The organism is Nitrospirota bacterium (assembly GCA_035873375.1).
Classification (GTDB): Bacteria; Nitrospirota; Thermodesulfovibrionia; order Thermodesulfovibrionales; family JdFR-85; genus BMS3Bbin07.
The window spans coordinates 1-57,671 of record JAYWMQ010000052.1; the positions used below are offsets into that span (position 1 = coordinate 1).

General features: G+C 46.2%; 51 protein-coding genes (1 of these 51 running past the window's edge). 19 read left to right on the forward strand and 32 right to left on the reverse strand.

Annotation, left to right across the window (positions count from 1 at the left end):
• The 12 genes from VST71_10795 to VST71_10850 all read left to right on the forward strand — a co-directional run.
• On the forward strand, nt 1–481 hold a 481-nt coding region (locus VST71_10795), incomplete at its 5' end, for an integrase core domain-containing protein (GenBank protein ID MEC4686205.1).
• A 332-nt stretch (nt 482–813) separates the two neighbouring features.
• On the forward strand, nt 814–1,494 hold the full coding sequence (locus tag VST71_10800) for a hypothetical protein (protein MEC4686206.1): 681 nt from the start codon (nt 814–816) through the stop codon (nt 1,492–1,494).
• Nucleotides 1,495–2,094: 600 nt separating this feature from the next.
• Nucleotides 2,095–2,217 (forward strand): hypothetical protein, encoded by a 123-nt coding sequence (locus VST71_10805; protein MEC4686207.1) that lies wholly within the window; start codon nt 2,095–2,097, stop codon nt 2,215–2,217.
• A gap of 2 nt (nt 2,218–2,219) precedes the next feature.
• Nucleotides 2,220–2,600 (forward strand): adenosine deaminase, encoded by a 381-nt coding sequence (locus VST71_10810; GenBank protein ID MEC4686208.1) that lies wholly within the window; start codon nt 2,220–2,222, stop codon nt 2,598–2,600.
• On the forward strand, nt 2,552–4,489 hold the full coding sequence (locus VST71_10815; protein ID MEC4686209.1) for a DUF4105 domain-containing protein: 1,938 nt from the start codon (nt 2,552–2,554) through the stop codon (nt 4,487–4,489). The genes VST71_10810 and VST71_10815 overlap by 49 nt, the downstream gene beginning before the upstream one ends.
• A 392-nt stretch (nt 4,490–4,881) precedes the next feature.
• Entirely contained in the window at nt 4,882–5,322 is a 441-nt protein-coding gene (cynS, locus tag VST71_10820) for a cyanase (GenBank protein ID MEC4686210.1), read from the forward strand.
• A gap of 434 nt (nt 5,323–5,756) precedes the next feature.
• A complete protein-coding gene (locus VST71_10825; protein ID MEC4686211.1) occupies nt 5,757–6,605 on the forward strand; it encodes a DUF6345 domain-containing protein in 849 nt (282 codons plus the stop codon).
• Nucleotides 6,606–6,622: 17 nt separating this feature from the next.
• Nucleotides 6,623–7,498, forward strand: coding sequence for a hypothetical protein (locus tag VST71_10830; protein ID MEC4686212.1), 876 nt, complete (start codon nt 6,623–6,625; stop codon nt 7,496–7,498).
• A gap of 133 nt (nt 7,499–7,631) precedes the next feature.
• A complete protein-coding gene (locus tag VST71_10835; GenBank protein MEC4686213.1) occupies nt 7,632–8,618 on the forward strand; it encodes a hypothetical protein in 987 nt (328 codons plus the stop codon).
• A 475-nt stretch (nt 8,619–9,093) separates the two neighbouring features.
• Entirely contained in the window at nt 9,094–9,966 is an 873-nt protein-coding gene (locus tag VST71_10840) for a helix-hairpin-helix domain-containing protein (protein MEC4686214.1), read from the forward strand.
• 69 nt (nt 9,967–10,035) lie between these two features.
• Nucleotides 10,036–10,827: a complement resistance protein TraT gene (locus tag VST71_10845; GenBank protein MEC4686215.1), complete on the forward strand. Its 792-nt coding sequence runs from the start codon at nt 10,036–10,038 to the stop codon at nt 10,825–10,827.
• A gap of 62 nt (nt 10,828–10,889) precedes the next feature.
• On the forward strand, nt 10,890–12,059 hold the full coding sequence (locus VST71_10850) for an anhydro-N-acetylmuramic acid kinase (protein ID MEC4686216.1): 1,170 nt from the start codon (nt 10,890–10,892) through the stop codon (nt 12,057–12,059).
• A gap of 21 nt (nt 12,060–12,080) precedes the next feature.
• On the opposite strand, the gene VST71_10855 is transcribed toward VST71_10850, so the two are convergent.
• From VST71_10855 to VST71_10865, 3 genes are read right to left on the reverse strand one after another with little or no spacing between them, the layout of a single operon-like run.
• Nucleotides 12,081–12,935, reverse strand: a complete 855-nt coding sequence (locus VST71_10855) for a hypothetical protein (GenBank protein ID MEC4686217.1) — start codon at nt 12,933–12,935, stop codon at nt 12,081–12,083.
• Nucleotides 12,936–12,943: 8 nt separating this feature from the next.
• A complete protein-coding gene (locus tag VST71_10860; protein ID MEC4686218.1) occupies nt 12,944–14,674 on the reverse strand; it encodes a sodium:solute symporter family protein in 1,731 nt (576 codons plus the stop codon).
• On the reverse strand, nt 14,671–16,173 hold the full coding sequence (locus VST71_10865) for a glycoside hydrolase family 3 N-terminal domain-containing protein (GenBank protein MEC4686219.1): 1,503 nt from the start codon (nt 16,171–16,173) through the stop codon (nt 14,671–14,673). The genes VST71_10860 and VST71_10865 overlap by 4 nt, the downstream gene beginning before the upstream one ends.
• A 253-nt stretch (nt 16,174–16,426) precedes the next feature.
• Here VST71_10865 and VST71_10870 point away from each other — a divergent pair, with 253 nt between their 5' ends.
• The gene (locus VST71_10870; GenBank protein MEC4686220.1) at nt 16,427–16,648 is read left to right on the forward strand and encodes a hypothetical protein; all 222 of its coding nucleotides are present in this window, start codon (nt 16,427–16,429) and stop codon (nt 16,646–16,648) included.
• A gap of 41 nt (nt 16,649–16,689) precedes the next feature.
• Here VST71_10870 and VST71_10875 read toward each other — a convergent pair whose 3' ends face one another.
• From VST71_10875 to VST71_10930, 12 genes are all read right to left on the reverse strand, one after another.
• Entirely contained in the window at nt 16,690–17,067 is a 378-nt protein-coding gene (locus VST71_10875) for a hypothetical protein (protein ID MEC4686221.1), read from the reverse strand.
• Nucleotides 17,048–17,422 carry a HEPN domain-containing protein gene (locus VST71_10880; protein MEC4686222.1) on the reverse strand — a complete coding sequence of 125 codons (375 nt, stop codon included), beginning with the start codon at nt 17,420–17,422 and terminating at the stop codon, nt 17,048–17,050. Before VST71_10880 ends, VST71_10875 begins: the two co-directional genes overlap by 20 nt.
• A 63-nt stretch (nt 17,423–17,485) precedes the next feature.
• Nucleotides 17,486–18,055, reverse strand: a complete 570-nt coding sequence (locus VST71_10885) for a pyruvate kinase alpha/beta domain-containing protein (protein ID MEC4686223.1) — start codon at nt 18,053–18,055, stop codon at nt 17,486–17,488.
• A gap of 67 nt (nt 18,056–18,122) precedes the next feature.
• Entirely contained in the window at nt 18,123–19,043 is a 921-nt protein-coding gene (locus VST71_10890) for a histone deacetylase (GenBank protein ID MEC4686224.1), read from the reverse strand.
• An 11-nt stretch (nt 19,044–19,054) separates the two neighbouring features.
• Nucleotides 19,055–19,459 carry a M67 family metallopeptidase gene (locus VST71_10895; protein MEC4686225.1) on the reverse strand — a complete coding sequence of 135 codons (405 nt, stop codon included), beginning with the start codon at nt 19,457–19,459 and terminating at the stop codon, nt 19,055–19,057.
• A 39-nt stretch (nt 19,460–19,498) separates the two neighbouring features.
• Nucleotides 19,499–19,852, reverse strand: coding sequence for a hypothetical protein (locus tag VST71_10900; protein ID MEC4686226.1), 354 nt, complete (start codon nt 19,850–19,852; stop codon nt 19,499–19,501).
• 113 nt (nt 19,853–19,965) lie between these two features.
• Nucleotides 19,966–20,616, reverse strand: coding sequence for a metal-dependent transcriptional regulator (locus tag VST71_10905; GenBank protein ID MEC4686227.1), 651 nt, complete (start codon nt 20,614–20,616; stop codon nt 19,966–19,968).
• Nucleotides 20,617–20,784: 168 nt separating this feature from the next.
• Entirely contained in the window at nt 20,785–22,785 is a 2,001-nt protein-coding gene (gene feoB / locus VST71_10910) for a ferrous iron transport protein B (protein MEC4686228.1), read from the reverse strand.
• 147 nt (nt 22,786–22,932) lie between these two features.
• Nucleotides 22,933–23,295: a metalloregulator ArsR/SmtB family transcription factor gene (locus VST71_10915; GenBank protein ID MEC4686229.1), complete on the reverse strand. Its 363-nt coding sequence runs from the start codon at nt 23,293–23,295 to the stop codon at nt 22,933–22,935.
• Nucleotides 23,296–23,385: 90 nt separating this feature from the next.
• Nucleotides 23,386–23,772, reverse strand: coding sequence for a DUF302 domain-containing protein (locus VST71_10920; GenBank protein MEC4686230.1), 387 nt, complete (start codon nt 23,770–23,772; stop codon nt 23,386–23,388).
• Nucleotides 23,773–24,025: 253 nt separating this feature from the next.
• The gene (locus tag VST71_10925; protein ID MEC4686231.1) at nt 24,026–25,141 is read right to left on the reverse strand and encodes a site-2 protease family protein; all 1,116 of its coding nucleotides are present in this window, start codon (nt 25,139–25,141) and stop codon (nt 24,026–24,028) included.
• Nucleotides 25,142–25,267: 126 nt separating this feature from the next.
• A complete protein-coding gene (locus VST71_10930) occupies nt 25,268–26,380 on the reverse strand; it encodes an SAM-dependent methyltransferase (GenBank protein MEC4686232.1) in 1,113 nt (370 codons plus the stop codon).
• A 78-nt stretch (nt 26,381–26,458) separates the two neighbouring features.
• On the opposite strand from VST71_10930, the gene VST71_10935 reads away from it, so the two are divergent.
• The gene (locus VST71_10935; GenBank protein ID MEC4686233.1) at nt 26,459–27,118 is read left to right on the forward strand and encodes an HAD-IA family hydrolase; all 660 of its coding nucleotides are present in this window, start codon (nt 26,459–26,461) and stop codon (nt 27,116–27,118) included.
• 63 nt (nt 27,119–27,181) lie between these two features.
• Here VST71_10935 and VST71_10940 read toward each other — a convergent pair whose 3' ends face one another.
• On the reverse strand, nt 27,182–27,769 hold the full coding sequence (locus VST71_10940) for a rhodanese-like domain-containing protein (protein MEC4686234.1): 588 nt from the start codon (nt 27,767–27,769) through the stop codon (nt 27,182–27,184).
• A gap of 347 nt (nt 27,770–28,116) precedes the next feature.
• Between VST71_10940 and VST71_10945 the strand changes: the two genes are divergently transcribed.
• Both VST71_10945 and VST71_10950 read left to right on the forward strand, forming a co-directional pair.
• Nucleotides 28,117–29,139 carry a glycosyltransferase family 2 protein gene (locus tag VST71_10945; protein MEC4686235.1) on the forward strand — a complete coding sequence of 341 codons (1,023 nt, stop codon included), beginning with the start codon at nt 28,117–28,119 and terminating at the stop codon, nt 29,137–29,139.
• A gap of 2 nt (nt 29,140–29,141) precedes the next feature.
• On the forward strand, nt 29,142–30,230 hold the full coding sequence (locus VST71_10950; GenBank protein ID MEC4686236.1) for a radical SAM protein: 1,089 nt from the start codon (nt 29,142–29,144) through the stop codon (nt 30,228–30,230).
• A 6-nt stretch (nt 30,231–30,236) separates the two neighbouring features.
• Here VST71_10950 and VST71_10955 read toward each other — a convergent pair whose 3' ends face one another.
• Entirely contained in the window at nt 30,237–31,949 is a 1,713-nt protein-coding gene (locus tag VST71_10955) for a glycosyltransferase family 39 protein (GenBank protein MEC4686237.1), read from the reverse strand.
• 106 nt (nt 31,950–32,055) lie between these two features.
• Complete coding sequence (locus tag VST71_10960) at nt 32,056–32,553, reverse strand: rhodanese-like domain-containing protein (GenBank protein MEC4686238.1); 498 nt, start codon at nt 32,551–32,553, stop codon at nt 32,056–32,058.
• 328 nt (nt 32,554–32,881) lie between these two features.
• Here VST71_10960 and VST71_10965 point away from each other — a divergent pair, with 328 nt between their 5' ends.
• Nucleotides 32,882–34,324: a menaquinone biosynthesis decarboxylase gene (locus tag VST71_10965; protein MEC4686239.1), complete on the forward strand. Its 1,443-nt coding sequence runs from the start codon at nt 32,882–32,884 to the stop codon at nt 34,322–34,324.
• A gap of 265 nt (nt 34,325–34,589) precedes the next feature.
• Here VST71_10965 and VST71_10970 read toward each other — a convergent pair whose 3' ends face one another.
• The 7 genes from VST71_10970 to galT form a co-directional block, all read right to left on the reverse strand.
• The gene (locus VST71_10970) at nt 34,590–35,204 is read right to left on the reverse strand and encodes a flavin prenyltransferase UbiX (protein ID MEC4686240.1); all 615 of its coding nucleotides are present in this window, start codon (nt 35,202–35,204) and stop codon (nt 34,590–34,592) included.
• A gap of 74 nt (nt 35,205–35,278) precedes the next feature.
• Entirely contained in the window at nt 35,279–35,770 is a 492-nt protein-coding gene (locus VST71_10975) for a hypothetical protein (GenBank protein MEC4686241.1), read from the reverse strand.
• An 88-nt stretch (nt 35,771–35,858) separates the two neighbouring features.
• Nucleotides 35,859–37,061, reverse strand: a complete 1,203-nt coding sequence (locus tag VST71_10980; GenBank protein MEC4686242.1) for a class I SAM-dependent RNA methyltransferase — start codon at nt 37,059–37,061, stop codon at nt 35,859–35,861.
• Nucleotide 37,062: 1 nt separating this feature from the next.
• On the reverse strand, nt 37,063–37,410 hold the full coding sequence (locus VST71_10985; GenBank protein ID MEC4686243.1) for a response regulator: 348 nt from the start codon (nt 37,408–37,410) through the stop codon (nt 37,063–37,065).
• A gap of 16 nt (nt 37,411–37,426) precedes the next feature.
• A complete protein-coding gene (locus VST71_10990) occupies nt 37,427–41,605 on the reverse strand; it encodes a PAS domain S-box protein (protein MEC4686244.1) in 4,179 nt (1,392 codons plus the stop codon).
• Nucleotides 41,602–43,041, reverse strand: coding sequence for a glycogen synthase GlgA (gene glgA / locus VST71_10995; protein ID MEC4686245.1), 1,440 nt, complete (start codon nt 43,039–43,041; stop codon nt 41,602–41,604). The genes VST71_10990 and glgA overlap by 4 nt, the downstream gene beginning before the upstream one ends.
• Nucleotides 43,038–44,039, reverse strand: a complete 1,002-nt coding sequence (gene galT / locus VST71_11000; protein MEC4686246.1) for a galactose-1-phosphate uridylyltransferase — start codon at nt 44,037–44,039, stop codon at nt 43,038–43,040. Before galT ends, glgA begins: the two co-directional genes overlap by 4 nt.
• Nucleotides 44,040–44,263: 224 nt before the next feature.
• Between galT and VST71_11005 the strand changes: the two genes are divergently transcribed.
• Together VST71_11005 and glp are read left to right on the forward strand one after the other, a co-directional pair.
• Entirely contained in the window at nt 44,264–45,064 is an 801-nt protein-coding gene (locus VST71_11005; GenBank protein MEC4686247.1) for a zinc dependent phospholipase C family protein, read from the forward strand.
• Between the two features lie 9 nt (nt 45,065–45,073).
• Nucleotides 45,074–46,342, forward strand: coding sequence for a gephyrin-like molybdotransferase Glp (gene glp / locus VST71_11010; GenBank protein ID MEC4686248.1), 1,269 nt, complete (start codon nt 45,074–45,076; stop codon nt 46,340–46,342).
• Here glp and VST71_11015 read toward each other — a convergent pair.
• The 7 genes from VST71_11015 to acsB all read right to left on the reverse strand — a co-directional run.
• Nucleotides 46,323–48,227 carry a hypothetical protein gene (locus VST71_11015; GenBank protein MEC4686249.1) on the reverse strand — a complete coding sequence of 635 codons (1,905 nt, stop codon included), beginning with the start codon at nt 48,225–48,227 and terminating at the stop codon, nt 46,323–46,325. The genes glp and VST71_11015 overlap by 20 nt on opposite strands.
• 119 nt (nt 48,228–48,346) lie before the next feature.
• Nucleotides 48,347–50,356: a molybdopterin-dependent oxidoreductase gene (locus VST71_11020; protein ID MEC4686250.1), complete on the reverse strand. Its 2,010-nt coding sequence runs from the start codon at nt 50,354–50,356 to the stop codon at nt 48,347–48,349.
• Nucleotides 50,357–50,442: 86 nt separating this feature from the next.
• The gene (locus VST71_11025; GenBank protein ID MEC4686251.1) at nt 50,443–51,036 is read right to left on the reverse strand and encodes an NADH-ubiquinone oxidoreductase-F iron-sulfur binding region domain-containing protein; all 594 of its coding nucleotides are present in this window, start codon (nt 51,034–51,036) and stop codon (nt 50,443–50,445) included.
• A gap of 139 nt (nt 51,037–51,175) precedes the next feature.
• A complete protein-coding gene (locus tag VST71_11030) occupies nt 51,176–53,056 on the reverse strand; it encodes an NADH-ubiquinone oxidoreductase-F iron-sulfur binding region domain-containing protein (protein MEC4686252.1) in 1,881 nt (626 codons plus the stop codon).
• A gap of 65 nt (nt 53,057–53,121) precedes the next feature.
• The gene (locus VST71_11035; protein MEC4686253.1) at nt 53,122–53,607 is read right to left on the reverse strand and encodes an NAD(P)H-dependent oxidoreductase subunit E; all 486 of its coding nucleotides are present in this window, start codon (nt 53,605–53,607) and stop codon (nt 53,122–53,124) included.
• 50 nt (nt 53,608–53,657) lie between these two features.
• Entirely contained in the window at nt 53,658–55,646 is a 1,989-nt protein-coding gene (gene cooS, locus VST71_11040; protein ID MEC4686254.1) for an anaerobic carbon-monoxide dehydrogenase catalytic subunit, read from the reverse strand.
• Nucleotides 55,647–55,741: 95 nt separating this feature from the next.
• Nucleotides 55,742–57,671 carry the 3' portion of an acetyl-CoA decarbonylase/synthase complex subunit alpha/beta gene (gene acsB, locus VST71_11045; GenBank protein ID MEC4686255.1) on the reverse strand. 269 nt of this gene lie beyond the right edge of the window, so the window shows 1,930 of its 2,199 coding nt (coding positions 270–2,199); the start codon falls outside the window, past its right edge; its stop codon occupies nt 55,742–55,744.

Here is a 57,671-nt window from a genome sequence, read left to right on the forward strand (position 1 = left end):
CGGCAGCCCCACCCATCCGCGGGGTATGGGACCGCTTATCCGTCTGTGTCTCTACTATGGAATAGAGCTCTGGTTCATCCCGCAATCAGAACCATGGCGTAATGGTGTGGTCGAGCAGTTCAACAACCACTACCAACAGAAGTTTCTCAACCGGGTCCCCATGCGAACAGCAGATGAACTGAGAAAAGGCGCTTTGGCCTTTGAGCACAAACATAACAGCCGCTATCGATACAGCAAGCTCAATGGTAAAACACCTCTGGAAGCTCTGGCTCAGTCAGGAAAGAGACCAGGGTCAGGGTGTTATCACCTGATCCGCCTTATTCGGAGTGACTGCAAACTCGATATATTTGGTGAGTCTTTCCGGGTTTCACCAGACCTCCAGTATGAGTACGTGGTGGCGACTATCGATGTTAAAAAGCAAAAGCTCAAACTCTTCCATGATCAATTTCAAGTGGATGAATTTGATTATAAATTATCTTGAAAAAAACATATGGAATCAGGATTAACATCCTGATTCCTTTTAAACTGTTAACGATGTCCTGGCACATTTTTGTGTAAACGATGTCCTGGCACTTATCAGGTAGAGGCTCGCCTAATCCAAATTGAAAAGTCGGCCATCCTTTGGAAGGGGGTCTGCAACATCGTCGAAGACTACCCCTCTGAAAGAAGGCTCACACTGGCCAAACTCATGTCAGATGATCTCGCACTCAAAGACAGGATTGCCAAAGCTGCAGAGGAGTGTACAACTGAGTTATTCTTTCAATTTTCGGGAAAAATGAATCCAAACCGTCCTGAGTATGGACGTGTTCTGTCATGGTTAAGATGAAACAACCGCTATTACTACTATCCATAGCCGCAATTACCTTTTTTCTCAACGCTTGTACCGGGCTGGTTCCGATACAATTCAGCACGCCTGTATTCCCAGAGGCGAATATTAGAATGAGTAAAAACGGGGTCATCAGTCTGCCCGGTCTTGACCTTAAGGTTGTGCCCCGCAATGAGGATTATCCTTTTATCCTGATTGGGTTTATAGTTCCGATCATCCCGATACCCTCTTTTCTCTTTTCCCCTGATCGTCCACAGTTTGAAATTCTGCTTGTCCTGGATCCCGAAGGAGAGGATTTCGCCCTCGACCCCGGGAGTATAGTTCTCCAAATCTCGGGAAAACCGGCCATCCCGCCTGTTGGGTTCAAGCGCGGACCCGGTGCTTTTACTTCTGAGAATGGTGGAATTTTATTATCCCTTGGAAAGCCTCCAGGTGTATCTTGCAACGTTGATTCGCACTCGGATACTGTCCCAATCCCCGTATCGCCTATCCCTGTACTTGAACGCACCTGCTTCCTGTTAACATTTAATATTCGCTCCCCCTTGCCAGAGAAGGAGTTTACACTCTTCATCGATGGGGTCACAAAAGCGGGTCAACCATTTCCCATCCCACCGATCCACTTTAAGAAAGGATGGACGCTGGAATTTGATTTTGGTGTTCCTATTTGATTTGTTTGATTCCAGAGAGATGCGTGACAGGCTTACCCCAATATAAAAAAGCTTACTTGCAAGAGAAACGTTGCACAAAAACATAGGGGTTTCAAGTCTTTCCTCAAGTATTTCTTTCACAAAATCCCCTCTGCCGGCGTTTTTTGCCCATGACTGTCGAACCCGGGTTATTTGTAAATATTCGATATATGTTATAATTTTACCGGTAACCAGGAACAATATATCAATAGAAGAATAAAATGGCACCACTATCAACAACAAATATGTCTTCAAAAGGACAAACTGTTATACCCGAGGAATCTGAATCTGGGTTCAAATCTTGAATATTAAGTTTAGATATTGTTTTGGGTTTCTTTACAAATAAATACTTAACATTTAAAATGTGACTCTGAACAGAGTTCTCACGATTTTTTGCATTTGCAAAAATCGCGCCCTTTTTGAAAGCCTCTGATGAGGGCGTTGACAGCTCGAAGATATATATGATTAAATCTCAAAGTCTTGAACGAAGTGACACCAGGCAGTTAGTATGGCTTGGCCGATCTGATGTATGCATGGACAGGAGGGCATATAGCCATTCTGATACTGTAAGAACAAGGGGGTATGGCAGAAAAAGACTTAGACGCTGATGATGAAGGAGTAAGCCGTGCGCTATGTGCTTTCTTATGGAGCGTTGAGGCATGCAATTCACCAATGCTTTATGAACAAAAAACAAAAAGGAGGTAAGAATGAAGCAACCCTTAAATCTTATGTTTATCGTAAGTATGGTATGTCTGGTGGGATTTCTCGGTGGATGTGCCACAATACTGAGCGGCAACACACAAAAGGTTAATGTTACGACTGAGACCGGTAAAAAGTATACTGCCATGATCGATGGTCAAAAATTTACAGTGCCATCAATTATTGAACTGACACGAGAAAATAAGAACAAGGTATTGACACTTGAAGAGTGTCCTGATCAGAAAGTTTTACTTCACAAGGAAATTAACCCTGTATTCTTTGTGAATATACTGTCTGGTGGTGTTTTTGGTTCAACCACTGATTATGCTTCAGGTGCTATGTGGAAATACCAGCCAGAGAATGTAACTGTAAAGTGTCCATCGCGGTAAAAAAGAAAACACTATCATTCCTAAGAGGAGGATTAATCCTCCTCTTACTTTTACTCCATTTTGACATCAGCTACAGTGAAGACAATATCGAACTCGTCTCTCCCAATCTCAATGAAGTTACAATGAATCGTATTATAGAAACTGCAATTGAAAAAAATTTATATAATTCTAATATCTGGAAGTCCCTGCTACACGTAACAAATAATAAGATAAACATAGAAGACCCAAACTTTATCCTGAGCGGTGATGATTTTAGTTTGGAGAACGAACTTGTAAAAACAATTCAATCCTTTTTTGATGTGCCCAATGACTCTGTTAAACATCCAATTTGTAGGTTCCCCGCAAGATTTTTCTGGATAAAGTCTGAGCTGGATTTGAATGATAGTATATTTCCTGATGTCCGCTGTCCTGAGTTTGAAGAATACCTGAATCGAGCTCCTGCTCAAAAGATCTCTCTGGTTTTTGTCTCGGAAAATGTTTCACAGCCATCAAGTATGATGGGGCATGTCCTTCTAAAACTATCCGGATATGATTATAACTCAAACTATGTTGAGCATGCAGTTTCATTTTATACTATTATAGATACAATAAACATTCCACTTTTAATTATAAAAAGTACATTAACAGGTATGAATGGATTTTTCTCGTTATTACCCTATGGTGAGCAGGTCAAAAGATATTTAGAAGTGGAAGACAGAAATGTGTGGGAATATGAGTTGGATTTGTCTGAAAAAAGTAAGACACTCATGTATTATCATATCTGGGAACTGAGAGATTTACAAATGAGATACCTTTTTACCGGCTATAATTGTGCAACAGTAATATACAATATTCTGTCTTTGAGCTCAGAGAACTTTTTAAAGAATAACAAACGGTTATGGATAACTCCAAAAGATGTATTAAAAGAAGCATATCAAAACAATTTGATTGTAGGAACAAAGCTTATCCCATCTGATAAATGGTATATCAGAATGCTTTCTGAGGCATTAGATAGCAACAGTATTGATTATATCTATAATCTTTTAAATTTTAAAAAAAACTTCGAACGTGTCGAGCTAAGTGACGACGTCCCTAAGAGACTTTACCAGGCTGAGTTGATAAGAGCCTATGCCGGTTATCTTTACAAGCAGGAAGAGATCGATAAAAAGGAACTAAATATAATCATGAAGGTAACCGAAAAAAAAACACCATTAAACAGCACTTATTATATCGATCTTTCACAATACAAGTCTCCACTCAAAACCTTTGATGATAGTCAACTGGGGCTTGGATATAGAACGGAAAAAAACCGCAATTATATGAAACTTTACTTTTTACCTGCTTCAAATTCACTTTCGGATGATAATAGAGAATACTTTAATGAAAACTCTCTAAAATTAGGTGAACTTAGTTTATTGATATCCAAGAAATCCATTAAATTAGAATCATTTCAACTATACGCTATGAAATCTCTTATTCCTTGGAACAAATTTGTAAAAGGTACGTCTGGTGAATTTAGAATAGGGTTAGAAGAACATTACGATAAAAAATTAGAGAGTACTCTTGCAGTGAACATTTCAGGTGGTATCGGATTAACAAAAAAAATATCTACTGATATCAATACCTATTTATTAATAAATGGAGGGGCAGGCTATGGAAAATCTCGTTTCTATCTATACTTATATCCAGAGGTTGGCGCAACCGTATATGAACTTATGAATATGAAAACAACCCTTTCATACAAATATGTTTATAATCAGCTTGGGTCAAACAATTTTTATCACAACTTTGACATTACGCAATCTTTTTTCTGGCATAGGAAGTTCAAGCTATCTACAACCTTTAAGCGACGTTTTAATGATCGATACTCGAATAATACATGTGAGTTAATGTTTCATGTTTACTTTTAGCGTTGAATGTGTCGGGAAGAAAGGACAGCGTCAGAAATGGCCGGCACCGCCAAGGAATACCACAAGAACTGAGTTAGTGGGAGGACGAAGGGGACATCCTATATACCTTTATCAATACTCCATTTTAGCTGAACAAGCGCATTGCTGTCTTCCATTAGGTTAACCTGTCCCCCTGTCTCTTTGCGTCCTGGTAAAAACACAATCACAAGACAAACACATCACAAGGCTTGTCAAATGCCATTAAATGTGATATATTGACTACAAATGTATCTTTAGTTGTTTGTGCCAGTCAAAAACCTGCTGTAGCTGACAGTGATTTTCAGCAAAGCATGTTCAGGCACTCGTCAGTTACTTTCTTGTTAAATTTTTATCACTATTAATTGGAGGTAACTATGGAGACACATGAAGTTACACAAAGGCTCCTGGAAGCAAAAAAGAGAAAGGAAAAATCTTTTGCTGATTTGGGGAAACTTATCAACAGAGATGAAGTATGGGTAGCATCCCTTTTCTATCGTCAAGCGAGTGCCTCTGCAGAAGAGGCTTCAATATTAGCTTCAGAACTGAAGATAGAAAAAGAGCTCGCTGATAAGTTAACCGAATGTCCTGTCAAAGGACTCGGTCCCGCAGTTCCCACCGACCCTTTAATCTATAGATTCTATGAAATCATGCAAGTCTATGGAATGCCTATGAAGGCCGTAATACACGAAAAATTCGGTGACGGCATTATGAGTGCAATCGACTTCACACTCACAATTGATAAAGAAAATGATCCCAAGGGTGACCGGGTAAAAATCACCATGAACGGGAAATTCCTGCCTTATAAAAAATGGTAGGCTTACTGTCTGCCTATAAAATATTTAAATATAACAATGCAACTGTTCGTTGCATTGTTATATTTAACCCAAGCCAAAAACCCTGCCCTAATTATTACTTCAAGATCAGATGGTAACAACTGATTCCCTTCAATGTGAAAAATACCTTTACTTCCCTTTTCGATAATGCAAAACTACAACTCATCCTGTCCATACAAAAGTTAAGTACAAAAACACGTAATCTTAGAAAAACTCAGTCATGAGAATGTTCGGCCACTTCTGGAGTGATAAGGAGGTGATGACTATAAGATGACTTAGAAACAGGGAAGGTCTTTTACGGGTGGTGGTTGACCTTAAGAAAAGATCACCAGAATCAAGAAAACATAAATGTATAACTCATAAAATAGGGTGGGCCTTCCCCCCCACTCTCAAAAGGAAAAAAGGAGGCAAGAAAAATGTGGAAAAACAAAATATATATCTTCTTATTACTTTTTGCGGCATTTTCTCTTTTATTTATGACAGGATGCGTCAAGAAAGCAAGGCTTTATGGTGTCACCACATGGGATGGAGGATGTCCCGGCAGCGCGAGGCCAGCGTGGGATGACATGGGATTGGCCTGGTATAACGAAGTCACAGACAGTACAGCCCATGGGAAAGATGCTTTCACTAAAGATGGTCAATTCATAAACGGCAATATCGTAGATAGCATGTTTACTGATGTTGCAGTTGTTGCATGGGGAAATGACCATAACAATATCGATAAGGCTGATGCTGCAATGATCTTTATGCACGGAAGTGAAAACAACGACCGGTGGCAGGGAAGTGTCAGGGTGGATGAAGCAGGCTCAGGAAACTGTAGTACCTGGCAGGGTGATATGCGATTTGGCAACACTGATCTCGAATTCCTTCATCTATCTTCATGCAATAGCCTTGACGACAATCAATGGGCTGACAGATGGTGGCAATCCTTCAACGGTCTTCATCAGGTAAATGGTTTTCATGGTTTTATGTGGATAGGCCAGGGTCTTGTAAGCGATTACGAGGACTTTGCAGATGATGCCTTCTCTACAACCATTGTGAATGCATGGCTTGATAATATGTATCATCCGGATATAAGTGGCACAGACGATCAGTGTCCCGTTGCTTACGCAGTAGGTGCTGACAGCAATGACACATGGAACCGAATGGGGACAGAAAGATACAACAACATCCTTGGCGACCCAACAACTGTTGGATACTGGGGAGCTATCTATATTGAGAACTGTGACCCTGCAAATGAGGATGTTATAGGAAATGACATCTAAAATAAAGGAGGAGAAAAATGTTAAAAAATAAAAAGGTTTTCTCAATAATAATTGTTGTGGCTATTTGTATCTTTTCATTACAGCTGGTGGTTGCCTGGGGGCAGGAAGAAAAACGCAAAATGTCTGCGGACTACTACAGTCTTGCGAAAGAAAACCTTCCAGTGTGGGATGAACAAGTTTTGAAAGCACCGGCTACTAAAGTCTGGACTGATAAAACATCCGTAGAGGCAGTGGCCAATGCAGTAAATGATAAAGTTCTTGAAAAAATTGATAAAGAAAAAAAGACTGATACCTATCAGGATAAGGAGAGAAAAGTCAAGATTGACAGATATCGCGGTTATATCCGTTACCTTAATCAAAACAGACAGTTCCGATATGGTACCTCTCCCACAACACCTGTTGATAAGCAAGAAGCTGAAGAGAAAATATTCAAAACAGTGAAAATCATTGGGCTACCTGTTGACGAATTACAGAAAGCAAGAGTCGATACGGTCGTGTCAGAAGGAGGCTCAATAAAGGCTAAAAAGATAGACGGGAAAATATATATGGAAAGGCTTGTAACTATCAAGCGCCGTATAAACAATCTTCCTGTTTACGGGTCTATGTTAAGGGGTTCTATTTCTAACAAAGGCGAAGTGGCCCGGCTTCTTATTAAGTGGCCGGACTTTATCCCTGCCAAGACAAAACGCTTACGTGTTAGAGATTCAGTAATCGAGGAGATAGCAAAACGCATTGATGAACAGGCTAAAGGACAACCTGTTGCTGTCAATATGAAGCTTGGGCATATTCCGTCCCATATCAAAGAGAGAATAGAGTATACACCAGGAATTATTGTCACGGTATTACCATCACAATCAACCGGCTTTATATTCACCGTGCCGATCGTAGAGTAGCAAGGATTAGACTATGATTTTAACCTTAATTATTCTGAGAACTGCAAATCATGTTTTTACCGGTGACCACCCTGCATGTCATGCATGGGTGGTCTTCACGGCAGGCAGTTAGCAGGAAAGGGGGAAGACAGTAATGAAATCCTGGATTATGAGAATATTCGCAATACCTGCAACTGTACTTTTTGTTTATGGATGTGCACAGTCTGTCAAGTTAAGACAACCTGCTGAAAACAGCCAAGGCCAACGAGTCGCTATGCAAAATCAGCAAGGGGAGATCACTTTGGAGGTTGAATTTCATCCCAGAGCCGACCAAAACACTTTTGTTGCAGATTTGGATAATACACCAATTACAAGCGAATTTCCGACTTCCGGTATTCGGCGTACAGCCACAGTAAATGCTTCTCAGGGACCCCATGTTCTTCGCTTGGAAGCAGACATGTCTCCGAGCAGAGCATTTGATAGCTTGGGGCGTAACTATAATTTCACTGTCTGTAAAGCTTCATCGCCTCCGTTCTGCGATCGCTTTGCAAGGAATGGCTATCTTCGCGACAGCTATCGCTGGTTTGATGAAGGCAGTGCTGATACCTATCAGATAAGCGGCGGCCAACTGCAAATTACCGCGGGCATGGGACAGGATTTATGGGGTGGGCTCAAAAGAGGGGCTCCGGTGATGTTACATCCGGCTCCTGAAGGAAACTACGTGGTAGAAAGCCTTGTTGGTTCAGAGTGGTCGCCTGGCTCATATCCAAGAATTAATACACAAGTAGGCTTGTTTGTGTTTGAGGATGTTGAAAATTGGCTGTTCTTCGGTTTCACTTTTCACAGGAGTCAGGGGGGTACACTCCCAGACGGTAACGGGCTGATTATAACCTCGACTATTGGAAACTCATCGAGGGTAGTGTATTATGAAGATTTTGGACCACCACTCATCGGTACACTAAAGATCGAGAAGTCAGGTAATTTGTGGCGATTTTATGTTAAATCAGGTAGTTCCTGGAATCAGGTTGGCCCTCCGGTTCAGGCTTCATTTGGATGTCACGAGGTTGGAATGGGAGTAAAGTCGTTTCAAAGTGGCGGGACCGCAGTACGGGGTCATTTTGACAATTTTTGCATCCGATAGTTAACAACGGTTTGCCCAGTAAAAGAAACCAATTTTTCACAGAGTGATATCCTTAAAACATTACTCAGGGCGTTTTGGAAACACGGCCTATGCTGCCACAAAGCAATGCAACCGAGTTTCCCATGCAGAACGCTGTCCAGTATTAACTGAACCGCCCCGGACAGATCTTCCTGGATAAAAACGTGAACTTTTGCTATGAGTCCCGCCATCGGCGGGACTCATAGATTTGCTTCAGGCTCCCACCATACAAAACCCCACGGTTTTGCCCTTGCCTTTCACCAACCGTTTCCGTTATATTGCATATAATAATGTATAATCTTCCGGCAGGGGACTTCCTGCCTGTGCATTGCACGCAGACGGGTCTCACCATTAGCTCATATCCTTGCCGGGCGCACACAATCCGGGGCAGCCGACAGCGTAAATGCCGCGGCGGAACTCTACGATATACAAATGATTACTTTTATATTGAGATGCTATGAATAGACTGATTAAATTAGTCATCAAATCCCTACTACTTACATCAATATTGATGTTTGCAGGAGTTGCCCTGTCTCAGGCTGCTGAGTTGCAGAAGTTCTCTGACGCAAGATTGATAAATAATCCGGCAAATGATGGAGATAGCTTCCTTGTGAAGGCTGATGGGAAAACCCTCCATGTGAGACTCTATTTTGTTGACTGTCCTGAAACTTCAACGAGTTCTAAAAGTGATGCACGACGGGTAAGAGAACAAACACGCTATTTCGGACTGTCCAACCCGGCACGTATCATTCATTTCGGTAACAAAGCAAAAACATTTGTTGAAGGCAGGCTTGCCAACCCTTTTACTCTTTATACTGCCTTTGCAAGTGCGATGGGAAGATCATCCAGTGGGCGGGTATATGCATTTATCACTACATCAGATGGAAATGATTTGGCAAGTCTGCTTGTTAAAAAAGGGTTAGCCCGCACACGTGGTACAGGTAGAAAAACGCCTGACGGTATACCTCGCAGTGAAATGATTAAGAGGCTTAGGGATATAGAGATTTCGGCAATGTTGAAACGTATCGGCATTTGGTCGGAGAGTGATCCTGATCGAATTGCCGAGCTTCGTGCCAAGGAACGTCGTGAAGAGGGTGAACTGCAGGAAATACAAAATCAAGTTTCTAAAGCCAACTCCCCAAAAGGGTTAGTTGACTTAAATACTGCAACCGAAAAAGAGCTTCAGTCTATCAAAGGAATCGGTCCGGTTTATGCGGCAAGAATTATTGCCGGACGCCCCTATAAATCCATAGATGACCTGCTCAAAGTAAAAGGGATTGGCCGTAAAAAGCTTGACAAGATTCGAGCTTATTTTACAGTTGGAAGATAATTATAAAAAAACGCTGGTAGCCGGACTAAACAAACATATTATTATCTGATTTAACAGGAGGGCTTGATAATGAAAAAAACCGATTGCAGGAGTTACAAAAATCGGGGTTCCCGGAAAACATTTCGTTTCTTTGGGGTAGCAGTACTGATAGTTTTAATGTTGGGAGGGCTTATTTCGGTTCTTGGTGGCTGTGCAGGTACCAGGCAGGCAATTGAAAACAGAGAGATGTCATTAAGTGCAAAGATGTCGGATACCATCTTTCTTAATCCTGAAGTACTTGAAAAGAATAACAGGATATATGTTCGCGTTACAAACACATCTGATTTTCAGGAGATAAATTTTGCTCAGCTTCTAAAAAATAAACTTTCCGCAAAGGGGTATACAATAACGAACAAACCATCTGAGGCTGGATATATAGTACAGGCAAACTTTCTTTACCTTGGTGCAAAGAAAAAAGACCTGACAGCAGATGGAATGCTTGTAGGTGGTTTTGGTGGTGCACTGGCTGGGAGCGCAATAGGAAAAGGCCGGCGTGGCCCTGCACTTGCAGCAGGAGCAGGAGCGGTAGTAGGAAGTGTAGTCGGTGGGCTTGTTGGTTCCATGGTACATGTGGATACATATTTGGGGGCAGTGGACATTCAGATCAAAGAGAGAGTGCCTGGAGGGGTGATTGGCACAATGCGGACAAATGCAAAACAGGGTTCTTCAACAACTCTGAAGACTACGCGGAGAATAGAATCGAAATTTCAGGAGTATCGAACCAGAATAGCTGTCAAGGCAACACAGACGAACATTGACAGGGTTAAAGCATGTAATGCAATAGCTCAAATGCTGGGTTCTAAAATAGCCGGTATGTTTTAAAATAACCGGAAACTTCTCTGGTTACATTTGTATAAAAAATCGTTAAACTAATAAATGACAAGATGTTGGTACATCCCGATAAAAAGGCAAAAGTCATCGGTCTCATGTCCGGCACGTCTCACGACGGGGTGGACGCTGCGCTGGTAGAGATAATGCCGGGTGGTACTACCGGGAATAACGCATCTGCAGACAGCATTGAATTAATCAAACACCTTCACCGTCCTTTCAGTAAGGCGCTGAGAGAGGAAATACAAGGTGCATTTTCCGGAAACACGGAACATATATGCAGGTTAAACTTCAAGCTGGGAGAGGTCTTTGCAAAAAGTGTACTATCCATGCTTGAGGTTTCAGGATTAAGCCCTGCGGATATTGATGCCATAGCCTCTCACGGCCAGACTATCTATCACATCCCACCTTCAGGCAGCCCGTCAAGGAGAAAATCCGGCTCTACCCTACAGATAGGTGAGGCGTCAGTGATAGCGGAAAGGACAGGCATTATGACCATATCTGATTTCAGGACCCGCGATATGGCTGCCGGAGGACACGGTGCACCACTGGTCTCGTTTGCGGATTATCTGCTTTTCAGAAAAAAGGGACAGACGATGGCTGTATTGAATATAGGAGGTATTGCCAATGTGACACTCGTTGAAGAGGAGATAGACAACACCATTGCCTTTGATACAGGTCCTGGAAATTCATTGATCGACGAGTCAATAAAATATTACTCATCCGGCAGACTCGCTTTTGACAGAAATGGCTCTGTTGCAGAATCCGGCCGGCCGGACAAGGGACTACTGAAAGAACTCCTGAAACATCCATACCTGAAGAAGAGACCACCAAAGACAACAGGCAGGGAGGTCTTTGGTGCAGAGATGGTAAAAGATATTTTCAGCAGATACGGCAAGCTCGCTTTCGAGGACATCATAGCAACACTGACCCATTTCACGGCAACAAGCACTTACAGGGCAATAATTCCACATGGGCCTGATGAGGTCATTGTAACAGGCGGAGGCACGAAAAACAGGTTTCTCATGAAACTCATCCACGGGATGTTCGGGGCAAAAGCGATCACTGTCAACAATATATCAAAATATGGTATTCCTCCTGAAGCAAAAGAGGCTGTAAGTTTTGCCCTGCTCGGTTATCAGACCCTGAACCTGCAGCCAGGCAACCTCCCCTCTGCCACAGGAGCGCATAGCAAGGTGATTCTCGGCAAGATAACCCTGCCATAAATTAATGGTTGAAAAACCTGATTAATGTAAATACCTCACAGGGTTTTCTGTAATACAGCTCATTACAACCTGTTCATCAATCCCCATCCCTATCAGCCTTTCTGAAACCTCGGTAACCGTCATACACCCGCCCGAGAGCCTGCCGCCACTCTCTGTTATACCCTGAGACTTCAATGATGTCCGTGTCTCTTTTACTGAATCTGAAACAATGATTATCCTTTCAGGATTTTTAACCTTGAATATAAGCTCAATTGTCTTTGCATGAAGATGAAATGGATCTGATATCACTTCAATAAAAACATCCTTATTCATGAGTCCAAACCCTGCAATTCCGGGCTCCCGGTGATGAAAGCCCCTCATGGCATTGAATAGATGTGTAATCCCCCGTGCCCCGGAATGAAAACCCCTCTCAGCCTCAGCATAAGTAGCATCAGAGTGCCCCATACTGACGATGATTCCCATACCGGATATTTTTCTTATCAGTCCCTCCGCACCCTTAATCTCCGGCGCAATGGTCATAATCCTTATAATATCTTCAAACCCATCGATCAGCATTTCAAGGTTGTACTCTTCTGCTTCAAGGAATGCCCCGGCATCAAGGGCACCACATTTTACTGGATTAAGAAAGGGGCCCTCAAGGTTTATACCAACAATAACTGCACGCCCATCTTCTCCCGCTTTCTGCCTCTCAATTGCACTCCTGATTGTGGCCATGTTTTCACGCATTACCTCAATGGCGGCAGGGTATACGGTAGGGATGATCTCCGAGACCCCCAGGCGGCCATGGATTTCCGCCATCTTCAGGATATCCCCAGCAGCCACCGTCCTCGTATCATAACCACCTATACCGTGAGTATGTATATCTATAATCTTCATTAATTCCTTCAGCCTTTACCCTCTTCAGCCCCACCACTCAGCCCCCTGAAGACAAAAACGCCAAAAAGCAACCCGACAAAAACGTATATGCCTCCCTCAACATGCCTCCCGAACAGGAGCATCCCAAGCCCTATGGTAATTCCGTAAATAAATATACACCCATAAAGCCAATCCCTGATAGAAACCTTTAACCCCTGATTCAAATTCTCCGTGTGATGGAGCTTCCCCTCTATCCTCTTCCACCCTGCCCCGCCTACATTGACCTTTCTGTAAAATTCCAGCAGGTGTTTTTCATCGACTGGTCCGGTTAACAGGGTTACCGTCACCCAGATGACTGTGGAGAAGAATATTATAAGGAAGAGTTTTTCATAGAAAGGGAACCCGGGGTGCGCAACGTAAATATAAGAAGATATAAGTGTGGATGCCACCATGGCCGAGACTTCACTCCAGGCATTCACCCTCCACCAGAACCAGCGCATAAGGTAAACCAGTCCTGTGCCGCTTCCAAATGCGATGAGGAATTTAAAGACCTCCACGATCGAGGTGGCATAGTATGTCACAACTGCGGTTATCAGGCTGAGGACGAGTATGGAAATCCTTGTCACTGTTATGTAATGTTTTTCAGAGTTGTTGCGGTTGACGAACCTCCTGTAGAAATCATTGATGAAATACATGGATGAAAGGTTCAGATAGGTGCTGAGGGTGGACATGAATGCAGCAAAAAAAGACGCAAGCATAAGCCCCCGGACTCCCTCGGGAAGCAGGTCAACCACCATCATCGGATAGACGGATTCATGGTCAGTTACAGCGGGATAAAGTATGAGCGAGGCGACTGCAGCCACTATCCAGGGCCATGACCTGAGCGCATAGTTAGCAATATTAAAATACAGGGTTGCTCCGACAGCATGTTTTTCATCCTTGCATGAGACCATCCTCTGCACAATCACCCCGCCGCCATCAGACGAATACTTGGACCACCAGCTCATGCCCATATAGGCGATAAACATCAGCACAGGCAGACTGAAAAAACCGCCATCAAGGGGTGGAAAGAAATCCGTATAATGCTGTCCGCTTCCGTATATGGAATCTATCCTTGATGTGAGCATATTCAGTCCTCCTACCTTGTCAACAGCAAAGTATGCGATGAGCACCGCCCCTATCATGGCAATGATAAACTGAAGAAAGTCTGTAACGATCACCCCCCAGTAACCGGACATCAGGGCGTATACTATGGTTATGCCGCTTGATATGAAGATGGCCTGCCACTTGTCCCACCCCATGGTGACATCGAGTATCTTTACCATGGCAAGTATTACCTGGGCCTTTATGATCGTGTGAATGAAGACTGAAAAATATATCGCCTTAAAACCCCTCAGGATCAAGGCAGGCCTTCCAGAATAACGCATCTCTGTAAGCTCCACATCAGTCATCACCCCTGCAGACTTCCACAGTTTTGCAAAGACTGCAACAGAGAGCATACCGCTTATAACAAAGCACCACCATTGCCAGTTTTCGTAAATACCCTGAGATCGGACGAGCCCTGTAACATAAAGGGGAGTGTCTGATGAAAACGTAGTGGCAACCATTGAAGTTCCTACGAGCCACCACGGGAGGTTTCTTCCCGAGAGAAAAAACTCTTCGGTGCTTGAGGATGCCCTCTTGGTAAAGTAGAGCCCGAGCACAAGGGACATCACCATATATGCAATTATGATTATCCAGTCAATCTGGGTTATTCTCATGGCTCTATATTAACCGGAAGCTTTCCCTTAAAATCCATCTCTCCCTTTAAACACCTGACAACAGAATGCTGTGCCTGCCGGGTCACGCTATAGGCGGCAATCAGCATATCAGCCTCTGAAAAATGCCTGAGAACATAAGGACTCCCAAAGGAAACCACAATGGACTTTCCCGCCCTCCTGATACATTCCTTTATCCTGCCCTTCTCTTCATCTTCTATCCCTGAACTCCCCTTCCATGCAGCAACGCTGCCGAAGATGGCAAAAATCACTGTATTCAGCCCGCCTATCCTATCCCCTTCCGATTCTTTTATATTAAACACCTGCACATCATTGCCTGAAAAATTCCTCAAAGGAGACTCCGTGCCATACCCTTCATCCCCGGCAAAAATAATACAGGTCTCCCCTGCATCCTTAAGCGGCAACAATCCGGGAATTCCTTTCACAAGGGTTATGGACATATCAGTAATCCGTGATGACAATTCAACATGCTCCCGGTAATCGAATCTCCTCTTTCCCCCTTTCTTCAACTTCATCTTGACCCTAAGTATCCGTTCCACCGCCATATCTACCTGCCCCTCGTCAATATCTCCTGATTCAATAGCCGCCACAAGCCCTCTGACAGTTGAATCAGCATCTGCAGGATGGAGCAGTATATCCACACCTGCCTTAATACATTCTGCAGGTATATCAGTAACATTCTGAAGGGCATCCATGCTGAGGGCGTCCGTCAGGATCAGGCCATCAAACGAAAGCTCCTTTCTCAAAAGGCCGGTTATTATGCTTTTTGACAGCGTTGCAGGCCCTGGATCAATAACCGGGATACTGAGATGCCCCACCATGATGCTGCTTACCCCTGCATTGATGGCCTCTGAAAATGGCAGGATGTCTGTCTTCATCAGGTCCCTGAGGGGTTTATTAATCACTGGGAGTGAGATGTGAGAGTCTGTGCCGGAATCACCGTGGCCAGGGAAATGTTTGGCACAGCTTATGAGCCCAGCACCTTCGAGCACCCTTACGTATTCCGAGCCGAACCAGGCCACAGTCTCTGGGGAGTCGGAAAAAGCCCTTGTACAGATAATCGGGTTGTCCGGGTTCTGATTCACATCGAGCACAGGAATTAGAGGCATGTTTATCCCAATATCCATTGCCTCATCAGCTATTGCCTGTAAGGCCTTTCTTAAGATTGCAATGTCTTTTGGGTCCTCTCTGTTGATTGCCGCAGCCATGGCCATCTGAGGAGGGAACCTCGTAGCCCCTGTAACCTGCTGTCCCACACCCTGCTCAATATCAGAGGCCATAAATAGGGGCAACTCTGACAGGGACTGGATTGTATCAATAAACCCCTTTAGCTCATCCCTCCTGCCCCCAAATATTATAAACCCGCCGATCCCTTTCCGGACAAGTTCGAATATCCCATCCTGATATGTCCTTGAGCTGAGCCGTTCCCCGTCAAGCCTGCTGATGATGAGTTGATACAGTTTCTGCTCTAATCCGTGCACAGGACATTATAAACTACAGGGGAGTGAGAATTAAACTCTCATCCGAATGTCTGATAAACATGGTTGTTGGAAGATTTAGGCTTTTCCTGCTGTATCCGGGTATAATATAACCATGATAGTTAAAGAGAGACATAATCTCCTTACTGTGGTGATTATCACATCTTTTCTGCTATTTATGGCCCTTGGCTGTGAACCTATCACTGAAAAACAAGGGATTGATAGAAATTTTAATTCTGACAGCCCGGGAGGTGAGATGACCTTTTTAGCAGAAGTCAGATGGATTCCCCTGGAGGGTGGATTCTATGGCCTGGTGGCCAAAGACGGCAGACGTTTTCTGCCCGTCAACCTGCCCCCGGAGTTCAGGCAGGATGGATTGGATGTCTGGGTCAGAGGAAAACCCGCAGATGTAGCCACCATTCAGATGTGGGGGACGCCTTTTGAGATTTATGAGATAAAAGTCAGCGAAGAGCCTTGAGCATTAAAGTTAAAAATCAGGCCTTGAAGTCAGCATACTGACTACACATTTTTTTCCAGAGAGACAAATTCCTCCATGGCATTATCAATCTCAAAGAGTATGCGCCCTGTCTTTAATGCCTGAATTGACAGGGGATTGGCATCATTAACCATGTTCCTGAAAGAATCAATTCCATAGCTGAAGAAATTCAGCACCCCAGACGGGTCACGCTCCCTCAGAAAAAGATTATCTTTCAGGAAATCAACTGGAGTTCTGTATAGTACGAGTATATTTACCGGAAGTGAAGGGGGTGGCACATCTTCCCCTTCCGGATTGAAGACGACCACTGCGAGGGTATCAGCACCCCTGTCTTCATGGAGGCGAAGGATAAAATTCGAGAGCGGTTCAAAGAAAAACAGATCAACCCAACTCTGTCTCAACAAATCCCAGGATAGCCTTTGCACTGTCGATTGCCTCCTTTGCGGTCTCCTCATCAAAGTAATCCTTTGGAGCGCCTTTTTCAAAACAATAAGGATATCTTGATGGAACAAAAAAGGTGTCAAGAAGACGCGCCTTATGCAGTAATTGCTTTGTTGCAGTCTCCACCCTGCTCAGAAGAAAATAGACCGATGAACCTGTTGCAGTTATGCCCTTCCTCGTAAGGAGCCCTGTAACCCCAAGCATGGCAGCATGGTGGGAAAGAAAACAGGCATCCTCATAAAAACCCCCGCTCTTGGAATGCTCTGCTGATGCTACGGTCCTTTTGGCCTGGTTTATCCAGTCTGTAACCCTCATTTCCTACACCTCGGTTAAAAATTCACCTATACTGTCAAGATTGCGTAAACCAAAGCTGAATTATCAACTCCTGGGTTTTGCCAGTATCTCAAGCACCCTCAGGTCAAGAAACCTCTTTGAAGCGGCTGACTTTACAATCATAACCGTGTCCGCCCCCCTGCCGGTACCCGCCACGGTCAGGACCTCTGCACCCTCAGGGATAAGACCTGCGTCAACCACCATCATCGCCATTTCACAGCAGACCTTTGGTCCCTCCCCGAACCTCCTGAGTGACTGGGCAACAATAAGTGTAGGATAGAGGCCGTTGAACTTTGAAGACAGGGATGTCTCAAGGGAATGAGTAATCATGGTACCGGTGTATACCTTTGCACCATTTGACTCGATCTTTCTTGCCACCTCAGCAGGCATCTCTATGGTATTTGGCTCCCTGAATCCGTGAGAATGCGTAACAACCACGATATTCACCCCACTGTCCTTTAAAGCCTCACTGAAGCGGAGCCCTGTCTCACCGGTGGTGGAGGCAATCACAAGATCACGGATATGCCCCTCTTTGAGTATATCCTGGACAGCCCTAAGGCAGTCCTCTGTATTATCACGACCTGGTTTCTCAAAATATAATACCTTTCTTTCCATTAAAAGCCCTCCATAAAATATTTATACCATAAAGAAAAGATAAAAACAAGCAAAAACAAAAAACCTGTCACCTGCCAAGCATCTCTTCCGTAGTTATCAATACAGAATCTGCAAGCGCAGTCAGGTCGTACCCGCCCTCAAGGGAAAATACAGTGGGGAGTCCATCTGCTGCTGTGAGTATACCCCTTGCTATACTTCTTATCCCCTCATCCGTCACATGAATGCCGGAGAGGGGGTCTTTTGCGTGTATATCGTAGCCAGCTGATATCAGGATGATATCAGGATTAAAAGAAGAGACAAGCCCCTGGAGCACCTCCGTATATATATGTGTGTACTCTTTATCCCCTGAACCGGACGGTAAGGGGATATTATACGTAAACCCCTCTCCCTTACCGGAGCCCCTCTCACGCTCACTTCCGGTGCCGGGATAATGGGGGTACTGGTGGGTACTGAAGTAGAAGACCGTATCGTCCTCATAAAAAATATGCTCTGTGCCGTTACCGTGGTGGACATCAAAATCGACTATAAAGACCCTGTCATACCCCAATCTCCGGGCATATCCGGCCCCCACAGCCACGTTGTTGAATATGCAGAACCCCATGGCCCTGTCTGCCTCTGCATGGTGTCCCGGCGGGCGGACTGCACAGAATGCACTATTTATAACACCCTGATGACACTTCTCAATGGCTTCCATAACTGCGCCGGCAGCATGGAGAGCCGCCTCAAGGGTCCCTTCGGACATAAAGGTATCAGCATCAAGATAACCTGTGCCGAAGTTTTTTATCCTCTCAACATAGTCATGGGTATGAACAGCCTCTATCTCTTCAAAACCTGCCTTTCTGGGTTTGAGATGGATGAGGGACTCCCATATATCGGATTTCTGCAGTCTGTTGTGTATTGACTTAAGGCGTTGCGGAGATTCAGGATGCCACTCGGGTGTCAGATGATTCAGGAAGACGGCGTCATAAATAAATCCTGCCTTTTTCATGGACGCTCCATCTAAACGGTTACAATTTTTAACTCTTCCACCCGGCCTTCTTTTATGCTGAAGGCACGCACAACCGGTTCATCATCATTCATAAGACTGATTATAATATAGGCAAGGTCGTCATAAAAGGCAAGCCTGACATCCTTTGCTGATGGAAAAGCCTCTGATGCGGGGTGGGAGTGATATATTGCCACCATCTTGAGCCCCTTCTCTCTGATGGCCTTCATAACCTGAAACTGCTCTTTTGGATCCATATAATAGCTGACAGGCGAGTGCTCTGTGTTGACCATTTCAAAGACCTCAACAACTTCATCATCTGCTCCGGCGAGTATACCGCACACCTCTTCGGGGGCACCTTCACGGGCATGATGGATTAACCTATCTAAATGCTGCCTGGAGATCTTTATGGATTTCATGTAATAAGGTCATTATCCAGACTCTTTTTCAACATTAAGCTAAAAATCAACTCTCAGAAGCGAGGTTGAGTACAGGATACCGGAATGTTTCTTCTGTATCATCGGTAAAGGCAGGGCAAACCTTACATTATCCTTCTTTATCTCAACAAAACTCCTTGTCTCTGCAACTCCAAAAACGAGGCCGCCCAATGTACCCACAGCCACTCCCATACCAAGCTTCGCAGCAAAGTCATCCTGATCAACAAGATAAATAGCGCCTCCGAGTATGGCACCAACCACTGCCCCATACAGTGCATCCCTGTAGACTATCTCTCCCTTGGCCCCTGCTGCAAAGGCTACACTCTGAGACAGGAAAAGAAACAGGACAGTAACAATGAGAAACTTCTTAAACATATACAACCTCCTTAACATTCACTGATAACTCCTTGGTATTTTAACATGTTTGACCAATTGAAATGAAGCTCAAAGATTAAAAAAGAGAAAAGGAAGTTAATTTTTCTTAAAGCCTATCTCCCCGGCATCATAAATATGTCGGTTGCCATCTCCTTATCCACTGCTATCTGGGTATGCCCAAGCCTGAAGACATACGATGGGAAGGTCTGCATCACTTCAATGGTGACTCCCGGCAATATACCCATGGTCATCAGTTTCTGAAGCTTTTTATTATCCCTCGTGTGCAGGTATGCCACCCTCCCCTTTACACCCCTCTTGACATCAGCCAGGCTCGAAACTATATTCCTTGCTGTCTTTACAGAGTCCCTGCAACACCTCCCTGCAGGGATGGGTCTGTTATGAGGGCAAACCCCCGGATGGCCTAAAAGGGTGCAAATGCTTTCCTCCACCTCCCTGCGGAGCAGATGCTCAAAGAGACATGCATTCTCCTCCATCAGCCCTCTGTCCAAATCAAACACATCAACCATCAGACGCTCTGCCAGCCTGTGTCTCCTTACAGCACTCTCAGCCTCTCCCATCCCCTCCTCTCTCAACGTTGCTGAGTCAGGGGAGACATCAATATAGTTTAACGACATAAGTTCCTGAATCTCCGGAGCATCCCTGTCTGTCTTCAGCTCCTTCAAGCTTACCCTCTCCTCTCCCATCTCACGGATCATTATCCACAGATACTCCAGTATTTCCTCAGCCTTGTTGCTTAAACGCATTTCTCTTCTCCTTCCATTTTTTAAATAGTTTTAAGAGGCCCGATTCTCCCGGGACTTCATACCCGCAGTTTGGGCATTTAATCATACTGCATGACCTTCCCACAGGGCAGCCATTACAGGCGGCCTGTCCATCGCTTTCATTAAATTCAAGTCCACACAACCGGCATTTCATAAGGTCACCCCCAGGCCATTGAGAATGAGATTAACAACAAACCCTACAAAGAAGGCAAAGGGAAAGATAAAGGCAGCCATACCAACCGCCATCTTTACCCCCCGCTCCTTTATGGTAATGGAGAGCTGTGCAATACAGGGCATAAACAGGGCAAGGGTAATAATAGAGACAACAAGCGGGATACCGTCAAGGATTCCTGCATTCTTCAGGTCATACAGGCCTGCAGCCCCGAAATCCCTCCTGAAGAAACCGTAGAGAAAGGCAGTCGCCGCCTCTTCCGGAAGCCCTATCCACTTAACAGGATACGACAGAACATTAACAATTATGTCAAAAAGACCTGTAAGCTTTCCTGCCCAGATAAGAACGCTTGCGAGAATAAAGAGTGGAAAAACTTCCTTAAAATACCACTCCACCCTTGTGTACGTCTTGGTAAAGACGTTTGAGAGCTTCGGCCATCTGAGGGGTGGCACCTCCATATAGAAGAGGGGACGTTCGCCGGGCATGAGTCTTGCCGACAGAAATCCGACAAAGAGAAAGACCGATGTCATTACAATTATAAATATTGCAAGGGCCTTTACATTACCTGAAAGGAGGGCAAGAATCACACCAACCTGTGCAGAACACGGAATCGCAAGGGAGAGCAAGAGTGTGGCTATCACCCGCTCCCTCCGTGTCTCCAGTGTCCTCGTCACCATGGTTGCCATGGTATCACAGCCGAACCCCAGCACAACAGGAATTACAGCCCTGCCATTGAGTCCGATCTTTTTAAAAATCCTGTCCAGGAGCATGGCAAGCCGTGGCAGATACCCTGTATCCTCTATTATTGAAAATGCAATGAAGAAAGTGGCCACAACCGGCAGGATAATGGCCACGGCATATCTGACACCAAGGGTGATTATCCCGTACTCGTTAACAAAGAGGTCCTGAACCACCTTCCAGGGAATGATTGATGTTACTACCCCTGTAACAAAAGGGTTTATGTACTCTCCAAAAACCCTCCTTTCCAGGAAATCAACAGAGACCTGTGCACCAAAAACACCCACGAATTCATACAAAGCATATATTGACAGCAAGAGAAAGGGAATTCCTGTCAGAGGATGCATCATGAGCTGACTCAGCCTTTCTTTCAGGTCAGTCCTTCTTGAAATCTCAATTGTAGCAGCACCTTCCACCAACTTGGTTATAAACGCCTGCCTTGCCAGTGTGATAACGTAGTTTAACGGCTGACTGAACCCTCTCCCTGCCTCCTCAGCTATCTTATAAACGGCTACACCCCCATCCTTCTCCCGCTCCCTGATCATGCCCTTTATCTCAGGGTCATCCTGGAGTAAAAGCAGAGCCACCGCCCTCTTTGAAATACCGTAGCTCCCCTCCAGACCCTCTTCAATCCCCTTTATGGCTGACTCAATGAGCCCGTCATACCTGAGGGGCACCCTGCTGACATGCTTTTCATATCCCGAAATGGTCTCTTTCAGGAGGTCCATTCCCTTTTTCTCTGTAGCAATGGTTGCAACAACAGGTATTTTCAGGGCCTTCCGTAAAACATCAAGATCAATCTTCATTCCCAGCCCTCCGGCCTCGTCCATCAGGTTGAGGTCAAGGATAACGGGAAGCCCTGCCTCAAGGAGCTGCAGGGTCAGATGGAGCATCCTTTCAATATTTTTGGCATCAGCCACATGGACAATCACATCAGGGTTCTCCCCCATCAGTACCCTTCTGGCAACACGCTCCTCCTCGGTTATGGGAAGGAAGGAATACATCCCGGGGGTATCAATTACCCCAAATTCCGCATGACCGATCACGGCCCTGCCCCTGGTCACCTCAACGGTTGTCCCGGGATAATTCGAGACCGTCACATATTTCCCGGTGAGGTTACCAAAAATAACACTCTTGCCCACATTGGGGCTTCCGACAAGGACAACCTTTCTCAAACCCTCCACTTCTTCATCAACGTTTCCATGACAGTTACACTTTGCTTCTTTTGTCTTTGCATTCATTATTTTTTCTCTCCCGTCACAAACTTATATATGGCATCCGGGGTCCAATCGCCAGTTCCCGGAAGGCAACCGTTAAACATTGAAGCCCTTTTATTGTACGATTGAACAACTGTTCAACTAAATATCAAAATAAAAGCGATACCTGTCTTACATATCCTCAACGTGCCTCAGACACTCATCAAAGAGGTTCTTTATATGTATATCATCAAGTGAATAGTAAGCCATCTTTCCTTCCTTCCTGTATTTTACGAGCTTCATATTTCTGAGCACCCTCAACTGATGAGAAACAGCGGATTTTGTTGCACCCAGCAGGTTTGCAATGTCACACACGCAGAGCTCCTCCTGCGACAGGGCAAATATTATCTTTACCCTTGTCGGGTCACCGAGCGCCCTGAAGGTCTCTGCAAGGAGCTGTATTGTCGACTCCTTCTTCATCTTCTTTTCAACAGAAACCACCTTCTTCCTGTCAACATAGGTAATCTCGCAGATCTCTTCTTTTGTCTTCTTCATTCAATACACATATATGAACAAACGTTCAACTGTTTGATATTAACAGTGGCGGGGTATAAATGTCAAGAAAAGAGTTTAGGAGTTCCCCCTCTACCTGGCCCCGTTTACAATTTCCAGTACTATCCGGTCGACCTCTTCTGCTATGGTCTTAATGTTTGCCTCCGGATAGAAATCCGATATTATCTTTGGTCTCAAGGCGCTTATGTAGGTTTTACCGTTCTCTACATAGACACTGATGGGGCATGGAAGCATGAGGGCTATCCTGACGTCGGCCTTCAGGACCTCGTTTGCATATTTGGCATTACATATCTCGATAATCTTTAACGGCTCCCTCTCAAACCCCTTACCCGCAAGCGTTGCCTTCACATCATGAACATGCAGCACTCCAAACCCCTTCTCCTTTGTCTGTGCTATGACTGCCTCCACTGCCTCATCAAAACCCTTGCTTGTCTCAACCGTGTAATCAAACTTTTCCATTCCGAACCTCCTTGAATTAAAATGCCCTCAAATTGAGTGATCCATACCCGAATCCGGCGATAAAAACCTCAAACAGGGAAGGGAAGCGGTATGATAGAGTCTGAACGGTTTTAATTTCGCAGTAAATTCACCCGGATGGTGAATTGCGAAATTCCCTCGGAGATGGACACGATGTCCATAGAGAATGAGTGAAGACTCTGTCATATCGCTTCCAACAACCGTTTAACTCCGGATTCGGGTATCATTAAATTTATCATCTCCCCATAATCTGCATGTACCGTGCAATGCCGTTCCTTGTAATCAACCCTATGACCTTGCCTCCTTCCGTAACCACAAGCCTTCCCCTGTCCTCATTCAACATCAACTCCAGGGCCTTTATGACATCGGTTTCAGGGGAGACCTCCCAGCGCCTGCTATGTGAGACCACCACGTCGGAAACCTTCACATCCCCCCACTCCTCCCTTGGAACTTTCTTGATATCCTTAAGGGTTACAAAGCCGAGAAAATTTTCATTTTCAAATACGGGAAAACCTCCAAAACCATACTTGAGAAAATAATGATTCACTGCCTCATCTATTGTAACATCCGGAGTGAATGCTACAATATCAGTGATCATTACATCCCTCACCTTAATGCCCGAAAGGGTCTCCTGAAGGCTCGCCTGTTGATAACTTGTCTGCGCCGCCGTATAGAGAAACCAGCCGATAAGTATCAGCCACAGACTTCCCGGAACACCCATAAAGACTGAAAACAGACCAAAGAAGATAAAGAAAAGAGCTATCCTCTGTCCGAAAGTGGCGGCTCTTCGTGTGGCATAGAAAAAATCACCTGTCCTTTTCCATATGACGGCCCTCAACACCCTGCCTCCATCCATGGGAAATCCCGGTATCAGATTGAAGACTCCGAGAATGAGGTTAAGCTGTGCAAGATAGGAAAAAAGGGCCTTCACTCCGGCACTGGCCGCAGCAGCATAGAACAGAAAAAAGAGACCAGCAAGAAAGAGACTTGAAATCGGCCCTGCAATCGCCATCCTCAGCTCTGCCCTGGGGGTCGGAGGCTCTCCCTTCATCTGCGCAACACCACCAAATATAAAGAGCGTTATACTGACAATTGATATCCTGTATCTCCTGGCAACAAAGGAGTGTGCAAGCTCATGGAATGCCACAGAGGCAAAGAGGAGGAGTGAGGCTATGGTACCTTTAATCCAGTAAGAGACAGCCGGAAGGTCAGGCGCTGCTTCAGGAAAATAAAAAGTAGATAATGACCAGGTTATCAGGCTAAAGACAATAAGCCACGAAAAATGGATCCGGATAGGTATTCCCATTATTTTCGTTATTTTCCATGAACCGTGAAGCAATGTTCCATTCATCGAAAGCCTCCTTTTTCAGTCCGGCTGCAGGGAAAAGCAATCAAACAGGCAGAGAAAGAGTGACAATCATTGAATCCTCTTATGAGAGAAACCCTTGGTATGGCTCCTGTCCCGCCAAATCCCGCGTTATAAAAGATTAAGCCTGTTTCTGAGTTCAAATCCCCTCAAACTCCCTGACTTCCTGTTACCCTTATACTGAACCATCACCTTATGTGTATCCCCCATCCCGAGCAGAAGCCCTTTAATCTTCGGTATCTCACTCTGAAATCCGGGATCAGCACTCAACATCCCTGAAATAACCCTGTCAATACCGAGCGAGACGAGAAATGTACCCTGGGGACAATACCCTATTGTCCTCATCCCCACATCCTCCCCCCAGTCCCTGAGGGCGGAAAAGTTAACATGGGCAGTAATATCCTGTTCTCCTATGTATCCATACGGGTCTTCATTACAGGTATGTCTGTGATAACAGAGCAGTGTACCCCGGCTCCTCTCCTCTGCATAGTATTCCCACGAAGGATAGCCGTAATCAATGGTGATAACAAAGCCTTCGGAGAGGAGATTATTTATCTCTTCAAGAAACCCCCTCAGCCTCAGGTTCACCTCTGTCCTGTAACCGGTTATCCCGGGTATCCGGTATCTCCTGATGTATTCTTCCAGAAGGGGAGTGCTTAACGCCCCCATGCTCTCTTTAAATCCATCTTCCGCCACATCCACATATACCTCGGAAAAGGTATCATTCATCTGAACTACATGTGCGGGAAAAGCGTCGAGCAGCTCATTTGAGACAACACACCCGCAGAACCTTTCCACATCGGAAAGAGAGGAGACCCACTGAACTATCCCTTTATACTTCGAGAGTGTTTCTTCCTGCCCCTGCCGCATATGCGGATTTCTTTCAACGATTATGTAATGCCACCTATCGCCCCAGTTGAACTCTCTCCTGATGTACGAGATAATCCCCTCTGCCAGAAATCCCCTGCCTGCACCGATCTCAAGAATGGTGAACTCCTTGGGCTCTCCCAAAAGCCTCCTCATCTCATCTATCTGTATCGCCAGGAGCCATCCAAAAACCGGGTGAAGATGCGGAGATGTGAAAAAATCACCATCAGGACCTATGACGGATTCCACGGACATATAATACCCGTATTCCGGCTGGTAAAGGGCCATATCCATAAATCTCTCAAACGTTATGGAACCCCCCTGCTTAATTCTCTCGCTGATTATCCTTTTAAGCATATCCCGTGATTAAATCCCGATAAGTAGATTATAATACAATCCCTGAAAATGTGCTAACCCGGAGAATAAAGATCTGAAATGGAAAAGATACGACTCATAATATTCGACCTTGACGGCACCCTTGTGGATTCCTCAAGGGATATCACCAATGCCCTCAATTATGCCCTGAAGCCCTATGGATTTAAGACCATGACAGTGGAGGAGACCGTAAAACTGGTTGGAGAGGGGATAGCAAGGCTTATAGAAAAGGTCATAGGGACTGAAAAGATCGGGATGAAGGATGATGTACTGAAGAGATTCCTTGAGTATTACTCAGACCATCTGACAGAGTATACCAGACCTTATCCAGGGGTAACAGAGACCCTTGACAAGCTCAGTGCATACGGAAAGGCGGTAATCTCCAATAAAAGGGAGGAGCTTTCCCGGAGACTCCTTGAAGAACTCAGCCTGGCACCTTACTTTAATCACATCCTCGGCAGTGACAGCACACCAGAGAAAAAACCCTCTCCCCTGCCGGTACTAACAGTCCTCAAACGGGAAGGTCTCACCCCTGATCAGGCACTCATGGTCGGCGACAGTAACCTTGATATTGAGGCTGGCAGAAAAGCAGGCGTCATTACTGTGGGCGCTGGTTACGGCTACAGGCCGTTAGAGGCACTAAAGGGGGCTGATTTTCTAATCAGGGAACGGCTTTCTGAACTCCCGGAAATCCTGGAGAAAATACAGACTGAAGAGTGAAGTGATAAAGAGGCCTGAGTCCCTGCTACAGGCCCAGGCCTCTTTATCCTGGCCGCGTTTATCTTATTTCTTGAGATCAGGCTGATAGGTCAGATTCTTATCCATCTTATATGTCCACGGTAAACCCTCAAGACGCCATCCTCCGATCATGCGCTGCCCATAGAACGGGCTATTCTTATCTTTTACCTTGTCACCCTCAAAACCACCAAGCAGGTTAAATACCTTGTCTGCCTTAAACCCGCAATCAACCGCAGCAGTGGTTGAAGCAATAGTCCTCGCAGCACTTCGACACATCATCAACAGTGTGTCAGTCTTTGGGTTGAACCTTGCCTTGAGGTCATTGCAGAAATTTTTATTCAGAACCTTTTTATAACCCTTCTTTCCCACCTTGGTTGTGTAGAATTTCCAGGGTATATTGTAAGCCCCAAGGGGATGACCTATATCCTGATATTCAGTTCTGGTTCTAACATCCACAATAAAGGTATTTTTTGGATCCTTCCTGAGCATCTTGTAGGCCTCTTTGGGAGTCACGTCACCACCCTTGTGCTTTCCCTTAATCGGGTAGACCTCCTGGTTTAAGGCAAAGACAACCGAACTAAAAGCAAACACCATCAGTACTGCTAACAACAACGTCTTTTTCACCAAATTCATGTTCTCCTCCTTTGGATGTGATAAAGCCAAACAAGTCTGGATTGGCTCCTCAATACAGAAAACTACTTCTGAACAGACCACCTCCTTTCACCGAAAATGCATTGGGGAAACCACCCGCTTTAATCATCTTACAACATTTTGTCGTCTTTGTCTTCTCCATCAAGTTAAGCAAAATTCATACCATCAACGACCTACTCATTGTTTTGTGAATTTATCAGCATTTTCGGCACTCAACGTTGTCCAAAAAGGGACACCATTTCCTCAAGTCTGGTCTGAATTGGACAGTTTTTTGACAGCTTCTCCTTTAACCTAAAATTACTATATATTCAGGAAGATACTACCCAAAATTGCTTAACATAGGGTATAATAAGACAGTGTCAGAGTTCATCTCTATAATCATCCCCAACTATAATGGGGAATCAACCATCGGAAAGTGCCTCGAAGCTGCTTTTTCATCCAGATATGATAACTTCGAGGTCATTGTGGTGGATGACTGTTCTGCCGACAACTCCATAGAGATCATTAAAAAGTTCCCCTGCAAACTTGTGGCCTTAAAGGAGCGCTCCGGGGCTTCAAAGGCAAGAAATGCCGGCGCACAGAACAGTGAGGGAAACCTCCTCTTCTTCATTGATTCAGATTGTATCGTGAAAGAGGATGCCCTTTTAATTGCGCGTGCTTCATACGCTGCAAACGGTACTGACGTGGTTGTCGGGGGCACATATACACCCATGTCTTATGACAACAGGTTCTTCAGTATTTTTCAGTCTGTCTTCATTAATTACTCAGAGACCAAGAACCTAAGAAACCCGGATTATATAGCAACCCACGCAATGGCCATTGATGCCGAAACCTTCAGAAAGAGCGGGGGCTTTCCGGAAGTCTTCATGCCCATAATCGAAGATGTGGAGTACAGTCACAGGATACGGAGGGAAGGATATAAACTGATCATGAACCCGGACCTGCTGGTACAACATATCTTTAATTACTCTCTTTCGAGATCCATGAAAAATGCCTTCAAAAAATCCAAATTCTGGACTATTTACTCTATCAATAACAAGGACCTCCTTGTTGATTCAGGCACGGCCTCTGTTGAACTGAAGGTCAATGTGCTATCATTCTTCCTAAACATCGTCTTCCTTCTGCTCTGGATATTTACACAGAACAGCCTGTTGCTCTATCCCATCCCCCTGATATTTGCAGTTAACATCTTTGTAAACAGACGTCTCATTCGGGCCTTCCATAAAACAAAGGGCCTCTTTTTTGCCTTTCTGGCCACATTATATTACACGTTACTCTACCCCCTGGCAGTAGGTACAGGAGGGATAGCAGGATTGATGAAACATTACCTCTCAAAAAAGAAAGGATTCTAAAAATGTCCTACTCACCGTTCAGACATGTTGGTTCGATATTCTGGAAACACAACCCCATTCACCTCACCCTGTTTCTGACCAAACGCTGCAATGCAAGGTGTCCTTTCTGCTTCTACCTCTCTGCTGACAACTACGCAAGCGCAGAGGCTGCTGAACTGACACTCGAAGAGATAGAAAAGGTATCCTCTTCAATGGGAAATCTGCTCTGGCTGGCCTTATCCGGCGGAGAATTGTTCCTGAGGAAAGATCTTTATGAGATAGTCAAGGTCTTTTATGAACAGAACAAACCCGCTATAATCCTTTTGCCAACCAATGGCTTACTGACCGATGTTATAAGGAACCAGGCAGAGAAGATACTGAAACTCTGCAAAAACAGTGTCGTCACCATAAAACTCTCCTTAGACGGACCCGAGGAGATACACGACACAATCCGGGGGGTCAAAGGCAGTTTCAGGAAGATGATGGCGACCTATAGGGCGCTCGGAAAGCTCATTGACAAATACCCGAACTTTGAACTCGGTATAAACTCTGTATTCTGTTCAATAAACCAGGACTACATGGATGAAATCCTGCAAATCGTGGGCGGCCTGGACAAGATCAAGACCCATACTGTCTCCCTGATAAGAGGAGATGTTTCAGACGGTGCATTGAAAGAGGTTGACACGGAAAAGTATAACAGGCTAATTGAACAGATGGCGACGGATCTCAGGGATAAAAAGGCGCCTACTTATCGGTTCAAGGGGGCAAAACTCAAGGCAGCCCAGGATATCGTGCAGCGAAGACTTATTTATGAGACACAGGTAAAGAACAAACAGATAATACCCTGCTATGCAGGCAAGTTGAACATAGTCATCACAGAAGACGGAGACGTTTATCCCTGCGAGTCCTTTACCCCGAAAATGAAACTCGGCAATGTCAGAAAAGACGGCTATGATATTAAAGGGATGTTGAAGACCACCCAGGCACGAGAGGTCGTACGTTCAATAAGGGAAAAGGGCTGCTTCTGTACACATGAGTGTTATTTCATGATAAACATCCTCTTTAATCCCACAATGTATCCCACTCTGCTGAAAGAGTACGTGAAAATCTGATTAAAGCTACTTGGCACCCCTGTTGCGTTCATAGACCTTTACGATTGTCCTGTATCTGAATACCCCTGTAGCCGTGCTAAAGACCCTGGAGAGATGATATCCCCTCACCCTCTTCCTGACATAGCCTGGAAGGGGCTGACCCACCCTCTGCGATATTACAACTACTGCACCGGCTTGGCCCGGCTTTTTCAGGCCGCTTCTGTAATATACGGGATTCCTGTACAGCCAGGTAAATCTCAGGGATGATTTTTTGACTCTTTCTGCCGGTATGGGACGTCCAAACCTCTTGTTCACCTCATAATTGTACAAAAGCTTCCTGTCCGTAAAAAGGTCCAGGATAGGTACGGCAACAGCAGGGTTAACAAAAGACCTCTTCTGCGGCAGGGTAAAGACCTCAGCATCCCCGATTTCAAGCGAATCCAGATACCTGCCAGCTTCCCTCAGGTTTACTGTACTGTATTTCTGCAGAAAGGGAAGATATACAGATATGGCCAGTACAAGTGAAGAGCCTATAACACAAAACACTATAAACTTCCTGACCTCTTTGGCCCTGATATTTCTCAGTCCGTAAGAGGCCATTAATGTCAGCATCGGCAACAGCGGGATGACATACCGTATCCTCCTTATCTGAAACAGAAGAACAAGAAGGATCAGGTAGCTTATGATCAAATATTTCATATCCTTTTTTCTGAATGCAACATAGAGGGAATATAACGCTGCAGCAGTAATAAAGGGGTTTATCTGAAAGAGGAAGGTTGAAGCAAAAGTCTCTCCCCACCGCCTCAGCCCCGGCATCTGATAGCTGAAGAGGAATTTAATCTGTCCTAAAAAGAAGTCAAACTTCAGTAAAATAACCACACTGATGAGCAATCCTGCAAGCAGGGCAATTACAGAGCTTCTGAGAAGTGGCCCCCTCCAGTCTTTTCTCAGGTACACCAGCAGTATGATACAGAGGACCGAAAGCATCGGCCAGGTCGAGTACTTGCAAAAGAAGACAAGGAATATGGCGATCGCCGAGGATATTATCCACCCTGCCCCCCCGTACTCCATTGCCATGAGAAAAGTAAAGATTGAGAGAGTCAGGAAGAACATCGTCGGCACATCAACCATCATAAACGGTATCTGGACAAAGAGATACGGGACCCCTAACATGAGAAGCCCGGCATAAAAACCCGTATCTTCGTCCCAGAGTGTCCTGCCGATCAGGTATGTGAGCACAACTGACAGTGAAAAGAGAAGTGTTGTGAATGCCTGGATATATATCCTCTGTTCCCCAAACACCTTAAGAATAATTCCGTAAAGGAAGGGTATAAGGGGCAAATCAGTCCATGCCAGAATATTGCCTCCCCATTCATTAAAGAAATATTTAAACCCATACAGTTCCAGATGCTTGGCCTGTGTAAAATATCTTGAGGTATCCACAATTACCTCAGGCTCACTCCAGAAGACCGCTGCAATCATAAAGGAAGAGATAAAAAGGAAGAGCGGATTGTGATCAAAAAAAGAGACCTTTGACAAGCCATAGGCAATTATAATAACGGGAATCAGGAGCAGAAAAACTCTGAATGCATTAATATCGGCAAATACCCACTGCCACCTCGTCAGCCTGTTATCGTCAAGAAAGCGAATTGAATAAAGTATTACAGGCGTGGCCAGTGTAAAAAAGGAAATTATCAGAAAATAAGGGGCTGTCTTGATATCAGATTGGTCCGTATCCATCTTTTTTTACCTTTTATAACTGCGTAATCAGGATTGAGCAGAGGCAGGGATTACTTTGAACAGGGAGAGGATATACCATCCCCTCCCTGCCCAAAGATTAATAGTTTTACCTTTCTACCGGGAAGTTCTTTCGGGCAGCATTACCAATAGCCCTCTTCATCATGTTACCACCCCAGAAACCTTTCCCCCATGATGTATAGCCGAATGACATCACACGGGCATCATACCCAAGTGCACGCAAGGCGACTATCGGGAGATTCTGAGTCTGCCCCGTGTAACAATACAGGACAAGTATCTTGTTCTTAGGCAGCTTTTTGAGGTTTTCAGGTTTGAGTATCTCACTGTATGGAATATTGATCGCCCCTGGAACGTGTCCAGCCTTGTAAGCCTTAGGCATTCTTACATCCACTACAAGGAAGTCCTTCTTCTTTGCCTTAATCCATTTGTATAGCTGATTTGCATTAACCTGGAAATGTTTTTTAGCCGGCCCCTGACTCAGCACGGCATCAAGCTCTTTTACTGCTGCCGGGCTAAGCGCATAGGCAGGTGATAAAAAAGCCAATAGTGCCACTACCGTCATAAATACCTTCAAAGTGTTCCTCATCCCAAAGCTCCTCCATAGTAATTTTCAGTTTTTTAATCCCGGATTATTAAGACATCTCCTAACAAAATACTCTTTTGCTTCACCTACAATCACATACTCTACCACCACCTTTCATAATCGAGACCAGACGTATAAGCTACAGCCCTTTTTCTGTTTCACGCAAAAGTATAAAGAAATTCTATACTAAAAGGCAAACTTTTTCAAGACTTTTAGTATCCGGCCCTCTACACCGTTAATTTCTTTCTAAAAACAGACAGGTAAATATATAATATAACCGTGAAAAGAATACCCTATCGAGTTCATGCAGACGGTATAACAGGAGGATAACATGGCATATAAAGACCTGAGGGAATTTATAACCCTTCTTGAAAAAAAGGGATTACTGAAGCGGATAACGGCCGAGGTTGACCCTGTCTTTGAGATTGCAGAGATTAACGACCGTGTGGTAAAGGCAGGAGGGCCCGCCCTACTTTTTGAAAATCCAAGGGGAGCAAAATTCCCCTGCATCGTAAACCTCTTCGGCTCATACGAACGGATGAACCTTGCCCTTGAAGTTGAAAACCTTGATGATATCGGCAGGGAGATTCTGGAGTTTCTGGAACCGGAGATCCCTACGAATTTCATGCAGAAGCTCAAGGCCCTGCCAAAACTCAAGCAGTTGAGCGATTTTCTCCCCAAATATGTAAAGAACGGTGTCTGCAAAGAGGTGATTACACGGGAAAACCCTTCTCTTGACATCTTTCCGGTACTCAAGACATGGCCTGAGGATGGAGGAAGGTTTATAACCCTTCCAATGGTCTTCACAAAGGACCCGGAAACAGGTGAGCGTAACTGCGGGATGTATCGTATGCAGGTCTATGACTCAAGGACAACAGGGATGCACTGGCATATGCACAAAGATGGTGCAAGGCATTACCGTAAGGCTGAAAAACTGGGAAAGAGACTGGAAGTGGCTGTTGCCATCGGGGCTGACCCTGCAGTCATGTATTCTTCAACAGCCCCGCTCCCGGAGGGTATAGACGAGATGCTCTTTGCAGGGTTTTTAAGAAAATCGCCGGTTGAGCTCGTTAAATGCGAGACTGTAGACCTTGAGGTCCCTGCAAATGCAGAGATAGTGCTTGAGGGTTATTGTACACCAAAGGAGAGGAAGGTCGAGGGCCCATTTGGTGACCATACAGGGTATTACTCATTACAGGATGAATTTCCGGTCTTCCACATCACCTGTATAACCCACCGAAGGGATGCAATCTATCCGGCAACAATCGTCGGCAAGCCTCCGATGGAAGACTGCTACATGGCAAAGGCCACGGAAAGGATATTTTTACCCCTCCTGAAGAAACAGCTTCCCGAAGTTCTTGATATGAACCTCCCGGTTGAGGGAGTATTTCACAATATCGCCATCATATCCATTGACAAACGTTACCCCGGACATGCGCGCAAGGTAATGTATGCACTATGGGGAATGGGGCAAATGAGCTTCACGAAGATGATAGTGATAGTTGACAGCTGGGTCAATGTCCAGGACCCCGGTGAAGTCGTATGGAGGTTAGGCAACAATGTCGACCCCTCGAAGGACGTTGTGATACTTGAGGGCCCGCTGGATGTGCTTGAGCACGCCTCACGGATACCTGCTTACGGAGGCAAGATGGGCATAGATGCCACAAAAAAATGGAAGACAGAGGGCTTTACACGTGAGTGGCCGGATGACGTTGTGATGACGCCGGAGATAAAAAAGCTTGTGGATGAGAGATGGAAGGAGTATGGGTTCTGATAATAGAACTGGAGTAATGGAGATTTAGAGACTTTTGAGACCGGGAGATTTGGAAGAGAAGAAGCCTGTTTGCAGAAACTGCAGTGCTGAGCTGAAGCTTTATATTGGCTGACGGACGGCAAAGCTCTGCTGCACGGAGTGCAGCAATACCTTTACCATCAGTGAGTATATTGATGAACTCACTGAAGAGATGTGGGAGAGGATAGCGCTGAGGCCCTGTAACAGGGCCTGAAGCCGGCACCAGGCCGGGTTCTGCAAGTTTGACTTACTGTTGCCACCTTTTATACAGGTCATGGTCAATACGCATCTGATCAAGGACCTTTCCTGCCATAAAATCGACCATATCATCAATGCTTTCCGGCTTGCTGTAAAAACCGGCAACAGGGGGCACTATCCTCACGCCAAGCCTTGCAAGCTTGAGCATGTTTTCAAGATGGATGGCACTGAGCGGGGTCTCCCGGGGCGAAAGGATAAGGGGTCTGCCCTCTTTTATTGAAACATCGGCAGCCCTCTCTATAAGGCTGTCGGCATATCCGTTTGCTATAGCAGAGAGGGTCTTCATGGTACAGGGAACTATGAACATCGCATCGATCCGAAAGGAACCACTTGAGACAGGGGCCCATAAATTCTGCCCGTTATGTACAAAAAGACCATCAAAGGAAGATAGTGCATTGCCGTCTGACTTTTTCTCCTTAAGCCAGGTCTTAAGCCTCTCTTCCGGCTTTTCTGAAAGATCAAGGCCCACCTCTTCCCTTATTATCGAGATGGCGGGCCCTGAAAGGATGAGATGAACCTCGGAGTCCTCAACCAGTCTTTCAAGTATTCTCAGCCCCATAACAGGACCGGTTGCACCAGTTATTGCAAGAATATATCTCCTCATTTAACACCTATCCCTATATTTTCTATCTGCGGACTAAATTCTATTCTTACCCTTCACGAGGGTCTTCAGCACCTTCAGAGACTGCTCGCCACAATCTGTCCGGTCTCCCCTGCAACGAGATGACAATTGATCCTGATACTTCCGGTATGAATAATCCGTGTCTCGGAGACCCTTTTTGCCTTGTTACAGAGCCTCCTGAGCACATCAAAACGCCGGCCATAATAGAGGTAATGGAAAATATCATTACAATCCGAGGAGGTGAAGGGCCGCAGGTCGTCATCACTCAGGCCGAGTGTTTTCAGGAGGAAAAAAACCTCTCCCCTTGCCGGTCTTCCCTCTTTCCAGAGGGCAAGGCAGAGCATCCATTCCCAGCCACCCGAGACATGTATTTTAAGAGCCCCGTCACTTGCTGATTGCTGTAAAACATCGAAAAGTCCTTCCTCAACAACCTGATAGGCCCCATCGTCAAAACAGAACAATGCCTTATGGGCCTCTTTTGTTGAAAGGCTCTCACTGATTACTATCTCATGTCTTCCCTGTGGTCCTGTATCGCATATTAAAGACATAAACCATTGTACTTTAACCCAAACAGGGCTATCCGTTCAACCACGCCCCTCCCCTTTGCAACACTCCTGCAGCCATTACCGCTTAAAATTAACTTGTCTTCTTAAGGATCCCGAGCACCTCAATGTGATAAGTCTGGGGAAACATATCAACCACCCTCACGGAATCCGGAACATAGTGCTCCTTCAAACGTCCAATGTCCCGTGCAAAGGTTGAAGGATTACAGGACACGTACACCAGCCATGAGGGAGAGGCCTCTATAATCCCCCTGAGCACCCTCTTCGTCAGCCCTGCACGTGGTGGGTCAAGGATAATCATGTCAGTATCCTTCCCTGGCTCAAAGTCTTCAACCCTCCTGTTTACAAGCCTGACATTCCCGATCCTGTTTAACTCTATATTTTCCTTTCCATCTCTGAAGGAAAAGGGATTTTCCTCCACACCCACTATCTCACCTGCAAAGGGGGAAAGGGGAATGGAAAAGTTCCCTGCGCCACAGTAAAGATCGATTACCCTATCAGGCCTTATACTGCTTACAAAGGATGAGATAGCCGACAAGAGCTTATGATTAAGCCCCCAGTTGACCTGAAAAAAGGACCCTGGTGAGACCATATAATGATAACCGTCAAGGTCAAGACATATCTGTCCGGCACCCTCAACGGTTCCGTTTTTAAAAGATATACCGGAAACACCTGCATCCCTGAGTCTTTCCGCAGCAATCCCGGCATCAAACGTATCCCCTTTTACCGCAGCCAGCAATATATCACCTGACTGCAAATGAATCTCTTTCACCCCGTGGGGCATTCCAAGAGACTTGATATGTTTAAGGAAGGTGTTTATCTCTGGACTCAAAAGGAGGCACTCCTCAAATTCCACAACCTCATGTGACAGCGTCCTGTAAAACCCTATCCTTCCATCTGCAGAAACCTTGAACTGAGCCCTCTTTCTGTAATGCCATGGCGATGATATCAGGGACGGATCAAGCGACAGCTCTGTTTTGCCAATCCTTTCAATACAATCAAGTACAACCTCCTCCTTCATGCTCACCTGCCTATGATAGGCTATATACTGATAATGGCAGCCTCCGCATATCCCGAAGACAGGACAGGCAGGCACAATCCTGTCTGGAGAGGGCTCAAGCACTTCCGTGACAGAGGCAACTGAATAATCCCTCTTTTTTTCCACCACCTCAGCCTCCACAACCTCACCAGGAAGGGCACCCCTGATAAAGATTACACCGTCATCACGGCTGAGTGTGTATCCACCGTAAAGGGGAATAAGTGCCTCAAGTCTCATATTATTTCTTGAGGAGCTTTTTGATTGTCTCTTTAAGCTCGGTGGTGTCAGATGATTTCACCACATACGCCTCCGACGCCCATACAGCAAAATCGTCACGGTAATCATAGGCAGTTGACATGATTATGGGCAACCGGGGCCTCTTCTCCTTCATCTTCCTCAACACCTGAATCCCATCCATATCCGGCATCAATATATCCAGTGTAACGAGATCAGGGTTCTCTTCCTCAAAAAGCCTCAAGGCCTCTTCGCCGGAACTCGCGGTAACCACTTCATAGCCTTCATCCTCAAGTTCTTCCTTGTAAAGCATCCTTATTGAAGGGTCATCATCTACTATAAGTATCTTCATCTTTACACCCCCTGTATTAGTTTTTATATGGTAAATATATCTTGAAGGTCGTTCCCTCGCCCGGGGTACTATAGACGTCTATTTTTCCCTGATGCTCCTCAATTATACGGTGTGCAATGGCAAGCCCAAGCCCTGTTCCATCAATCTTCGTGGTAAAGAAGGGATCAAAGATATAAGGAAGGTCCTTCCCGTTGATGCCGGGCCCTGTATCGCTTACCTCAATCACTCCGTAATCCTGCTCTCTGTATGTCCTTATGATCAGGTGGTCTCCCTCACCCATTATCTGTATTGCATTATTTATTATATTTATCAGCGCCTCTTTTATCCTGTTTGGATCAACCTCAAGCGAGAGAGGATCCTTAAAATCCGTTTCAAGAACAACCCCCCTCTTTTTTATCTCCTGTGAAAAGAGCGAAAGGATATCCTCGATTATTTTAACCCCTTCAAGATGTTCCTTGGATATTCTCACATCTCTGACAAAGCTCAATATCTCCTTGAGTATCTCCTCAAGCCTGTCCACCTCCCTGGTGATTACAGAGGCATACTCCAGCAGCTTTCCGTCAAGCCTCTTTTCAAGCCTCCTTGAGAAACCGCCAATAGAGACAAGGGGATTTCTTATCTCATGGGCAACCTTTGCAGCCACCTCACCAAGGGCAGCCATCTTTTCAGCCATGGCGAGTTTTTCTCTCAACTTCTTCAGTTCACTGATATCCCTGACAATATGGACGGTTCCCATAAAATTACTTGAGGAGTCGAAAAGCGGAGAGGTGGATGTCAAAAAAGTCCCACCCCTGTATGTATCCTCAAGCTCCTCGATATAGGCCTTCTGTGTCTTCACTGTCTTGTGATGCGGGCATTTTTCGTAAGGTCTGTCCATGCCATGAAATATCTCATAACACTTACGTCCGACTATCTCCTCCTTCTTTCTCCCTATCTTCTCAACAACAGCCCTGTTTATATTTCTGATCGTATAATCCTCTGTGGTTATATAAAGCAGGTCGGATATGGATTCAAATATATTCTCAAGTTCAGACTCTGCCAACTTTACTTTCTCAAAGAGCCTTGCGCTCTCTATGGCAGATGCAATCTGGTCTGAAAACCCGGAAAGGAATCTCATGTCTTCATCCGTAATGGGTTTGCGGTTAAAGTAGTTATCCACCCACAACACCCCTATGACCTTGTTCCTTGCAATGAGCGGAACAACAGCGTAAGCCTCTGTACCAAGGAGTTGAATAACAGCAGGATCAGCAAGGTCGTCGTGCTTGACATCATGTATATTAAAGCTCTTCCTCTCCCTGACGGCACGTGACAGTGCCGTATCATCCTTGAGGTCAACCTCGATCCCGGTACTCAATCTGTCAAGGAAGGAGTCCTTTCTCAGGGGCCCCTCCTCTATGTCTCTCAGTATCTCCGGCAGGCTCTTCTTCTCGATTGAAAGCCTCTCCCATATCTGCCAGGCCTCTTCAGGAGTTGCGGGACCAACACCCATTGTCCCCCTGAGCACGGACTTCTCTTCATCCAGCAAAAAGAGGATGGCCCTGTTGAAACCAAGGCCGTCACTCATGGTTACAGCGGTCAGGACCATCCTGAGGAGTCTTTCGAGCTCAAGTGTCCCCCTCATGGCTGAACTTATAAAGAAAAGCCTCGAAAGTTCCTGATTTCTCCTGATAAGCTCTTTTTCAACTTTTTTCTTTTCAGATATATCCCTGGATATACCGCTTATTCCTATAACTTCTCCGGAGGCATCCTTGATTGGTGAAAGGGTAAGGCTTACCTCGATCATGGCGCCGTCTCTCTTCTTACGCAGTGTCTCTATATTTTTTATTGTTTCGCCCTGCTTGATTCTCTCTATGTACTGCATCTCTGTCTCCAGGAGAAAATCAGGGATAAAGGGTAGAAAAGACCCGATCGCTTCCTCCTCTGTAAAGCCGTATATTCTTTCTGCACCCCTGTTCCAGGAAGTAACGACCCCCTTCAGGTCTGTAGTCACAATGGCATCAGCCGAATTATCTATCAGGCTCTCCAGATACTCCTTTGTCTGTGCTACTTCCTTGTAGAGGGCAAGTATCTCCTCCTGGTACAGTACCCTGTCCGTAATATCCTGGATCAGGACAACCGCCTCAACCACATCACCCTCTTCATCCTTAATGGGATAGGAACTCAATTCAGCATAATTCGCCCCCTTGGATTGGGTGATAATATTTATATCGCCGGTCTCAAAGGTGAGTTTTGCTGCACAATGTGGACATATTCCTCCTTTTTCATGAAATATCTCCAGGGCACTTCTGCCCACTACATCCTCAGACTGCATATGAAGAAACTCTTCCACAAAACGGTTGATGGAAAGGAGCGTGTAATTTCTGTCAAGGGTGACAATACCACCCTGAACGCTCTCAAAGAGGATATCCAGCCTCTTCTTTGCCTCCAGCGCTTCCTGTTCCTTCTCTTTTTCCTTCTCAAAAATTCTGGCCTTTTCAATGGCAAGGGATATGAGGGAGGCAATGCCTTCCGTAGTCCTGAGGTCGTCAAGATTAAAGGTTATAATCTCCCCCTCCGGCCCTTTCTTGTCATATAACCCGATTGTTCCTATAACCTCATTGCCTATCTTCAGGGGAACACAGACCACTGATTTTGCCTCAAGCACCGGAACCCGTGTATCTTCCGGCATCTCTGCTACGTTCTCAACAAGCATGGACTTACCGGAGCTTGAAACCTTACCGGCAATCCCCTCTCCAACCTCCGTCTCCATCCCCTTTATAAAATCCACCGGAACACCATAATGGGCCTTTATCTTCAGGGCATGGTCCTCCTGAAGTCTTATAATGCAGCCCTTTGCGTGGAGAAGACGCGTCACTTCAAAGACAACCCTCTTTAAAAGATCTTCAAGGTCAAGCAGGGTTGTAAGGTCCCTGGATAGCTCATAAAGGACTGTTATCTTGTTGAGCTGGTCCATGGCAGAGACATAGAGCTCTGCATTTCTGACAATGGTACCTATTGTATTTGAGAGAATATTTGCTATGTTCAGCTCATTCTCTGTAAACTTCCTTACGGCCTCAACACCGATAAAAAAGAGCCCCAGGCAACGGCCCTCCCTTATAATCGGAAAGAGGATGAGTGAGCCCAGACTGCGCTTTATAAAGGCGACTTCCCTTTCCGTCGGCATCTCCTTATACACAGGCTCTCTCGTATCAAGTATCTTTCTGCACAGCTCCCCACTGTCCACGGCAAAGCTCCTCTCAAAGATGTCCGCATCCCTGTTTAAAGCCTGCAAGGTAAATACCTGTCCCTCCACATTCAGGAGATACACACCCACATAATCAAGACCCTTCCAGTCAGCCACGGTTTCGGTTATCAGTTTCAGGGATTCCTTCAGCTCAAGTGTTGAGCTTGCAATACGGGTGACCTCAAAGAGCAGCTCCGTCTCTGAAAGTCTTTTCCTCAAGTTCTCCTCAGACTCCTTCAGTTTGCTCAAGACCTGCCCAAAGCGCCTCGCAATGATGCCGAACTCATCATTCCTCTCAACTCCCGTCATCGCATCTACCTCGCCTGAGATAATCTTCTCTGTAAAAAGAAGAAGCTCCTTGAAGGGTCTGCCTATGGATCGTGTGATAAGAAGCACAAGAAAAATTACTGAAAAAATCGTTATAAAAATAAGGACTGCAACATATAGCGTCAATCTCGCCTTTGATTCTTCCGTCTCCTTCACTGCTATGGTTACATTTTTCAGGGATTCAGTATGAAGCTCCTCCACAGAGGTCAATATATCCAGTTCCTGCTCTTCAATCTGCCCCACAAGGTGGAGTACAGCCTGATTTCCTTTTGGTCTTGAGTAAGAGAATATCTTTCTGGCTGTCCGGTTCAACTCAGTGAATTTCGAACCTACCTCCTTCAGCACATCCTTGTCTGCAACATAATCCTGAAGGGCACCAAAGTCCTGATAAACCTTTGAGAGGCCATCCCTGTAAAGCCTTCTATATCTCTGCTCACCTGTAAAGGCCCAGCTCTTCACATAAGTGGAAAACTCCACAATGGACATCTTCAGTTCCTCATGCAACCTGTACTCCTCAGAGGTTTTTTTGAGCAAATCGAGGTTATTCGATATCCTGTCGAAGATAAACATGGTACCCCCGCCAAACATGGAGGCAATAAGGATAAAGACAAGCAGAAATATGGAGAGTTTTAATCTTATACTCATTTCAGCCGTTCCTTAAGGGCCTTTTTGTAAAGTTCAACGTATTCGGAGGCAAAGCGTCTCCATGAAAAATCCTTCTCCATTCCCCTCTTCATAAGCTTCTGCCATCTCCTGCTGAAGGGATAGAGTGTAAGCGCCCTTTTTATCGACTCAAGAAAGACGGCAAGGTTATAGTCATCAAAGAGAAACCCTGTACCTGTATCGCAAAGCGCATTATAATCCTCTATGGTATCGGAAAGCCCCCCTGTATTCCTTGCAACAGGGACTGTCCCATATCTGAGGGCTATCATCTGAACAAGACCGCATGGCTCGTATCTGGACGGCATCATCACCATGTCTGAACCCGCATATACCGAGTGGGCAAAGACCTCATCAAAGTCCAGTCTGATGTAAAGGTTTTCCCTCCCCTCCCTGGATATCGACAACAGGCTCTCCTCAGCCTCTTTTGTGCCTGTTCCAAGGAGTATTACACCACAGCCGTAGCCGATCAACTTATCCAGCCCCTCAATTATCAGCTCAACCCCCTTCTGCACACTGAGCCTGCCGACAAAAGCGAGGAGCGGTGCCCCCTTCTTCAACTTGATATTACATTGTTTCATAAGTTTTTCCTTGCATAAAGCCTTGCCCTTCAGGTCCTCTGCAGAATATCTGCTCTGTATAAGCCTATCAACCTCGGGAGACCACTCCCTGTAGTCTATCCCGTTCAGTATCCCGAAGAGGACATCTCTTCTCCTGCTCAGAATCCCGTCCAGTCCGAAACCATACTCAGGTGTGGTAATCTCTTCAGCATATCTCCTGCTGACGGTGCTCAATATATCGGCATAAAGGATTCCAGCCTTCAGGAAATTCACTTTTCCGTAAAACTCTATACCATCCGGATTGAAGACCTCCCGTCCCAGACCGGTTGCTGACAGATCCTCCGGAGGAAACAACCCCTGATAACCGAGGTTATGGATGGTCAGCAAGGTCAGCGTATCCCTGAAAAAATCATCTCCGCTATACTCTGTTCTCAGATAAAGGGGGACCAGCGCGGTCTGCCAGTCATTAAGGTGTATAATGTCCGGCCTGAAATCAATTGCCTTGCATACCTCAAGGACTGCCTTGCAGAAGTAAGAAAACCTCAGTGCATTGTCCGCAAAGTCACCCGTCTTGTCACCATAAAGACCTTCCCTTCCATACAACTCGTCACAGCCTATAAAAATAGCCTTGTTGTGAGTGTATACCCTCCCTGAATAAAACCTCCTGTTCAGAAAAATCCTCAGCTCGATTCCTGTATCCGTAAGCTCAAAATCCCTGCTTATACTGCCGTAAAGAGGCAGAATAAGCCTCGCATCAATATTCATGACATTGAGCTCCTTGAAAAGAACGCCGGCTACATCTGCAAGTCCCCCGGTTTTACAATACGGGATAGCCTCGCTCGACGCTATCAAAACCCTCATAACTGGGCTTCCCGCATATACCTGGCGGCTTCCTCTGGCGGAGTCGGGTTTATATAAAATCCCGATCCCCATTCAAAACCCGCTATCTTGGTCAGTTTCGGCATAACCTCAATATGCCAGTGATAATATTCATTGGTCTCGTCCGTAAAGGGTGAGGTATGGATCATGAAATTATACGGTGGAACATCGAGCAGCTTATCCAGTTGCTTAAGCACCCGCTGGAGTATCTCTGCAAGCTGGGCAAAACTCTTTCCATGAGGCTGGAAGGCGGATTCGTGCTCCTTTGGCAGTATCCAGGTCTCAAAAGGTGCACGCGGTGCAAAGGGAGCTATGGCAAGATAATGCTCATTTTCGTAAACCACCCTTCTGCCATCCCCGATCTCCTGATCAACGACATCACAAAATATGCACCTCTCTTTCATGTCATAGTAATGCCTTGATGAAGTTATCTCTTCCTTGACGATCTTGGGCACAATCGGAAGTGCTATCAACTGGCTGTGCGTATGTTCAAGGGACGCCCCGGCAGCCTCTCCCTCATTCTTGAAAACAAGTGCATATTTCAACCTCGGGTCTTTTTTAAGGTCATTGATCCTCAGGTCATACGCCCAAAGCACATCCTCAACTGATTTCTGGGGCATGGTGGCAAGAGAACCCATATGGTCTGAAGTCTCAATAATTACCTCGTGAGCACCAATTCCGTTCATCTTGTCAAACAGGCCCTCACCTGTCTTGTCAAGTTCGCCATGAATCTGCAGGGCAGGAAACTTGTTAGGCACTATCCTGAGCGTCCATTCCGCTGCATCGGATCGCTGATCCTCATGGGCCCTGAAGGCCATTATCTCTTCAGGTGTGGTGTATTCATTACCAGGACAAAAGGGACAGAATCCTGCAATCTTCCTTTTCTGTGATGGAGAAGCAAAATCAGAGGGTCTTTTCCCTCTTTCCACCGATATAATGACCCATCTTCCAACAATCGGGTCCTTCCTCAACTCGGGCATACCATACCTCCTTAAGTATATAAAGTCATTGCTCTTATTACCTGTTAATAAGTTTCCGGCCTATAGTCTCCTATTTTACCAAAAAGCAGCGGATAAATGAGACGTTACGTTTGCAATACGGAATAACCCGAATCCGGCGGCAATATTTTATTTCTGGCAAAAGAAGAACCATTTAGGTTACAATAAAAACAGTATGAAAAAGGGGTACATGAAGGGGCACATGGATGAAAATATTTAAGCTCTTAATTATTATATCTTTTTTACTCATTCCTTCTTATGCCTTTGCCTGGGGACCACTCACACACATCTACCTTGGAAGCGAAATACTTTCCCTTGCTTCAATCCTTCCTGCCGGCCTGTATGAGCTTCTGCGGCGGTACAAGGATGACTTTCTCTACGGAAATCTGATGGCAGACATAATCCTTGGTAAAAAATTCCTTCCCTACAACAGAAACTCCCATAGCTGGGATGTCGCCTTTGAGCTCATGGATGTAGCAGAGACTCAACAGCAGAAGGCCTTTGTCTATGGATATATAAGTCATCTTGCATCCGATACCGTAGCGCATGAGAAACTGACCTCGGGAAAGAGGCATATCGGACATACTGTCTTTGAACTGAAGTCCGACAGTCTTGTGGGAAGAAAATACTGGTTCAGGGCCGTTTCCATCAACAGAAAGGTCCGGAGGAGAAACGACACTTTCCTCGAATCAACACTCGAAAGCCCCTTCCTCTCTGTAAGGACCAACAAGAGGATATATCAGGGGATGGTACTCCTTACCTATCTCACCCCGAAAAAAATGAATACTTTTATAGACAACAATCTTTTCTTACCGGACATGCCGAACTCCAAAAAGATAAAGGGCCTCCATAAGGACTCACTTGAGCGGATACTCGATATACTCACAAAGGGTGAGTGTTCGGATGTTATCGGAAAAGACCCTGTATCCCACATGGAGACCCGGGGCATAGGGAAACTCCTTAAGGGACTCTACGATGTCAACACCCCTGGACACGGAAAAGAGTAATTTTTTCAGATGAGAGACCTCCTTGGCAGAGAAGAGGCTGTCACAGTTGAAAAGGCCCTCTCTCTCCTTCTTGAACAAGCATTGCAGATTCCCTCCACTGAAAACACAGGCATAGAGAATGCCTATGGAAGGGTACTGTCGGCAGATGTAATCTCACCTGAAAACCTCCCCGGCTTCAACCGCTCCACAATGGATGGATACGCCGTCAATTCAACAGACACTTTTGGGGCATCAGACAGTATGCCCGCATATCTGACAGTGACAGGCGAGGTACATATGGGGACAAAACCCGATCTTTCCCTTACTCGGGGTGAGGTAGCCGTTATACCTACAGGGGGAATGCTCCCTGACGGAGCAGATGCCGTTGTGATGTATGAACACACAAACAGGGTTGGTGAAGACATGCTGGAAGTGATGAAGGCAGTTGCACCTAACGAGAATGTCATCCTTGCCGATGAGGATGTTAAAGAGGGAGAGGTCATACTTGGGTCCGGACAGAGGCTCAGACCCCAGGATATCGGAGCACTTGCCGGTCTTGGCATACTCAACATAGATGTCTTCCGAAAACCCGTTGTCGCCATCATCTCTACCGGGGATGAGGTCGTGCCGCCCGGCAAACCCCTTGCTGCCGGAGAGGTACGGGATATCAACTCCTACAACCTTGCAGGCCTGATCATACGCAGCGGCGGCACCCCCCTTAAAAAGGGAATAATCAGCGATGACTTTGACCTGCTCCGGGCAACGGTCAGGGAGAGCATGCAGGAGGCGCAGATGGTGCTAATCTCCGGGGGCAGCTCAGTGGGTACCCGGGATTACACCTCAAGAGTAATTGATGAACTCGGACATCCGGGCATCCTCTTTCACGGAGTAAGTATAAAGCCCGGTAAACCCTTGATTGGGGGCATGGTCAACGGAACCCCGCTCTTTGGGCTGCCAGGACACCCTGCAGCAGTCAGTGTCTGCTTTGAGACATTTATAGAACCTCTACTGAAAAAGATTTCAGGTGAAAATATGAGGGAAAAACGCCTGCCGTCGGGCAGGACCGTAAGGGCATTTTTTGGCAGGAACATCTCCTCTTCAACCGGCAGGGAGGACCATATCAGGGTAGCCCTTGAATTACGGGATGACGGCCTCTGGGCCAGACCGATCCTCGGCAAGTCAGGACTCATCAGAACCCTTGTGGAGGCAGACGGTACTGTAATAATTCCACTTAATAAAAACGGTATATATGAGGGAGAAACGGTCGAGGTAAACCTCTTCAGCGAGTGTCCGGGTTGAGTGGGTGTTCCGTCTTCCTGATCCATATCTCATTGTCATCTATCTTTCTGTAAAAGATAAAGGTATCCCGGATGTATTTTGCAATCACCGGTAATCTCTCCTCATTGGAAAAACCGTCAATCCTGTTTGCCCAGTGACTGTTCCTGTAAAGAACAAACTTCACATTATTCTTCTCAAGGCCTTTAATCACTTCATTTTGATAGAAATACGGTATGGCAAATATTATTACAGGAAACCGGCTTGGAGACGGCCTGTCAATAAAATAATACCAGCTTGCCTCGGCCGTCATTGTAAAGAACGATTCATCAGGGGCTAAATTATTCCGCAAAAACGAAATGGTAGCCTTGTAATTATCAGGAATGATTTCAGAATCCTTCACGCCGAGCGGAAAGTTCTCCTTGATCAGGTCCCCCCTGTATATTTGATAGACACCTAATGAGAAAATTACCGCAACTACAGCGGCAAGTAAATAGGTGTATGTTTTCGTAAAGGCATATCCACGAAGGAATTTATGACTGTAATGTTTTATGATAATATAAATAGAAAGGATATAAGTTACAGGAATGCTGTAAGCAACATGAGGCCAGTCTGAACGGCCCAGGGCAGACCTGAACAGGAACAGAGAGAGTATCAACATTGAAAACTCTACAAGGTATTTTTCCATAAAGCTCCTGACCGAACCTCTCAGCCTCCCGTTATTGAGATGTAGTTCCTGCATAAATTTAAACGCAACCCAGAACGTATTCGCTGCTATAATGACAGAGACTGCAAGAAACAATTTATTAAAAACAGGATACACATAACCGCTCATCAATTCCCTGTACCTCGGCATCGTCAGGAAGACATATTTGAAGAAGTCGGTAAGACCTCCCCAAAGAAGAAATCCCACCAGGAATACTGCCGACAGCAGTCCCAGAAATGAAGAGAACAGGAAATACCTGCGAAGGTTGCCTTTATGAAAATATAGAACATAGAGCACCGGAAAGAGGATCAGGTAGGCTGCAAACAGAAAGACCCCCCTGTCCACTGAGTAACCAAAAGATGCCAGCGGGATGAATGAAAACAGGAATCCTGCCATGAAAAATCCTTTTACACTGAAAGCCTGTGCCTTGCCAATATCCTGCAGTATTACAATAGTAATCAGGAATAGAAATACAGTTATATCCCTTGCCTTGATAAAGACCAGGGGAAGAAGGTGAAACATCGAGGAACTATGCAGCAAGGCCAATATAGTAACAGAAGTAAATGAATACAGGTGCCTTCCACGATAGAGCTGGAGCATGAAGACGGAGAACAAGACAAAAGTTAATATCTTTACTATAGACTCGAGTGTCCTTACCGAACCGATGGATTTACCAAACAGGCGAAAGGCTATCACTGAACGGAGGGGATTCTCATAAAGACCGTGGAGAAATATAAAATCCTTATAGGGGGTCTGCCCTGCCATATAGGATACGGCAGGCCCGAGGGTTTCACCCTCATGAAATGAATCAAATTTTCCCGAGGCATGGAAAGTCGGGATATTAAGTGCCACAATTATCGAAAATACAATGAGAAGGATTGACAGGAGGGCCTTGACCGGAGGCCGGAAATTATGCAGGGAAGCGCGGACAGGACTGGAGGACTCCGCAAAGATGATATCATTAAGCTTCCTTCTGCCCAAAAGATATGCTATGAAGAGCAGCAGCAACGGGGACAACAGAAAAACTGCAAATCGCACTACATCGTTAGATGGATTATACTGTATCTCCGTGAGTTTTCCCTTGACACCCCACGGATTCTGAAAGGGCAGCTCGATCCTGTTCCAGAGTAAAAGTCCAATGGCAATACCCGCAAAAAAAAGGACAAACAGAACTGAATACTTTATAACCCTTTCTTGTTTCATCCACTCCCGTATAACTGCATCCGTTTTTTCAGTATACCCGAATCCGTCACAAAAAAGGGGGGTCTATAGAATCTATAGACCCCCCTTTATACCAGCATATGTCTTAAACATACATCTATCTAAACCTCTGCAACCGCCTGTTCAACCTCTTTCAGCCACAGAAGCCTTGAACCGTTTATCATTGTCGTATTAACGGCCTCAACAAGTTCTTCGGGGTTAAAGGCAAGGTCTTCTCTCTTGCTGAAGGGCACGGGTCTTGCCCCTGCAGTGACTGCCTTCTTCTCCTTTTTTACGTCAGCACTCTTTGCCGCTTTCAGGTCGATGTTCATCTTTTTTGCAATGCCTTTAAGTATCTCCCTGTGGGCCTTGGCCTCTCCAAAAGGTTCAATCGCCCTGTCAAGTGTCTTGAGCCTCCCCGTATAATCCACAACTGAGCCATCCGTCTCAAAAGATGTGGCTGCCGGAAGCACAAGGTCTGCCTCTTTTGCAAGCTCACTGAGATGTGAATGCTGAACAATCAGAAAATCCACACCCGAAGGCCTCTTAAAAGGCACTTCTCCAACGGCATAGAGAATCTTTTTTGCCACGCCGGAAGTCATCCCGGTATACGTTGCTCCCTCGCCTTTGAGTCCCATAAGAAGCGTCCCCTTGGCATTGGCCTCAATCGGCACTGCCAGGGCATCACCCTTCAGGAGGGATATATTGGCAGAGGTCTCGTACAGCAGGGGGGAAGAGAGGATTACAGGTGACTTTGCCACTGAGTACATCTCTGCCACCATTGTCATATCCTCACTCAACTCCGCTTCAGGTATCTCAAGCCCCTCAGGTGCCTTGAGCCCCAGCCCTGTCAATGCCTTTGCCAAACCTCCAAGCACAACGGCCTCATCGCCCTGAAGGGTCTTTATAGCTACGTCTGAAAGCCTTATCTGCCCTGAATTAATCACTACCAGCTTTGCCCCCCTTGAAACCATCTTTCTCAGGGTGGCATCAAGTGCTGGAAAGACCCTCTGCCACTGTGACGGATTGATGCCGGCAAGCAGCACAAGGTCAGCACCTTCCAGGTCAACCTCGTCTCCTAAAAGTGAAGGTGCGTCTGCATAGAGGCTCACCGTGGAATCAATGTCTTTTACTCCGGTTGTCCCGGCAAAGTTCCTTAAAGTAAGGATATCCTCGTTAAGGAGATTTCCGGTGGTCACAATCCCTGCATCAGAAGGACTCCTGAGCAGATCAGCCGCTGTTGCATATGCCTCATCCCAGCTGACCGGCTTCAGCTCACCATCAATCCTTTTCAGGGGACTCATCACCCTTGTATCCGCATTTATAAAATCAAAACCGAATCTTCCATAGGCACAGATATAATGCCCGGCCCTGCCGTCATCTGCTCCGGCATTCACCTTTGCCACATCCTTGTCATGAACGCTCACGACTGTATCACAGGCGTTGCCGCAGGAGAGACATACAGAGTTGTATCTCTCATACTCCCACTCCCTGCCCTTGCGCCACCGGTCAGCCTCAAGGAGTGCGTTTACCGGACAGGCGTCAACACAACTGCCGCAGAAGGTACAGCCTCCCTCCTGAAGGGGTTTGTCTTCTGCTGTAACCACCCTTGAACCCACCCCACGGCCCTGGAAGTCAAGGACTGACGTTCCCTGCTCCTTGCATACCCTTACACAACGTCCGCAAAGGATACAGTAATCAGGGTCACGATTGATGAATGGATTTTTGTTATCAACCGGAAACCCGAACTTCTTTCTCGTAAATGATGATTCCTTTATCTCAAAGTCATAGGCATACTTCTGGAGCTCACACACCCCTGCCTTTGTACATGTCATGCAGTCAAGGGGATGCATTGAGAGGATCAGGTCTATAACGAACTTTCTGAGCTCCCTGATCTTTTCATTGTCGGTAACAACATCCATCCCTGCTTTCGTCTTCATGATACATCCTGTGGTCAACCTGCCGCCAATCTCAACCATACACATCCTGCAAGCGCCGATACCCCTCATACCCTTCAGATAACAGAAGTTCGGTATATGAACACCCACGCTCTCAGCGGCATCAATAAGATTCATACCTGCGGGAACTTTATACTCTGCACCGTTTATACTGATTTTAACCATCTTACCCATACTCGGTCCTCCTTAAGTTATACTCTAAAATTTAAACTACCACCCTTATCCCAGGCCGCAGATTTTCGCTGGTTTACGAGATTACCTTATGCCTCTACTTTCTCCATCTCCCTGATATCCACAATCTCAATGGCATCGTCCTTACAGACTTTTATACACTCTCCGCACCTGGTGCACCTCATCTCTGCAATCTCAAAGGGCAGATACCCCAATCTGTAAGGAAGCTTTTTTTCTCCAATAATGGCAAAATCCTTGCAGGCCTCCAGACAGTCACCACACATGGTGCACTTATGGGGGATAACCTTGTATACAAAGAGGGCATTGCACTCCCTGGCAGGGCATGCACCCCCTGCATGTACTGTGTATTCTTCAGACATCTCATCAAGTGTATCAATAAAGAACCTTGCTGTATCTTTCCCCTTCTTACACATCGAGGTCTCGAGCATCTTCGGGGCAATATCGCCGATAACCCGGATATCCTCCTCTGTCCCCCTGCCTTCTGAAAGCCTTTTGAGCCTTATTCTCATCTCATAACTGCCCATCGGACATGGAAGACACCTTCCGCACATCGGACCATCTATAAACTCCTCAAGCAGTCTAAGGCCTTTCCGGACAACACACTTCTGCTCCTCAATCTCTTCAAATATCTCTTTTAAATTCTTCTCTTTTGTTTCAGGCATAATACCTCCGCTGTAACAGTTTAAGCCATGTTAAACCTCATTGAGGATTGGAAATCTCAGATCTGAAATTGTAAATTTATTCTGTAAACTCACTGATTCCGGGCTTTTATTTCCCAATCTTCAATCTATAAATTTATTTTTAAACCTTTCCTGCTTCTCCGGCAACCTTCTCTATCTTTACTGCATCAACCGGGCATGCGGCATAACACGCCTTACACTTTGTACAGTACGCCTCGTCAATAAAGAACTTATCCTTCAGTTCCCTTACAGCTCCAAATGCACATGCCTGCTTGCAGAGGCCACAGAGGAAACATTCGGTATGATCTATTCTGTAGCGGCCAAGACCGTTACAGGCCTTTGCCCTGCAGTACTTATCATAGATGTGCTCTTCATACTCCTCCCTGAAATACCTCAGTGTACTCAACACAGGGTTGGAAGCACTCTGACCAAGACCGCAGAGTGAGCCCTCCTGGATAAGCCTGCCAAGTTCTTCAAGCCTCTCGATATCCCCGTGTGCGCCCTTGCCGCTGACTATCCTCTCAAGGATTTCGAGCATCTGCGAGGTACCAATCCTGCATGGCGGACACTTGCCGCAGGACTCGGATTGAGTAAAAGAAAGAAAATACCTTGCCATATCAACCATACAGGTATCCTCATCCACAACCACCATCCCGCCGGAGCCCATCATGGAGCCAAGCTCCCTGAGGGAATCAAAGTCAACCGGGTTATCGAGATAACTCTCAGGTATGCAGCCACCTGACGGTCCCCCGGTCTGTACAGCCTTGAATTTTTTATTTCCCATAATTCCGCCGCCGATCTCAAATATTATCTCCCTGAGAGTGGTTCCCATCGGAACCTCGACAAGACCGGTATTCTTGACCTTGCCCGTCAGGGCAAAGACCTTTGTCCCGGGCGAATTTTTGGTTCCTATCGACAGGAACCAGTCAGCACCCTTTTCTATTATCGGAGGTACACAGACATATGTCTCGATATTGTTGAGGTTGGTCGGATACCCCCACAAGCCTCCGCCTGGCTCTGAGAGTCTCGGAGGTCTCGGCCTCGGGAATCCGCGCTCTCCCTCGATAGAGGCCACAAGGGCAGTTGATTCTCCACAGACAAAGGCACCTGCACCCTCACGTAAGTCAAGGTGAAAACTGAAATCAGTACCAAGTATATTATCACCAAGGAGGCCCAGATCTTCAGCCTGACCTATGGCTGTCTTCAGGTTCTTCACTGCAAGCGGATACTCATGACGGACGTAAATAAAACCAAACTCTGCATTAATTGCACGCGCACAGATCAACATCCCCTCTATAAGGCTATGGGGGTCACCCTCCATGATGGCCCTGTCCATAAACGCCCCTGGATCACCCTCATCCCCATTGGCAACCACAAATTTTATATCTCCGGAGGCCTTTACAGTATGCCGCCACTTCTTTCCGGCAGGGAAACCTGCACCACCACGTCCGCGCAGGTTTGCCTTGTCCACTTCATCGAGGATCGCTTCAGGGGTCATGCCGGTAAGGGCCTTTTCAAGTGCGGTGTAGCCGCCAACAGCTATGTAGTGGTCTATATTATTGGGATCAACAACTCCGTTGTATTTTAGTGCAATCCTGTACTGTTTTTTATAAAAAGGTAACTCGTCAGCCATCTCATAGGGTTCATGAAGGATCGAATCCCTGTAAAGGAGGTGCCTTACCGGAAAGCCCGCTGCAAGTGTATTTGTGACAATTTCCTGTGCATCCTCGGTCTTGACCCTCTGATAGAAATAACCAGTCGGCTCAACCTTCATGAGTGGACCCTTCTGACAGAGTCCCTGACAGCCTGTCTTGACAATATCTACGTCGATTCCCTTGTCCGCAGCACTCTTTTCGATATTATCAACTACCTTCCTTGCACCTGAGGCCATACAGGCTGTACCTGTACAGACCCGGATCCTCTCCTTGTCTTCCTTAAATGTCTCATCCTTGAGCAGGAGTCTCAGATTTTTCAGGTCTTCCATGTTTTTCAGTCTTGCCATATCACTCCTCACCGGGTTTGTTTGTAATTACTGTTAATTATAGAGAAAAGCGAATCCTCATCACTTTACTCTTCTTCAATCATCTTTATAAGCTCATCGACCTTCTTCGGTCCAATCTCGCCCACAACCTCATCATTCACCGTGGCAACCGGGGCAAGTCCGCAACAACCAACACACCCGACTGTCTCAAGCGTCATTGCAAGGTCTTCCGTGGTCTCGCCAACACCAACATTAAACTCCTTCTCAAGTACCTCAAGCACCTTTCCGGCACCACGAACATGACAGGCAGTCCCCATACAGACCCTCACAATCTTGCGGCCCCTTGGCGTAAAATGAAACTGACCATAAAAACTTGCCACGCTGTAAATCTCTGCCAGGGGCAGATCAAGCTTTCTGGAAAGCCTCTCAAGGGCCTCTCCGGGAAGAAACCCGTAATCCTCCTGTATCCTGTGGAGAATGGGTATCAATAATCCCTTTTTCCTGTCATGCTCACATATTACCCGTCCAACCTTTCCAATCTCTCTTTCAATGTCAAGACCTTCTATGTCCATAGTATCCCCCGAATTTAATAATGTTGAATGCTAAAATCTAAAATCTCGAGTTACTTCACCCCTTCATGCGGTCTTGCTGCTGCCTCAAGCTTACGCCTGTCTGCCATGGTCATCAGTTTTCTCTCGGTACCAAATCTGCCAGGCTCATATTTTCTGAGTTTCAGTCCATCACGCTTAATGTCTATGGCTTCAAGTGTCTTCTTCAATATCTCTTCAGGGTCCGGAATAAAGTCAAACTTTCCGCCAAACCTCTCTTCCCACTGTTTTGTCATTATCTCCTGCACCTGACTGCTTGCCGCAACAGGGCTCTCTGAACCAAAAATAACATACACCCCTGAAGCAACAAAGTAACATCCGATTGCAAGGGCCTTCTCACTCATCCATTCAGGCGCAATACCGACTGCCGGCAGACCGGAAATATCATCGCCAAGCCCTCCTTCCTCGACCATCTGAGTTACCACGGTAAGTATCCTTGAATTGTCAACACACGAACCAAGATGAAGTACCGGCGGCACCCCAATGGCCTCACAGACCTCTCTGAGTCCCGGCCCCGCCATCTCAAGGGCTGTCTCAGGTGTCATAAAGCCCGCCTTGGCACATGCCGCAGCACCGCACCCGGTTGACACTACAAGAACGTCATTTCTGACAAACTCCTCTGCAAGGTAATTATGCATACTGTCCTGGGCAATGCGCGGGTTGTTACAGCCAACTATCGCCACAACGCCCCTGATCCTTCCTGCTATAATGGCATCATTTAGGGGTCTGAAAGACGCCCTGAACCTCCCGCCCTGCATGTATTCAATATACTCATGTGAAAACCCTGCAATCACCGGAGTGGTCTCATGCACCCTGCTTCCCTCTGTGGTACGGTTGGCATAGTTATCAATGGCAAGCCTCAGCACCTCTCTTGCCACCTCTTTTGCCCTGTGTTCATCGTACTCTATATGAACTGCATCAATCATCTTCCCCTTGCTGGATGTGGTCACTATTTTTGTATGGAACTTCTTTGCAGCCTGGGCAATTGCCGGCATTATACACTGGACATCCACCATTATTGTCTCTGCAAGGCCCGTCATTACAGCCAGCTCCTGGTTAAGGAATCCACCGGCTGTGGGAATCCCGTGCCTCATCAGGACCTCATTGGCAGTACAGCACATCCCGACCAGGTTAATCCCCTTTGCCCCTTTCTGACTTGCATATTCAAGCATCCCGGACTCCTGAGAGGCCTCAACCATCATCTCAGCAAGTGAAGGCTCATGGCCATGAACCACAACATTGACCTCATCTTCCTTCATGATTCCTATACTCGCCTCAGAACGTTTTGGCGATGGGGTGCCAAAGAGTATGTCTGTAATGTCGGTGCTGAACATTGAGCCGGCCCACCCATCGGCAAGAGAGACCCTCAGTGCAGAGGTCATAAGGTTTTCAGGGTCCTGGTCCACACCCATGTTTGTCCTGTGCATGGCCTCGGCAACCTCACGGTCTACACCCCTGGGCACTATTCCCCACTTGCGCCAGATCTCCTGACGCTTCTCCGGTGCCCTCTTGATAAAGGATATCTCTCCCCTCTGCTGGCCAAACTGCGCGATAATATTCTCTGCCACCTCTTTTGCTATATCTTCCTTTGTCCTGCCCTCAGTTGAAATATCGAGTATACCGGCCAGTTTTTTCAGCTTCCCTTCGTCCTTGATCGTAAAGTCCGGGGCCTCCCCTGTGGATGCCGCAAGGAGTGTATAGGCCATATCCCTCGCATGGTCACTATGAGCTGCCGTGCCTGCAGCCACCATCCTCAGGAAATTCCTGGCAGTCACGACCGGAAGGGTTGCTCCGCATACACCTTCGGCATTCTCTTCAGCATCGGAACCAACAAGCCTGCAGGGCCCCATAAAACAGATCTTGCAGCATGCCCCCGAGTGTCCTATCGGGCATGGCTTTAATTTCTCCGCCCTGTCAAAGGCTGTCTCAAGACCATGCGACTCTGCCCACTCCACTATCTCCTCGGCAACCTTGTCGGCACTTTTTATTACCTTTTCAGACATCTTAAACCTCCGTTTTTATTATTGACGATTTTCGATTGACAATTTTCAGTTTTAGTCCTGAAAAATAGTCAATGGTCAATCATCAATAGTCAATCTCATATTATCGATTCCATCTCAAGGGCTGGATGACCGGCCTCAGTCAGAAACTCAACCAGCTTCTCGGAGTCCTCACATACGGTCTCATCAGCAATCTTGTCAAGCAGGTCAGGAACGCCTTCTGCTTCGGCTATCTGCTGAAACTTGTCTTTCACCCTCTCCTTAATCGCCTTTGTCATCCAGACAATCCTCTTTATACCACCATCACCAAACAGGAATTTCTTGCTGGTTATAAAATTCACACCAATTCCCATAAAGCCCGGGGTCTGCACCCCGCCGCCCACTGTTCCGGCAAGTGTCGAGAATTTCATGCCTATCGGGGTCATCCCTGTATGTCCGCGCTGAACAATCATTACACCATTGGCCTCGGGTATGATTGCAACGATACATTCAAAGCAGCCACAGGAGGTCATGGGATTTTCCATGATTGTATAAAGGTTCAATGTCTCAACCGCCCCGCCTGACGCCTGTTTCAGATAATCATCAACACCCGTATAGCGGCCGAACCTCGGGTCAACAAGCTCACCCTTTGGAACAGGCTGGTTTCCGCCGGTCGGGTCGATCTCGTAGGCTGCCTTGCCGTCAAGCCAGTTATAGGCACCACAGAGCCCGAGTCTCTCAGGTGTTATGACACAGACATGACTCGGGGCAAAGGACTGACAGAGCAGACAGGAATAAAAGGTATCCACGGTCTCATCGGTAAGGGATGCAAGCCTCTCATCACGCAGCTTCCAGTCAATCCTTGCCTCCTCTCTCAACTTGACAACATCCTCCTCGTTGGTAAAGAGCGTGACCGCTACCTTATCAACTATGGTGCTGAACCTCTTGTGTGTCATTGCATGGTGTATCTTTCCAATATCCTCAAGGCTGAAGCCGGCCTGCTTTGCGGCATGGCTGATCCTTATCCAGTTAATATCCCTCTGTCCCATGTGCCATATGCCCTGGCCTTCGTTTATATTATGGTGAAGTCTCCGCTCGACAATGGAGAGGAAATCCGGCTGCATCTTTCTTCCTGCAATCTCAACCAGGATTCCAAGGGGCATTACACCTCCCTGTTCATACCTCTCCTTCCAGTTCTCACCGATAATGTTTACCTTGCCGTCCTCTATCTCTTCAAGCTCTCTCAGCCTTGCCCATTCAAAGGCAGGTGAGCGCGTTCCGCCAAACTCGATAAAGGTCTCCTCCTTACGGATCCTCTCACCCTCAAACGCTGGGCCGTAGGCAATCGGAATCGGCGGTTTTTCAACAAGTACCTTAAGCCCCCTCACCTCAATCGCCTTCTGGACAATCTTGTCGTGATCAAGCTCTTTATCCACCTCTTCATACGTACATACACCCGTGGGGTGAATCACGGGGACATCAGTATCACAGATGGCCGGGAAGCCCATATTTATAGCGCCGGCCCCTGTTGCCCACTTGACATCATCAAGCCCGCCCAGGGGAAGGGCAAAGGCAAAGACCCTGTCTTTCTGATATTTCAAATTGCCCTTGTAGTCTCCGGGTTTTACACCCCCAAAGATCATGGAGGCCCTTATTGCCCAGTCAAGGGCATAAAGTGTATGCTCGGTCTCCGTGCCAAGTGGCACTATATATACATCCCAGCCAAGCTCCACCTTCTTTCTCAGAAGCTGCTTGGTAACGCTGTCACCATTGGAACTTCCGGAAAGGAAGACAAGGATGTTCTTCTCCTGCAATTCCCTGACAATCCTTACCGCTGTATCATCATCAGGGGCTGCACCTATAATAGCCGCAAACCCCGGCATCCTTCCATCAACAAGCTGAATACCAAGATTACGCTGTACTGTGTCTGTAATAAACCCGTTATAAACATAACCTGTCTCAGGGTCTTTTGTCGGCTCCAGACCCTCAATATACCTCAATGCAAGCCAAATCTCCTCAGCAAAAAGTGTGGCCATCCCGGAATCAAGG

Excerpts from the sequence above, each read along its gene's own strand:
- VST71_10800 (MEC4686206.1), top strand. The coding sequence starts at position 814 with ATGGTTAAGATGAAACAACCGCTATTACTACTATCCATAGCCGCAATT.
- VST71_10805 (MEC4686207.1), top strand. The coding sequence starts at position 2,095 with ATGGCAGAAAAAGACTTAGACGCTGATGATGAAGGAGTAAGCCGTGCG.
- VST71_10810 (MEC4686208.1), top strand. The coding sequence starts at position 2,220 with ATGAAGCAACCCTTAAATCTTATGTTTATCGTAAGTATGGTATGTCTG.
- cynS (MEC4686210.1), top strand. The coding sequence starts at position 4,882 with ATGGAGACACATGAAGTTACACAAAGGCTCCTGGAAGCAAAAAAGAGA.
- VST71_10825 (MEC4686211.1), top strand. The coding sequence starts at position 5,757 with ATGTGGAAAAACAAAATATATATCTTCTTATTACTTTTTGCGGCATTT.
- VST71_10830 (MEC4686212.1), top strand. The coding sequence starts at position 6,623 with ATGTTAAAAAATAAAAAGGTTTTCTCAATAATAATTGTTGTGGCTATT.
- VST71_10835 (MEC4686213.1), top strand. The coding sequence starts at position 7,632 with ATGAAATCCTGGATTATGAGAATATTCGCAATACCTGCAACTGTACTT.
- VST71_10840 (MEC4686214.1), top strand. The coding sequence starts at position 9,094 with ATGAATAGACTGATTAAATTAGTCATCAAATCCCTACTACTTACATCA.
- VST71_10845 (MEC4686215.1), top strand. The coding sequence starts at position 10,036 with ATGAAAAAAACCGATTGCAGGAGTTACAAAAATCGGGGTTCCCGGAAA.
- VST71_10850 (MEC4686216.1), top strand. The coding sequence starts at position 10,890 with ATGTTGGTACATCCCGATAAAAAGGCAAAAGTCATCGGTCTCATGTCC.
- VST71_10855 (MEC4686217.1), bottom strand. The coding sequence starts at position 12,935 with ATGAAGATTATAGATATACATACTCACGGTATAGGTGGTTATGATACG.
- VST71_10860 (MEC4686218.1), bottom strand. The coding sequence starts at position 14,674 with ATGAGAATAACCCAGATTGACTGGATAATCATAATTGCATATATGGTG.
- VST71_10870 (MEC4686220.1), top strand. The coding sequence starts at position 16,427 with ATGACCTTTTTAGCAGAAGTCAGATGGATTCCCCTGGAGGGTGGATTC.
- VST71_10880 (MEC4686222.1), bottom strand. The coding sequence starts at position 17,422 with ATGAGGGTTACAGACTGGATAAACCAGGCCAAAAGGACCGTAGCATCA.
- VST71_10885 (MEC4686223.1), bottom strand. The coding sequence starts at position 18,055 with ATGGAAAGAAAGGTATTATATTTTGAGAAACCAGGTCGTGATAATACA.
- VST71_10890 (MEC4686224.1), bottom strand. The coding sequence starts at position 19,043 with ATGAAAAAGGCAGGATTTATTTATGACGCCGTCTTCCTGAATCATCTG.
- VST71_10895 (MEC4686225.1), bottom strand. The coding sequence starts at position 19,459 with ATGAAATCCATAAAGATCTCCAGGCAGCATTTAGATAGGTTAATCCAT.
- VST71_10900 (MEC4686226.1), bottom strand. The coding sequence starts at position 19,852 with ATGTTTAAGAAGTTTCTCATTGTTACTGTCCTGTTTCTTTTCCTGTCT.
- VST71_10905 (MEC4686227.1), bottom strand. The coding sequence starts at position 20,616 with ATGCGTTTAAGCAACAAGGCTGAGGAAATACTGGAGTATCTGTGGATA.
- feoB (MEC4686228.1), bottom strand. The coding sequence starts at position 22,785 with ATGAATGCAAAGACAAAAGAAGCAAAGTGTAACTGTCATGGAAACGTT.
- VST71_10915 (MEC4686229.1), bottom strand. The coding sequence starts at position 23,295 with ATGAAGAAGACAAAAGAAGAGATCTGCGAGATTACCTATGTTGACAGG.
- VST71_10920 (MEC4686230.1), bottom strand. The coding sequence starts at position 23,772 with ATGGAAAAGTTTGATTACACGGTTGAGACAAGCAAGGGTTTTGATGAG.
- VST71_10925 (MEC4686231.1), bottom strand. The coding sequence starts at position 25,141 with ATGAATGGAACATTGCTTCACGGTTCATGGAAAATAACGAAAATAATG.
- VST71_10930 (MEC4686232.1), bottom strand. The coding sequence starts at position 26,380 with ATGCTTAAAAGGATAATCAGCGAGAGAATTAAGCAGGGGGGTTCCATA.
- VST71_10935 (MEC4686233.1), top strand. The coding sequence starts at position 26,459 with ATGGAAAAGATACGACTCATAATATTCGACCTTGACGGCACCCTTGTG.
- VST71_10940 (MEC4686234.1), bottom strand. The coding sequence starts at position 27,769 with ATGAATTTGGTGAAAAAGACGTTGTTGTTAGCAGTACTGATGGTGTTT.
- VST71_10950 (MEC4686236.1), top strand. The coding sequence starts at position 29,142 with ATGTCCTACTCACCGTTCAGACATGTTGGTTCGATATTCTGGAAACAC.
- VST71_10955 (MEC4686237.1), bottom strand. The coding sequence starts at position 31,949 with ATGGATACGGACCAATCTGATATCAAGACAGCCCCTTATTTTCTGATA.
- VST71_10960 (MEC4686238.1), bottom strand. The coding sequence starts at position 32,553 with ATGAGGAACACTTTGAAGGTATTTATGACGGTAGTGGCACTATTGGCT.
- VST71_10965 (MEC4686239.1), top strand. The coding sequence starts at position 32,882 with ATGGCATATAAAGACCTGAGGGAATTTATAACCCTTCTTGAAAAAAAG.
- VST71_10970 (MEC4686240.1), bottom strand. The coding sequence starts at position 35,204 with ATGAGGAGATATATTCTTGCAATAACTGGTGCAACCGGTCCTGTTATG.
- VST71_10975 (MEC4686241.1), bottom strand. The coding sequence starts at position 35,770 with ATGTCTTTAATATGCGATACAGGACCACAGGGAAGACATGAGATAGTA.
- VST71_10980 (MEC4686242.1), bottom strand. The coding sequence starts at position 37,061 with ATGAGACTTGAGGCACTTATTCCCCTTTACGGTGGATACACACTCAGC.
- VST71_10985 (MEC4686243.1), bottom strand. The coding sequence starts at position 37,410 with ATGAAGATACTTATAGTAGATGATGACCCTTCAATAAGGATGCTTTAC.
- VST71_10990 (MEC4686244.1), bottom strand. The coding sequence starts at position 41,605 with ATGAGTATAAGATTAAAACTCTCCATATTTCTGCTTGTCTTTATCCTT.
- glgA (MEC4686245.1), bottom strand. The coding sequence starts at position 43,041 with ATGAGGGTTTTGATAGCGTCGAGCGAGGCTATCCCGTATTGTAAAACC.
- galT (MEC4686246.1), bottom strand. The coding sequence starts at position 44,039 with ATGCCCGAGTTGAGGAAGGACCCGATTGTTGGAAGATGGGTCATTATA.
- VST71_11005 (MEC4686247.1), top strand. The coding sequence starts at position 44,264 with ATGAAAATATTTAAGCTCTTAATTATTATATCTTTTTTACTCATTCCT.
- glp (MEC4686248.1), top strand. The coding sequence starts at position 45,074 with ATGAGAGACCTCCTTGGCAGAGAAGAGGCTGTCACAGTTGAAAAGGCC.
- VST71_11015 (MEC4686249.1), bottom strand. The coding sequence starts at position 48,227 with ATGAAACAAGAAAGGGTTATAAAGTATTCAGTTCTGTTTGTCCTTTTT.
- VST71_11020 (MEC4686250.1), bottom strand. The coding sequence starts at position 50,356 with ATGGGTAAGATGGTTAAAATCAGTATAAACGGTGCAGAGTATAAAGTT.
- VST71_11025 (MEC4686251.1), bottom strand. The coding sequence starts at position 51,036 with ATGCCTGAAACAAAAGAGAAGAATTTAAAAGAGATATTTGAAGAGATT.
- VST71_11030 (MEC4686252.1), bottom strand. The coding sequence starts at position 53,056 with ATGGCAAGACTGAAAAACATGGAAGACCTGAAAAATCTGAGACTCCTG.
- VST71_11035 (MEC4686253.1), bottom strand. The coding sequence starts at position 53,607 with ATGGACATAGAAGGTCTTGACATTGAAAGAGAGATTGGAAAGGTTGGA.
- cooS (MEC4686254.1), bottom strand. The coding sequence starts at position 55,646 with ATGTCTGAAAAGGTAATAAAAAGTGCCGACAAGGTTGCCGAGGAGATA.